Origin of the sequence: Burkholderia sp. BCC1640 (assembly GCF_902833125.1) — a bacterium.
In the GTDB taxonomy this organism is placed as follows: domain Bacteria; phylum Pseudomonadota; class Gammaproteobacteria; order Burkholderiales; family Burkholderiaceae; genus Burkholderia; species Burkholderia diffusa.
Genome location: NZ_CADFEF010000020.1, coordinates 57,264 through 114,934, shown reverse-complemented (window position 1 = coordinate 114,934; position 57,671 = coordinate 57,264). Strand labels below are relative to the sequence as shown.

48 protein-coding genes and 1 pseudogene (2 of these 49 cut by a window edge) are annotated in these 57,671 nt (G+C 67.7%); 21 read left to right on the top strand and 28 right to left on the bottom strand.

Annotation, left to right across the window (positions count from 1 at the left end):
- From HWX25_RS21810 to HWX25_RS21760, 11 genes are all read right to left on the bottom strand, one after another.
- A protein-coding gene (locus HWX25_RS21810; protein ID WP_175910454.1) for an FAD-binding oxidoreductase crosses the window boundary here: on the bottom strand, window positions 1-482 show its start. It extends 844 nt beyond the left edge of the window; 482 of the gene's 1,326 nt are visible here — the first part of the coding sequence; its start codon is at window positions 480-482; the stop codon falls past the left edge of the window.
- A 2-nt stretch (window positions 483-484) separates the two neighbouring features.
- Complete coding sequence (locus HWX25_RS21805) at window positions 485-1,219, bottom strand: cupin domain-containing protein (RefSeq protein WP_175910452.1); 735 nt, start codon at window positions 1,217-1,219, stop codon at window positions 485-487.
- Window positions 1,220-1,309: 90 nt separating this feature from the next.
- A complete protein-coding gene (locus HWX25_RS21800; RefSeq protein WP_175910450.1) occupies window positions 1,310-1,765 on the bottom strand; it encodes an AraC family transcriptional regulator in 456 nt (151 codons plus the stop codon).
- A gap of 11 nt (window positions 1,766-1,776) precedes the next feature.
- The gene (locus HWX25_RS21795) at window positions 1,777-1,923 is read right to left on the bottom strand and encodes a hypothetical protein (protein ID WP_159085730.1); all 147 of its coding nucleotides are present in this window, start codon (window positions 1,921-1,923) and stop codon (window positions 1,777-1,779) included.
- A 25-nt stretch (window positions 1,924-1,948) separates the two neighbouring features.
- Window positions 1,949-3,226 (bottom strand): FAD-binding oxidoreductase, encoded by a 1,278-nt coding sequence (locus HWX25_RS21790; RefSeq protein WP_175910448.1) that lies wholly within the window; start codon window positions 3,224-3,226, stop codon window positions 1,949-1,951.
- A gap of 166 nt (window positions 3,227-3,392) precedes the next feature.
- Window positions 3,393-5,264, bottom strand: a complete 1,872-nt coding sequence (locus HWX25_RS21785; protein WP_175910446.1) for an ABC transporter ATP-binding protein — start codon at window positions 5,262-5,264, stop codon at window positions 3,393-3,395.
- On the bottom strand, window positions 5,264-6,223 hold the full coding sequence (locus HWX25_RS21780) for an ABC transporter permease (RefSeq protein WP_059536200.1): 960 nt from the start codon (window positions 6,221-6,223) through the stop codon (window positions 5,264-5,266). Before HWX25_RS21780 ends, HWX25_RS21785 begins: the two co-directional genes overlap by 1 nt.
- Window positions 6,224-6,253: 30 nt before the next feature.
- Complete coding sequence (locus HWX25_RS21775; RefSeq protein WP_059536198.1) at window positions 6,254-7,207, bottom strand: ABC transporter permease; 954 nt, start codon at window positions 7,205-7,207, stop codon at window positions 6,254-6,256.
- Window positions 7,208-7,286: 79 nt separating this feature from the next.
- The gene (locus tag HWX25_RS21770; RefSeq protein ID WP_175910444.1) at window positions 7,287-8,870 is read right to left on the bottom strand and encodes an ABC transporter substrate-binding protein; all 1,584 of its coding nucleotides are present in this window, start codon (window positions 8,868-8,870) and stop codon (window positions 7,287-7,289) included.
- 692 nt (window positions 8,871-9,562) lie between these two features.
- The gene (locus HWX25_RS21765) at window positions 9,563-11,101 is read right to left on the bottom strand and encodes a methyl-accepting chemotaxis protein (RefSeq protein ID WP_175910442.1); all 1,539 of its coding nucleotides are present in this window, start codon (window positions 11,099-11,101) and stop codon (window positions 9,563-9,565) included.
- A gap of 203 nt (window positions 11,102-11,304) precedes the next feature.
- Entirely contained in the window at window positions 11,305-11,973 is a 669-nt protein-coding gene (locus tag HWX25_RS21760) for a haloacid dehalogenase type II (RefSeq protein ID WP_059536187.1), read from the bottom strand.
- Window positions 11,974-12,405: 432 nt separating this feature from the next.
- Here HWX25_RS21760 and HWX25_RS21755 point away from each other — a divergent pair, with 432 nt between their 5' ends.
- The 8 genes from HWX25_RS21755 to HWX25_RS21720 all read left to right on the top strand — a co-directional run bounded on the left by HWX25_RS21755 (window position 12,406) and on the right by HWX25_RS21720 (window position 24,237).
- Window positions 12,406-13,266 carry a GNAT family N-acetyltransferase gene (locus tag HWX25_RS21755; RefSeq protein ID WP_175910439.1) on the top strand — a complete coding sequence of 287 codons (861 nt, stop codon included), beginning with the start codon at window positions 12,406-12,408 and terminating at the stop codon, window positions 13,264-13,266.
- 12 nt (window positions 13,267-13,278) lie between these two features.
- Window positions 13,279-14,205 (top strand): glyoxylate/hydroxypyruvate reductase A, encoded by a 927-nt coding sequence (locus HWX25_RS21750; RefSeq protein WP_175910437.1) that lies wholly within the window; start codon window positions 13,279-13,281, stop codon window positions 14,203-14,205.
- A gap of 160 nt (window positions 14,206-14,365) precedes the next feature.
- The gene (locus HWX25_RS21745) at window positions 14,366-15,766 is read left to right on the top strand and encodes an aspartate aminotransferase family protein (protein WP_175910435.1); all 1,401 of its coding nucleotides are present in this window, start codon (window positions 14,366-14,368) and stop codon (window positions 15,764-15,766) included.
- Between the two features lie 86 nt (window positions 15,767-15,852).
- Window positions 15,853-16,344: a winged helix-turn-helix transcriptional regulator gene (locus HWX25_RS21740; protein ID WP_006749694.1), complete on the top strand. Its 492-nt coding sequence runs from the start codon at window positions 15,853-15,855 to the stop codon at window positions 16,342-16,344.
- A gap of 108 nt (window positions 16,345-16,452) precedes the next feature.
- Complete coding sequence (locus tag HWX25_RS21735) at window positions 16,453-17,925, top strand: NAD-dependent succinate-semialdehyde dehydrogenase (RefSeq protein WP_175910433.1); 1,473 nt, start codon at window positions 16,453-16,455, stop codon at window positions 17,923-17,925.
- 190 nt (window positions 17,926-18,115) lie between these two features.
- Window positions 18,116-19,636 (top strand): GGDEF domain-containing protein, encoded by a 1,521-nt coding sequence (locus tag HWX25_RS21730; RefSeq protein WP_175910431.1) that lies wholly within the window; start codon window positions 18,116-18,118, stop codon window positions 19,634-19,636.
- 215 nt (window positions 19,637-19,851) lie between these two features.
- Complete coding sequence (locus tag HWX25_RS21725) at window positions 19,852-21,810, top strand: phosphatase PAP2 family protein (RefSeq protein ID WP_175910430.1); 1,959 nt, start codon at window positions 19,852-19,854, stop codon at window positions 21,808-21,810.
- Window positions 21,811-22,131: 321 nt separating this feature from the next.
- A complete protein-coding gene (locus HWX25_RS21720; RefSeq protein WP_175910428.1) occupies window positions 22,132-24,237 on the top strand; it encodes a TonB-dependent receptor in 2,106 nt (701 codons plus the stop codon).
- Between the two features lie 142 nt (window positions 24,238-24,379).
- On the opposite strand, the gene HWX25_RS21715 is transcribed toward HWX25_RS21720, so the two are convergent.
- Window positions 24,380-25,726 carry an MFS transporter gene (locus HWX25_RS21715; protein ID WP_175910426.1) on the bottom strand — a complete coding sequence of 449 codons (1,347 nt, stop codon included), beginning with the start codon at window positions 25,724-25,726 and terminating at the stop codon, window positions 24,380-24,382.
- Between the two features lie 295 nt (window positions 25,727-26,021).
- On the opposite strand from HWX25_RS21715, the gene HWX25_RS21710 reads away from it, so the two are divergent.
- From HWX25_RS21710 to HWX25_RS21690, 5 genes are all read left to right on the top strand, one after another.
- Window positions 26,022-27,059: a LacI family DNA-binding transcriptional regulator gene (locus HWX25_RS21710; protein ID WP_175910424.1), complete on the top strand. Its 1,038-nt coding sequence runs from the start codon at window positions 26,022-26,024 to the stop codon at window positions 27,057-27,059.
- A gap of 242 nt (window positions 27,060-27,301) precedes the next feature.
- Complete coding sequence (locus HWX25_RS21705) at window positions 27,302-29,083, top strand: IlvD/Edd family dehydratase (RefSeq protein ID WP_175910421.1); 1,782 nt, start codon at window positions 27,302-27,304, stop codon at window positions 29,081-29,083.
- A 35-nt stretch (window positions 29,084-29,118) separates the two neighbouring features.
- Complete coding sequence (locus HWX25_RS21700; RefSeq protein ID WP_175910419.1) at window positions 29,119-30,312, top strand: fumarylacetoacetate hydrolase family protein; 1,194 nt, start codon at window positions 29,119-29,121, stop codon at window positions 30,310-30,312.
- Between the two features lie 146 nt (window positions 30,313-30,458).
- Complete coding sequence (locus tag HWX25_RS21695; RefSeq protein ID WP_162999306.1) at window positions 30,459-30,629, top strand: hypothetical protein; 171 nt, start codon at window positions 30,459-30,461, stop codon at window positions 30,627-30,629.
- A gap of 145 nt (window positions 30,630-30,774) precedes the next feature.
- Entirely contained in the window at window positions 30,775-31,173 is a 399-nt protein-coding gene (locus HWX25_RS21690) for a cupin domain-containing protein (RefSeq protein ID WP_175910417.1), read from the top strand.
- A 52-nt stretch (window positions 31,174-31,225) separates the two neighbouring features.
- On the opposite strand, the gene HWX25_RS21685 is transcribed toward HWX25_RS21690, so the two are convergent.
- Entirely contained in the window at window positions 31,226-32,101 is an 876-nt protein-coding gene (locus HWX25_RS21685) for an aldo/keto reductase family oxidoreductase (RefSeq protein WP_059820061.1), read from the bottom strand.
- 100 nt (window positions 32,102-32,201) lie between these two features.
- Here HWX25_RS21685 and HWX25_RS21680 point away from each other — a divergent pair, with 100 nt between their 5' ends.
- Together HWX25_RS21680 and HWX25_RS21675 are read left to right on the top strand one after the other, a co-directional pair.
- Window positions 32,202-33,131 carry a LysR family transcriptional regulator gene (locus tag HWX25_RS21680; protein ID WP_175910415.1) on the top strand — a complete coding sequence of 310 codons (930 nt, stop codon included), beginning with the start codon at window positions 32,202-32,204 and terminating at the stop codon, window positions 33,129-33,131.
- 111 nt (window positions 33,132-33,242) lie between these two features.
- Window positions 33,243-34,199 (top strand): mannuronate-specific alginate lyase, encoded by a 957-nt coding sequence (locus HWX25_RS21675; protein ID WP_175910413.1) that lies wholly within the window; start codon window positions 33,243-33,245, stop codon window positions 34,197-34,199.
- Between the two features lie 27 nt (window positions 34,200-34,226).
- Here the strand turns inward: HWX25_RS21675 and HWX25_RS21670 are convergent, their stop codons facing one another.
- The 5 genes from HWX25_RS21670 to xylA form a co-directional block, all read right to left on the bottom strand.
- Window positions 34,227-35,426: a sugar ABC transporter permease gene (locus tag HWX25_RS21670; protein ID WP_175910411.1), complete on the bottom strand. Its 1,200-nt coding sequence runs from the start codon at window positions 35,424-35,426 to the stop codon at window positions 34,227-34,229.
- Window positions 35,423-36,982: a D-xylose ABC transporter ATP-binding protein gene (gene xylG, locus HWX25_RS21665; RefSeq protein ID WP_175910410.1), complete on the bottom strand. Its 1,560-nt coding sequence runs from the start codon at window positions 36,980-36,982 to the stop codon at window positions 35,423-35,425. Before xylG ends, HWX25_RS21670 begins: the two co-directional genes overlap by 4 nt.
- An 87-nt stretch (window positions 36,983-37,069) precedes the next feature.
- Window positions 37,070-38,098 (bottom strand): D-xylose ABC transporter substrate-binding protein, encoded by a 1,029-nt coding sequence (gene xylF, locus HWX25_RS21660; RefSeq protein WP_059536104.1) that lies wholly within the window; start codon window positions 38,096-38,098, stop codon window positions 37,070-37,072.
- Window positions 38,099-38,206: 108 nt separating this feature from the next.
- Window positions 38,207-39,685 (bottom strand): xylulokinase, encoded by a 1,479-nt coding sequence (gene xylB / locus HWX25_RS21655; protein WP_175910408.1) that lies wholly within the window; start codon window positions 39,683-39,685, stop codon window positions 38,207-38,209.
- Between the two features lie 4 nt (window positions 39,686-39,689).
- On the bottom strand, window positions 39,690-41,012 hold the full coding sequence (xylA, locus tag HWX25_RS21650; protein ID WP_175910406.1) for a xylose isomerase: 1,323 nt from the start codon (window positions 41,010-41,012) through the stop codon (window positions 39,690-39,692).
- A 263-nt stretch (window positions 41,013-41,275) separates the two neighbouring features.
- Here xylA and HWX25_RS21645 point away from each other — a divergent pair, with 263 nt between their 5' ends.
- The 3 genes and pseudogenes from HWX25_RS21645 to HWX25_RS33485 form a co-directional block, all read left to right on the top strand.
- Window positions 41,276-42,469, top strand: coding sequence for a DNA-binding transcriptional regulator (locus tag HWX25_RS21645; protein ID WP_175910404.1), 1,194 nt, complete (start codon window positions 41,276-41,278; stop codon window positions 42,467-42,469).
- Between the two features lie 27 nt (window positions 42,470-42,496).
- Window positions 42,497-43,585: an aldose epimerase family protein gene (locus HWX25_RS21640; RefSeq protein ID WP_175910402.1), complete on the top strand. Its 1,089-nt coding sequence runs from the start codon at window positions 42,497-42,499 to the stop codon at window positions 43,583-43,585.
- A 73-nt stretch (window positions 43,586-43,658) separates the two neighbouring features.
- Window positions 43,659-43,805: pseudogene (locus HWX25_RS33485) on the top strand (LacI family transcriptional regulator); the annotation flags it as partial.
- A 101-nt stretch (window positions 43,806-43,906) separates the two neighbouring features.
- On the opposite strand, the gene HWX25_RS21635 reads toward HWX25_RS33485, so the two are convergent.
- Genes HWX25_RS21635 through HWX25_RS21625 form a run of 3 tightly spaced genes read right to left on the bottom strand, consistent with a single transcriptional unit; the run spans window position 43,907 to window position 47,164 of the window.
- Complete coding sequence (locus tag HWX25_RS21635; protein ID WP_175910401.1) at window positions 43,907-45,091, bottom strand: porin; 1,185 nt, start codon at window positions 45,089-45,091, stop codon at window positions 43,907-43,909.
- A gap of 55 nt (window positions 45,092-45,146) precedes the next feature.
- Window positions 45,147-45,941 carry an ABC transporter substrate-binding protein gene (locus tag HWX25_RS21630; RefSeq protein ID WP_059536085.1) on the bottom strand — a complete coding sequence of 265 codons (795 nt, stop codon included), beginning with the start codon at window positions 45,939-45,941 and terminating at the stop codon, window positions 45,147-45,149.
- A 53-nt stretch (window positions 45,942-45,994) separates the two neighbouring features.
- Entirely contained in the window at window positions 45,995-47,164 is a 1,170-nt protein-coding gene (locus HWX25_RS21625; RefSeq protein ID WP_175910400.1) for a M20 aminoacylase family protein, read from the bottom strand.
- A gap of 136 nt (window positions 47,165-47,300) precedes the next feature.
- On the opposite strand from HWX25_RS21625, the gene HWX25_RS21620 reads away from it, so the two are divergent.
- The 3 genes from HWX25_RS21620 (at window position 47,301) to HWX25_RS21610 (ending at window position 49,813) form a co-directional block, all read left to right on the top strand.
- Window positions 47,301-48,263, top strand: a complete 963-nt coding sequence (locus HWX25_RS21620) for a LysR substrate-binding domain-containing protein (RefSeq protein ID WP_059820053.1) — start codon at window positions 47,301-47,303, stop codon at window positions 48,261-48,263.
- Between the two features lie 106 nt (window positions 48,264-48,369).
- Window positions 48,370-48,645, top strand: coding sequence for a formaldehyde-responsive transcriptional repressor FrmR (gene frmR / locus HWX25_RS21615; protein WP_006753040.1), 276 nt, complete (start codon window positions 48,370-48,372; stop codon window positions 48,643-48,645).
- 58 nt (window positions 48,646-48,703) lie between these two features.
- The gene (locus HWX25_RS21610) at window positions 48,704-49,813 is read left to right on the top strand and encodes an S-(hydroxymethyl)glutathione dehydrogenase/class III alcohol dehydrogenase (RefSeq protein WP_059536073.1); all 1,110 of its coding nucleotides are present in this window, start codon (window positions 48,704-48,706) and stop codon (window positions 49,811-49,813) included.
- A 117-nt stretch (window positions 49,814-49,930) separates the two neighbouring features.
- On the opposite strand, the gene HWX25_RS21605 is transcribed toward HWX25_RS21610, so the two are convergent.
- From HWX25_RS21605 to HWX25_RS21575, 7 genes are all read right to left on the bottom strand, one after another.
- Window positions 49,931-50,914 (bottom strand): hypothetical protein, encoded by a 984-nt coding sequence (locus HWX25_RS21605; RefSeq protein ID WP_175910399.1) that lies wholly within the window; start codon window positions 50,912-50,914, stop codon window positions 49,931-49,933.
- Entirely contained in the window at window positions 50,911-51,429 is a 519-nt protein-coding gene (locus HWX25_RS21600; RefSeq protein WP_059690487.1) for a (2Fe-2S)-binding protein, read from the bottom strand. Before HWX25_RS21600 ends, HWX25_RS21605 begins: the two co-directional genes overlap by 4 nt.
- Window positions 51,426-54,158 (bottom strand): molybdopterin cofactor-binding domain-containing protein, encoded by a 2,733-nt coding sequence (locus tag HWX25_RS21595; RefSeq protein ID WP_175910398.1) that lies wholly within the window; start codon window positions 54,156-54,158, stop codon window positions 51,426-51,428. Before HWX25_RS21595 ends, HWX25_RS21600 begins: the two co-directional genes overlap by 4 nt.
- 341 nt (window positions 54,159-54,499) lie before the next feature.
- A complete protein-coding gene (locus HWX25_RS21590) occupies window positions 54,500-54,832 on the bottom strand; it encodes a hypothetical protein (RefSeq protein ID WP_175910397.1) in 333 nt (110 codons plus the stop codon).
- 234 nt (window positions 54,833-55,066) lie between these two features.
- A complete protein-coding gene (locus tag HWX25_RS21585) occupies window positions 55,067-56,041 on the bottom strand; it encodes a type II secretion system F family protein (RefSeq protein ID WP_059690485.1) in 975 nt (324 codons plus the stop codon).
- A 38-nt stretch (window positions 56,042-56,079) separates the two neighbouring features.
- Entirely contained in the window at window positions 56,080-57,057 is a 978-nt protein-coding gene (locus HWX25_RS21580) for a type II secretion system F family protein (protein WP_175910395.1), read from the bottom strand.
- 33 nt (window positions 57,058-57,090) lie between these two features.
- Window positions 57,091-57,671 carry the 3' end of a CpaF family protein gene (locus tag HWX25_RS21575; protein ID WP_175910393.1) on the bottom strand. 787 nt of this gene lie beyond the right edge of the window, so the window shows 581 of its 1,368 coding nt (coding positions 788-1,368); the start codon falls outside the window, past its right edge; its stop codon occupies window positions 57,091-57,093.

The window sequence follows — 57,671 nt, the reverse complement described above, 5'->3', positions numbered from 1 at the left end:
GGGTCGGCCGTGCCGTCGCTCGGCGAGAACACGCCGCCCTTCCACGGCCGGCCGGTCGCGCGCCCGCGCTCGCCGGCCTGCTTGCTGTCGAGCATGTACGTCGTCACGCCCGCGGTCTTCGCGAAATCGCCCCAGCTGGCCCAGCGCGACAACTCGGCCTCGTCGTTGCTCAGATACAGCAGCCCGCAGCGATGAAAGCCCGTGTCTTCGCCGGATTCGACGGCGAAGCGTTCCCACAGATCGATGCTCTTGCTTGCCATCGGCAATTCGCGCTCGTCGCGGTTCTGCTGCCGGCACCAGCCCCAGTTGCGGCTCGACTGCTCGGCCCCGATTCGGCCCTTCTCGACCAGCGCGACCGACACCCCGCGCCGGGCCAGGTAGTACGCGGTGAAGACGCCGATGATGCCGCCGCCGATCACGACGACATCGGCCGAAGCCGGCGGCGTGGACGGCGTTTCGATTTGGCGCAACGGAGGGGACATGTTCAGTCTCGTTCGGTTGATACGTGGACGTTCTGCACGACGTAGAATTTCGCCACGCGTTCGCGGCTTTCCCATCCGATCGATGCGCCGCGCGGCACGAAGAGCGCGTCGCCGGCGCCGAGCGACAGCATGCTGCCGTCGGGCGCGGCGAACCGTACGCTGCCGGCGAGCAGGAGCATGAACTCGTTCACGCGATGCGGGCGAACGATCCGGTGATAGGGCGTCGAATCCCACGTGCCCGCGCAGTATTCGGCGCCGTCGTCGATGAACACGTTGTCGCTTCGGCACTGCGGTGCGGGGCCGAGCAGCACCTCGGGCGGCAGCGATGCGGACGGCTTGAAGTTGGCGTCGGCACGCAGCGGGAACACGCCGCGCTTCGTCGGTTCCGCGCATGCAGCCGCGCAGAACATGACGAGCACGTGCGATTCCGCGATGACGCGCAGCGCCGTGCCGCCGCCGATGACCGCCCCCTCCCCCGGCCCCAGCACCAACGGTGCGGCGCCCGCCGCTTCGAGCGTCAGCTCGCCTTCGACGACGACGAGGGTCTCGATGTGCGGGTAACGCGAGACATCAAGCTCGCCAACGAAACGGATACGCCCCGCGGCCATCGCGTCGGGCCCTTCCCACGCGATCTCGCGATGTCGCGCGAAAGGATCGCGCTCCCCGAATGCCTGCTTGCGGAAGGCGGTTGTATTGGTCATGCCGTCGGCACGATGCAACACGAAAACTGCGGTCATTTCTGCTCCTGCCCAGTGCGCGGCGATGTTGTCGAGAACCCGTCGCGCGGTATCGGAAATCGTTGTTCGCGGACGTCGCCCGCGGCGCGCCTATGCAACGTGACACGACGCTTCGCTGCGTTCGACGCGTGTGCGGGTCGACGAGGTTCGCGCCGGCGCGTCACCCGGCCGGGCGACCACGTAATCGCGCGGCGTAATCCCGAGCACCCGCCGGAAATGCCGGCACAGATGGCTCTGATCGAAGAAGCCGACCTCGGTCGCGACGACCGACGGCGCCAGACCGGCGCGCAGCAAATCCTGCGCACGCCGCACGCGTACGAGACACAGATACCGGTGCGGCGACAAGCCGACTTCGCCGCGAAAGCGCGCGGTGAAACGGGATACGCTCAATCCGGCGACCGCCGCGAGCGTGTCGAGATTCAGCGCTTGCGCGAACGATGCATCGATCGTGCGCAGCACGTCGCCGATCGCCGGCGAGACGGGCTGCGGAACTCGCGGTGCACGCGGTGGCGCGCCGTCAAGCGAATCGTGGAACAGGGTGACCATGCTTGCCGTCCTCATGCGATCGTCTTGACGGCTGCGCCTTGTGCGGCGAAATGCGCGATCGAGCACGGCTCGATCGACGCGGCCATCGTGTCACCGCCGCCCGTCCCGTCGTGGCGGCCTTCGCCCAAGGCAAGCAGGCAAACAAATCGTGCGGTCATATCGAATCCTCCCGGAGCAGCCGCTTCAATGCAGGAAATCCTGCATCCGGTAATACGCGCCGACGAACGGCAGGAACCACGCTTGCCCGAAATGGCCGGGCATTGCCGGCCAGTCGAGTTCGCGCCACGGATTCGACGCGGCCGCGCCGTACAGCACGTCGGCCATCACGCGGCCCATGTGCACGGACATCTGCACGCCGTGGCCGCTGTAGCCCATCGAGTAATAGAGCCCGTCGTGCTGGCCCGCGCGCGGCAGCCGGTCGGCGGTGATGTCGACCAGCCCGCCCCAGCAGTAATCGAGCCGCACGTTCGCCAGTTCCGGGAAATAGCCGGCCATACCGGCGCGCAGGATCTCGCCGCTTTTCGCGTCGGAGCGCGGGCTCGACATCGCGAAGCGCGCGCGACCGCCGAACAGCAGCCGGTTGTCGGGCGTCACGCGGAAGTAGTTGCCGATCTGGCGCGACGTGACGTACGCACGGCGATGCGGGAACAGCCGGTTCAGTTGCGCGTCGGGCAGCGGCTCGGTCACGACGATGAAACTGCCGACCGGCGCGATGCGCCGCCGGAACCAGGCGAACGGGCCGTGCTGCGACGCGCCGGTCGCGACCAGCACGCGATCGGCGACGAGCGTGCCGCGCGTGCAGGTGATCGCGTGGCGCTCGCCGTCGATCCGTTCGAGCCGCGTGACGGCCGCCTGCTCGTAGATGCGCGCGCCCGCCCGCACGGCCGCCTGCGCGAGGCCGACGCCGAACTTGCCCATGTGCATCTGCACGCCGTTACGCTGCAACAGCCCGCCGTGGAAGCCGTCCGAGGCGACTTCATCGCGAATGCGCGACGGATCGATCAATTCGATGTCGGGATCCACGTCACGCCGCAGCACGTCGAACGTCTTCGCCAGCCCCGCGAAATGCTGCGGCTTCGCGGCGAGCTTCAGCTTGCCGGCACGCCGTAAATCGCAGTCGATCGCATGTTCGGCGACGATCGCCTCGACGCTCTTCACCGCGCTTTCGTAGGCGCGATAGAACTGCTTTGCAGGTTCGGCGCCGATCCGCGCGGCCAGCGATGCGTAGTCCTGCGCGACGCCGGTATTGCACTGGCCGCCGTTGCGGCCGGACGCTTCGCCCGCGATCTGCGCGGCTTCGAGCACGACCACCGATACGCCGCGCTGCGCCAGCGCGAGCGCCGCCGACAGGCCGGTGAAGCCGCCGCCGATCACGGCCACGTCGGCGCGTCCTTCGACGGGCCCTTCGCAGCCTGCACGAAACGCGGGGCGCGTATCCAGCCAGTACGATTCGAATTTCATCGGATCCTTCTCGAGCATTCCGTCGACAGCGATCGCTGATCGCCCGTTGAAAGTCATTTAATCACCGTCAAAAAGCGCGGTTGCCGCGTATTCGCGCACGGCGCGCGCACGATCCACCGTTTTGCACGACCGCCGCAGCAGACTATGCGGATCGCCGCGCGGCGCGCTACAAACGCACCGGCTGCACCGGCGCGGCACCCTCCGCCGGCTCGGCCTGGAAGCGCGCGAGATCTTCCTCGCTGCGATGGCACAACACCTGCGCGCCGTTCTCGAGCGTGCGCAGCGCGGGCGCGGTCCGGTTGCACACGCCGTCCACCCGCATCGCGCAGCGCGACAGGAACGGACACAGCTCGGCGTCGTCGGCGCTCGCGCCGATCGGCACGAGCGGCCGGTGGCAGCGCTCAGCCGCATCGTCGAGCCAGCCCGCGCGCAACTCCGGTGCCGACGACACGAGCAGATGCGAATACGGGTGGTAAGGCGGCGCACAGAGCGCGTCGCGGCTACCCGTTTCGACGCGACGGCCCGCGTACAGCACGACGATGTCGTCGCTGATCGCGCGCACTTTCGCGATGTCGTGCGTGATGAACACGTACGACACGCCAAGCTTCGCCTGCAGGTCGCGCAGCAAATCGATGATCGCGGCGCCGACCACGGTGTCGAGTGCCGACGTGACCTCGTCGCACAGAATCAGGTCGGGCTCGGCCGCCAGCGCGCGCGCGAGATTCACGCGCTGCTTCTGTCCGCCGGACAGCTCGCCGGTGCGCCGCGCGGCCACCGCCTGCGGCAGCCGCACGAGTTCGAGCAGCTCCGCGACGCGCTGGCGTGCACGCGCGCCCTTGATCCCGTGATAGAACGCGAGCGGCCGCGCGAGCGTGCGCTCGACGCTATGCACCGGGTTGAGCGCGGTATCGGCGTTCTGGAACACGATCTGCACGCGACGGTGCTGCTCCTTGGTGCGTTTGCCGATATCGAGCGCGAGCGGCTCGCCGTCGAGCAGAATCTGCCCGGCCGTCGCCGGCACGAGGCCCGCGATCACCTTCGCGAGCGTCGTCTTGCCCGAGCCCGATTCGCCGATCACGCCGACCGTCTGCCCGCGCCCGATGCGCAGGTCCACTTCGTGCAGGATCACCTTCGCGGGCCAGCCTTTCGCGGTACGGCCGCCGTAACCGGCGACCGCGCTGCGCACGTCGAGCAGCGGCGCCGGCGCGGCGCTCGCCGCTTTCGCGTCGCGTTCGGCATCGCTCGGCGTCACCGCCGCAATCAGGCTCTGCGTGTACGGATGCGCCGGCGCATGCAGGATCTGTTCGGTATCGCCCGCTTCGCGGATCACGCCGTCGCTCAGCACGACGATCCGGTCGGCCATTTGCGCGACCACCGCCAGATCGTGCGACACGTATACGGCGCTCATCCCGTAGCGCCGGATCACGCTCTTGAAGGCCTGCAGCACGTCGATCTGCGTGGTCACGTCGAGCGCGGTGGTCGGCTCGTCGAGGATCACCAGCTCCGGATCGGTGATCAGCGCCATCGCGGCCATCAGCCGCTGCAGCTGACCACCCGACACCTGATGCGGATAGCGTTTGCCGATCGTCTCGGGCTCGGGCAGCGCGAGCGCGCGGAACAGCTCGACCGCCTTCGCCTGCGCGTCGCGCTTCGACAGCGTCTTGTGGATCAGCGCGCTCTCGATCACCTGGTCGAGAATCGTGCGCGACGGGTTGAACGCGGCGGCCGCGCTCTGCGCGATGTACGCGACCTTGCGGCCGCGCAGCGCGGCCAGCGCCGGTGCGGGTAGCGTGCAGACATCGGTGCCGCCGAGCTTCACCGAGCCGCCCGCGATCCGGCAGCCGGCACGCGCATGGCCCATCAGCGACAGCGCGATCGTGGTCTTGCCGGAGCCCGATTCGCCGATCAGTGCGAGCACCTCGCCACGCCCGATATCGAAATCGACGCCGTGGACGATCGTCGTTTCCTCGCCGCCCGGCCGGCCGCCGACCACGCGCAGCCCGCGCACCTCGACGAGCGGAGTCGAATCGTGTCGCATCAGTGTTCTCCGGCGGCAGCGGCCGCGCCCTTGCGGCGGCCGCGATGCGGCAGGCCGTCGATCAACAGGTTGACGCCCACCGTCAGGATCGCGATCGCGACCGCGGGCATGATCGCGACGGCCGAGCCGTCGCCGAGGCTCGCGATGTTCTCGCGTACGAGCGAGCCGAGGTCCGCGTATGGCGGCTGCACGCCGAGCCCGAGAAAGCTCAGGCCGCTCAGCAGCAGCACGACGAACGTGAAGCGCAGCCCCGTATCGGCGAGCATCGGGTGGATCATGTTCGGCAGCATCTCGACGCACGCGATGTACAGCGCGCTTTCGCCGCGGGCGCGTGCCACCTGCACGAATTCGAGCGTGCTGATGTTGACCGCCAGCGCCCGCGCGATCCGGTACGAGCCCGGCATGTAGCTGACCGCCGCGGTCAGGACCAGGAGCGGCAGCGACGAGCCGAACGCGGCGACGAACATCAACGCGAACATCTTCGACGGAATCGACGTGAGCGCATCGAGCAGCCGGCTCATCGTCTCGTCGACCGCGCGACCCGACACCGTCGCGAGCAGCCCGAGCGTCGTGCCGGTCAGCGCGGCGAGCAGCACCGCCGCGAGCGCGAGCAGCACGGTCAGGCGCGTGCCGTACAGGATCCGGCTCAGCATGTCGCGACCGAGAAAGTCGGAGCCGAACGGCAGCTTCGCGCTGAACGGCGCGAATACGTCGGGCGTGACGATCGCGCCGACGTCGTGCGGCGCGAGCAGCGGCGCAAATGCCGCGATGAACAGCATCAGGCCGACCATCGACAGGCCGACGCGGCCGCCGGTCGTCAGTTTCACGCGCGCGGCGCGGCGCTTGCGCGGCTGGTCGGGGGCGGGCGCGGCGGGCGGCGTCGCGCCGCTCCACGGCGGAGGCGGATCGCCGGACGGCGGCAGCGCGCTGCTGCGTTGAACGGGTTCGGTCGGGTGCATGGGCGGCATCTCGGAAGAAGGACGGGACGCTCAGGTCCGCAGTCTCGGGTTCGACACGATCGAGCACAGGTCGGCGAACAGCACGAGCGTCAAGTAGGCGACGCAGAAGATCAGCGTGCACGCCTGGACCAACGGGAAATCGCGGTTGCCGACGGCGTCGACCATCAGGCTCGCGAGGCCCGGATAGTTGAAGATCGTCTCGACGACGATCACGCCGCCGAGCAGATACGACAGGCTCAGCGCGACCGCATTGGCGATCGGGCCGATCGCGTTCGGCAGCGCATGGCGCAGCACGACACGCGCGGGGCTCGCGCCCTTGAGCACGGCCATCTCGACATACGACGCGCTCAGCTGCTCGATCACCGCGGCGCGCGTCATCCGTGCCATCTGCGCGATCACGACCGCGCATAGCGTCAGCACCGGCATCGCATACGCGCGCAGGAAATCGTGCAGGCTTTCGATCGGGCCGCTGTACGACAGCGCGGACAACCAGTGCAGCTTCACGGCCAGCACGAGCACGGCGACCGTCGCGATCAGGAATTCCGGCGTCGCGACGAGCGACAGCGTGCCGAGGCTGATCACGCGATCGACCACCGATTCGCGCTTGACCGCCGCGAGGATCCCGAGCAGCAGCGCGATCGGCACCGACACGGCGGTCGTGATCGCCGCGAGCGCGAGCGACTTCGGCAGGCGTCCGCCGATCATCTCCGACACAGGCATGTCGCCCGACAGCGAGCGGCCGAAATCGCCGTGCAGCAGCCCCGCGAGCCAGTGCAGGTAGCGCACGTGGGCCGGCATGTCGAGGCCGAACTGCTGGCGCAGCGCGGCGACCGTCTCCGGCGTCGCGGACTGGCCGAGCGCGGCCTGCGCGGCGTCGCCCGGCAGCAGGTTCGTGATCGTGAAGATGATCGCGGACACGATCAGCAGCGTCAGCGCGGTGACCGCGATGCGCCGGCCGATCAGCCCGAGCAGGATTCGATTCATGAAGCGGCACTCCGGAAAAGGTCGCGCGCGACCGGGGCGGTGGCCCGCGCCGGTCGCGCGGCGGCGGCACGCGTCGTGCTCAGGCGTTCCACCACACGTGCTCGGCGAACATGAAGCCCATCATTCCGCCGGTCGGAATCGAGCCGAGGCCCGCGAGCCGCTTGTCGTAGCCGTCGAGGAAGCTGATGAAGGCCGGAATGCCGACCCGGCACTGCTGCGCGACGAGCACCTGCATGTCGCCATACATCTGCTTGCGCTTCGCGTCGTCGGTTTCCGATCGCGCGGCGAGCAGCAACTGGTCGAACTTCGCGTTCTTCCAGCCCGACTCGTTCCACGGCGCATCCGACTTGAAGAACTGCGTGAACACCACGTCGGCGCTCGAGCGCGGGTTGATGTTGCCGAAGCCGAGCGGATGCTTCATCCAGTGGTTCGACCAGTAGCCGTCGGGCGACACGCGGTTCACCTGCAGGTTCAGCCCGATCTTCTGGCCGGCCTGCTGCAGCAACACGGCCATTTCGATCGACCCGTTCGCGTCGGACGTCGCATAGATCGGCGGCAGCGTGGCGCCCAGCGCCCCCGCCTTCTGGAACAGGAACTTCGCCTTGTCCGGATCGTGCGGCCGCTGCGGCAGCGATGCGTTGAAGTAGCGATGCCCCGGCGGGATCGGCTGGTCGTTGCCGATCACCGCGTAGCCGCGGAACACCGCCGTGCGGATCTGCTCGCGATCGAACAGGTACTTCATCCCTTCGACGAAATCCGGGTTCGCGGTGATCGGGTTGTCGCTGCGCACGATCAGGTCGGTATAGAGCCCCGACTTGGTTTCCTGCAGCGCATAGCCCGGCGTCGACGCGACCCGCTGCGTCGAGCGCGGATCGATCGCGTTGATCAGGTGCACGTCGCCCGACAGCAGCGCGTTCAGGCGCGCGGCGCTGTCGCTGATGCCGATCAGCTCGATCTCGTCGAGGTACGGCATCCCCGGCTTGAAGTAGCTGTCGTTGCGCACGCCGACGGTCGACACGCCCGGCTTGAACGATTTCAGCTTGTACGGGCCGCAACCGATGCCGGTGCTGAAGTCGGTCGTGCCGTCCTTGACGATCACGAGCTGCGGCGTCGCGAGGATCACCGGCAGATCGGCGTTCGCGCTGACGAGCGTGAGCGTGACCTCGTCCGGGCCGCTCGCCTTCGCATCGGCGAACTGATCGGCGAGCGGCTTGACCTTCGAGGCGGTGGCCGCGTTCTTGTGGCGCATCAGCGAGAACACCACGTCGGCCGGCCCGACCGGTTTCCCGTCGTGGAACGTGACGCCCTTGCGCAACTTGATGATCCACGTCTTCGCGTCGGTCGTCTGCAACGACTGCGCGAGATTCATCTGCGGCGTCAGGCTCGCGTCGAGCTGCGTGAGGCCGCTGTAGAACATGAAGAAACGAATGTAGTCGGCGCCCGTCGAGCCCTTGGCCGGGTCGAGCGTGTCGGCCGTCGAACTCGATTCGTTCGCGACCCGGATCTTGCCGCCGCGCTTGGGCGCCGGCGCGGCGAACGCCGATTGCGCGTCCATCAGCAGCCCGCCGCCGCCAACGGCCATCATGCCGCTCGCCGCCATGACCCGCATCATGTCGCGGCGCGTGAAGCCGCCCTTGCCGCCGTTGTCGATATCGTCGCTCATCCGAACTGCTCCTGACTGTGGAAAGTGGGTCTGGGGTCCAGCGTGGTTCGAGAAACCGTCGCGCCGCCTGCTGGTAGCGGGCGCGACGTCATGCGCATTGAGTTCATTTAAGCATCGCCAAAATGCGGGTTGTCGCGATTCGGGGCGGCTGCACGATACGATTCGACCGTTTTGGCCCACCTGCGCAGCATGATTTGCTGCGCGGCCACGCGTACCGCCGTTTGCTCGATGCCGGGTCGCGACGGCTGCGCAGCACGTGCGCGACGAAGGAAATCGTAAAGCGATGCACGCGGCAGATTGCGCCGACAAAATTGGCGATTCGGCATCCGAAGCGCGTTCGGCTCACGCAAACCGCATGTTTGCGTGGAATGCGCACTCGCGGCCCGCGGTGCCCAAAACGGCCGGAACGCCCGCGTGCGCATGCGACGGCGGATGCCGCCTGCGACGACGCCCGGCGCATGAAAGATCGGGAGATTGCCGCGACGTTGAAGCGGCTTTGCGAGACAACAGGAATACGGCCGGATTGCCTGATGCGGGTACGAACCCGTGGCGCGGCGCCAGGCCGCAATTCTCCGCTGTGATGCGGCCGACGCGGTCGATGCCTGCACGTCGGCGCGCACGCCGGACACGTGCCGGCGTGGCGAGAGGGAGACGAGATGATGCCGTTGCCGGCAGATGCCGGCACGCGGCCGTCAGGCAGCCAGCCTGAACACCGAGACAGCGGCCCGCAATCGTGCCGCCTGTTCATCCAGCGAGGACGCGGCGGCGGCAGCCTGCTCCACCAGCGCGGCATTCTGCTGCGTCACTTCGTCCATTTGCGCGACCGCGAGGCCGACCTGCTCGATGCCCGTGCTTTGCTCGGCGGATGCCGCTGAAATCTCGCCCATGATGTCGGCCACCCGGTCGATCGACCGGACGATCTCCGTCATCCGCGCGCCCGCCGTCTCGACGAGCCGGCTGCCGCTGCCAACCCGCTCGACCGACGCCTCGATCAATCCCTTGATGTCCTTCGCGGCCGCCGCGCTGCGTTGCGCGAGCGAGCGCACCTCCGAGGCCACGACCGCGAACCCGCGCCCCTCCTCGCCGGCCCGCGCGGCCTCGACCGCGGCGTTGAGCGCGAGAATGTTCGTCTGGAACGCGATGCTTTCGATCACGACGGTAATGTCGGCGATCCGCACCGATCCGTCCGAAATCTGCCGCATCGTTTCGACGACTTCACGCACGGCCGCGCCACCGAGTTCCGTCGCCTCCTTCGCGTGGGTCACGAGCGTATTGGCCTGACGTGCATTGTCGGCATTCTGTTTGACCGTCGACGTGATCTGCTCCATGCTCGCGGCCGTTTGCTGCAGCGACGCGGCCTGTTCCTCCGTGCGCTGCGACAAGTCCAGATTGCCTTGCGCGATCTCGCCGGTGCCGACGGCAATCGAGTGGGTCGTGGTCTGGATTTCGGCGATGGTCTCGGTCAGCCGGGCCTTCATGTCGGCGAGCGCGACGAGCAGGCTGCCCGGCGCGGCGTGCGCCGTATCGAACTGCACGTCCAGTTCGCCGGCGGCGATGCGGGCCGCGATCTCGGTCGCGTGCGCGGGCTCGCCGCCCAGCGTCCGTCGGACGCTGCGCAACACGCCCCACGCGATCGCCGCGAGCGCCGCGGCGATGACGAGCGTGATGGCGCCGAGCACCTGCGCAAGCCGCGTAAACGCGGCGTTGATGTCGTCGTAGAAGAATCCCGTGCCGATCCACCAGTCCCACTCCGGAACGGCGACCACGCCCTGGAGTTTCGGCTCCACGTCCGCGTCCGGGCTGCGCTTGATCAGCACGTCGACGAGCGCGAAATGCGCCTGGGCCACTCCGGCGCGATACGCCTCGCTGTCGGTCATGCCGCCGGTCGTGCGGTTGCCCTTCGCGCGGGTGCCGATGAACTTCGCGTTCGGATGCACGAGGTTGACGCCGTCGGACGTCGTCACCCAGTAGTAGCTTTTCGAATTCGCGTTGAGCGCGGACAGCGCGGCCTTGGCCTGCTGCTGGGCCTGATCCCGCGTGAGCGTGCCGTTCGCCTGCATCGCGCGATACGCGTCGACCAGATGCTCGGCTTTGGTCAGAAGAATGACGATCTCGTCACGGCGGCTGTCGATCAGCGCGTCGCGCAGCGTGTGCAGCGACATCGCGGCAAGCAATACAACGCCGAGCAGCGCCGCGGCGACGAGCATCAGCAGTTTCGTGGACAACTTCATGCGGAGGGCCTCGCGATATTAACCGTTCGGTACATATATCGGCCCGGGCGGCCCTGCCTTGAATGGCTCCGTATCGGTAATTACCCTCGGTTCGTGCGGTGATCGCACGCGCAAGGCGGCACGGCCGGCGCACCACGCCGGTCGTTCGCGACGCGCACGGCCGCGCGCGCGGGGCACGCGGCCCCACGCCAGCGCGGCGTCGCTTACAGCCCGAGCTGCGTCGCGAGATGGCCGATGTCCGACACCTCGTAGTAGTTGTAGAACGGCGTGCCCGGCTCATGGCCGCGGTTGACGAACGCCTTGTGCTTGATGCCGAGATCCTCGGCCGTCATCAGGTCGTAGCGCAGGCTCGACGACACGTGCAACACGTCCTCCGGCTTGCAACCGAGCTTGTCGAACATGTATTCGAAGCCCTGCATCCGCGGCTTGTACGACTGCGCCTGCTGCGCGGTGAACACCGCATGGAACGGCGCACCGAGCTTGTCGACGTTGCTCATGATCTGGTCGTCCGACGCGTTCGACAGGATCACCAGCTTGTACTTCGTGGCCAGCCGCGAAAGCCCGGCCGGCACGTCCGGATGCGGGCCCCACGTCGGCACCGCCAGATAGAAACGCTCGGCCTCCGCCTCGTCGAACTTCACGCCGATCCGCGCGCAGGTGCGCCGGATCGCATTGACGACGACGTCGCGGTACGGCTTCCATGCGCCGAGCACTTCGTCGAGCCGATACGCGGCGAACGCGCGCACGAATTCCTCGAGCGCGACCGGCGACAGCCGGTCCGCGTAGACCTCGCGCGCCATGTCGGCCATCCGGAAGCGGGTCAGCGTGCCATAGCAGTCGAACGTGATGTACTTCGGTTCAAATTGGATCATGTGACGTCCTGTCGGTGTGAAGCCCCGGCAGGGCCGGGGACGGTCTGGGTTCAACGAAATTGAATCAGGGCAAAAAATCCGTCGCGCATCGTTCGACGCGGCTCGAAACGCAGATTCGCCGCGTGTTGCAGGCCGCCGGCAGCACGATCTGCGGCGTGATCGCACGCGGCGCCGTCGGCGGCGAGCCGGCCGTCTTCACGAAACCGTCATGCGGCCGCCGCGTTTCCATCGTAGCGGCATTCCCACAGCAGAAGCTGTCGCAATGACGGACCGCTCCGGCATGCAGCGCGCGTTCGCCCGCGCCGATCGAGCCGGTTTGCGTCGATCTCGCACGACCGCCCGCCGACGCCGGAAAACAGGCGAATCGTCCTATCCGCGCCGCGGTGGCGCTGGCAGAGTCGATATGTCATTCCTACCCATCCGGAGTCCGGCGTGGCCGACCTCAATTCTTCCAGCACGCTCACCTATCGCCCGTTCGCCGAAACCGATCTGCCTGCCGCGCACCGGCTGTCGGAAGCAGTCAAGTGGCCGCATCGACTCGACGACTGGCGCTTCGCATTCCAGCTCGGCAGCGGCTTCGTCGCCGAAGACGAAGCCGGCATCGTCGGCACCGCGCTCGGCTGGCGCTTTGGCGAATCGCACGCATCGCTCGGCATGGTGATCGTGTCGCCCGAGCGCCAGGGCCGCGGCATCGGCCGCGAACTGCTCGCACGCGTCGTCGACAGCCTCGGCGCACGCACGATCTTCCTGCATGCGACGCCGTCCGGCGAACCGCTCTACGTGAAGTTCGGCTTCGAGGCGATCGGCACGATCGACCAGCACCAGGGCGCCGCGTTCCAGCCGCCGCTGATCTCGCTGCCGCCGGGCGAGCGCCTGCGCCCGCTCGGCACCAACGACGGCCCGCGCCTCGCCGCACTCGCATCGCGCGCGGCCGGCTACCCGCGCGACGCGGTGATCGATGCGCTGCTCGACGTCGCCAACGGGATCGCACTCGACCGCGACGGCGAACTGCTCGGCTTCGCGCTGTTCCGCCGTTTCGGCCGCGGGCACGTGATCGGCCCGGTGGTCGCACCGGACGCGCTGCGCGCGCAGGCGCTGATCAGCCACTGGCTCGCGCTGCACGAAGGCATGTTCGTGCGCCTCGACGTGCCGGGCGATAGCGGCCTGTCGGACTGGCTGCAGGGGCTCGGCCTGCCGCGCGTCGATACCGTCGTCGCGATGGCGCGCGGCGCGGCGCCCGCCCGCGATCCGTCGCTGCGCGCGTTCGCGATCGTCAATCAAGCGCTCGGCTGAGCGGCGCGCGCGATGAGTTTCCTCTACAAGGCCGACCCGGTGCGCGGCGCGCAATGGGCGCGGCGCTTCGCGCAACAGGCGCCCGACCTCGCGTTCCGGATCTGGCCGGACCTCGGCGATCCGGAAGCCGTGCACTATCTCGCCGCGTGGCAGCCGCCCGACGACCCGACCGCACTGCTGCCGAATCTGGAGATCGTGTTTTCGGTCGGCGCCGGCATCGATCAGTTCGACCTGTCGCGCGTGCCCGCGCACATCCCGGTCGTGCGGATGATCGAGCCGGGCATCGTCGAAGGGATGGTCGAATACGTGACGCAGGCCGTGCTGACGATCCATCGCGACCTGTTCGACTATGCGGCGCAGCAGCGCGAGCACGTGTGGCGCGAGAAGCCGGTCCGCGCGGCCGCGTCGCGGCGCATCGGCGTGCTCGGGCTCGGCACGCTCGGGCAGGCCGTGCTCGACACGCTGCGGCGCTTCGGTTTCCCGTGCGCAGGGTGGAGCCGCACGCCGCGCTCGCTCGACGGCGTCGACTGCCATGCGGGCGACGCGGCGCTCGACACGTTCCTCGCCCGCACCGACATCCTGATCTGCCTGCTGCCGCTCACCGACGACACGCGCGGCCTGCTCGGCACACGCGTGTTCGACGCGCTGCCGGCCGGCGCATCGCTCGTGCAGGTCGGGCGCGGCCCGCAACTCGATGCGACCGCGCTGCTCGCCGCGCTCGACAGCGGCCGCCTCGACAGCGCGATCCTCGACGTGACGGACCCGGAGCCGTTGCCGGCCGGCCACCCGTTCTGGACGCATCCGCGCATTCGCATCACGCCGCACATCGCCAGCGCGACGCGGCCGGACACCGCGGTCGACGCCGTGCTCGCGAACCTCGCGCGCCATCGCGCGGGACAGCCGATGATCGGCGTTGTCGACCGCGCACGCGGCTACTGACGCGCGCGCCCGGCCTGGCGGGGCGCGCAGCAGAAAATGCCGAAGCGCCCCATGCAAACACCGCTTTCGTACGTTTCGGGCCGCAAATTGAAGGCGCGTGAGGATTTCTCGCCCGGTAGCATGACCTCACGCTGACACCCGACGAGAGTCCCGCACTGCCATGAACCAAGCCGCGCTGATCGAAGCCGATCGTCAACACCTGATCCACCCTGTCGTCAACTATCGTGCGCACGAGGCGCGCGGCGTCACCGTGCTCGAATCCGCCGACGGCGTGTTCCTGCGCGACGCCGACGGCCACACGCTGCTCGATGCGTTCTCGGGCCTGTGGTGCGTGAACGTCGGCTACGGCCGCGACAGCATCGTGAAGGCCGCCGCCGACCAGATGGCGAAGCTGCCCTACGCGACCGGCTATTTCCATTTCGGCTCGCAACCCGCGATCGAGCTGGCCGAACGGCTCGCGGCACTCGCGCCGCCGTCGCTGAATCGCGTGTACTTCACGCTCGGCGGCTCGGATGCGGTCGATTCCGCGGTGCGTTTCATCACGCACTATTTCAACGCGACCGGTCGCCCGGCGAAGAAGCACATGATCGCGCTCGAACGCGGCTATCACGGCTCGTCGTCGATCGGCGCCGGGCTCACCGCGCTGCCCGCGTTCCATCGTCACTTCGACCTGCCGCGCGCGGATCAGCACCACATCCCGTCGCCCTACCCGTATCGCCATCCGCTCGGCGACGACGCGCAGGCGCTGATCGCCGCGTCGGTCGCCGCGCTCGAGGCGAAAGTCGCCGAACTCGGCGCGGACAACGTCGCGGCATTCTTCTGTGAGCCCGTGCAGGGTTCCGGCGGCGTGATCGTCCCGCCGGCCGGCTGGCTGAAGGCGATGCGCGACGCATGCCGGCGCCTCGGCATCCTGTTCGTCGCCGACGAGGTGATCACCGGCTTCGGCCGCACGGGCCCGCTGTTCGCGTGCGAGACCGAGCAGGTCGACCCGGACCTGATGACCGTCGCGAAGGGGCTGACCGCCGGCTATGCGCCGATGGGGGCCGTGCTGATGTCCGATGAAATCTACGAAGGCATCGCGGGCAGCCGCGCCGATTCGCCCGCGGTCGGCCACGGCCATACGTATTCCGCGCATCCGGTCAGCGCCGCGATCGGCCTCGAAGTGCTGAAGCTCTATCACGAAGGCGGACTGCTCGCGAACGGCCGGGCGATGGCGCCGCGTTTCGCCGCGGGGCTCGATGCGCTGCGCGCGCATCCGCTCGTCGGCGACGCGCGTTCGGCCGGCCTGCTCGGAGCGCTCGAACTGGTGGCCGACAAGACGCGCAAGACGCGCTTCGACCCCGCGCTCAACGTGCCCGACAGGATCGCAGCCGCCGCGTATGCGAACGGCGTGGTGTTTCGCGCATTCGGCGACGGCGTGCTCGGTTTCGCGCCGGCGCTCAGCTTCACCGCGGGCGAGTTCGACCTGATGTTCGAACGCGTGCGCAAGACGCTCGACAACGTGCTGGCCGATGCGGGCGTGCAGCGCGCGCTCGACGCCGCGCACGCGCAGCCGGCCTGACCGGCCAAGGGAAAGCCGGGCTTGTGGCGGCAATCGTTCGACTCTAAAGTAACCGGACATTCCATTTTTTCCCCTCTCACCCGACCATGACGGACAGCAAGCTGGATCGCATCGACCTGCGCATCCTCTCCCAGTTGCAAAAGCGCGGCCGCATGACCAACGTCGAACTGGCCGATGCGGTCGGGCTGTCGCCCAGCCCTTGCCTGATCCGCGTGAAGCGGCTCGAGAAGGCCGGCTATATCGGCGGCTACGGCGCGCACATCCAGCTCGAGAAACTCGGCGACGTGCAGGTCGTGTTTACCGAGGTCACGCTGGCCGACCACCGCCGCGAGGACTTCGACCGTTTCGTCGCGGCGATTCGCAACGTCGACGAGATCGTCGAGTGTCACCTCGCGAGCGGCGGCTACGACTATCTGCTGAAGTTCATCACGCGCAGCGTGAGCCATTACCAGACGATCGTCGAAGGGCTGCTCGAACAGAACATCGGCATCGAGAAGTATTTCAGTTACGTGATCATCAAGTCGCCGTTCGTCAAACGGCACTACCCGCTCGAATCGCTGTTCGGCGAACGTCACTGACGGGCAGCGTGCGGCATCCGCGAACGCGGCGGCACGCCGTCCGCGCGGGGTAGTCGCGCGTCCGCGCTTCAGCCGTCGTCACCGAATCGCTCCATCCAAGGACCTGTCATGCCGCTTACGCTGTCCCGAACCGAACTCGTTCGCACCGCCAACCTGATCGACGGCGCCTGGCGCGACGCGCTCGACGGCCGCCGCTTCGACGTCACCGATCCGGCGACGCTCGAGACCGTTGCCCATGCACCCGACAGCGGCGCGGCCGACGCGCGCGCCGCGACCGATGCGGCCGCGCGCGCGCTGCCCGCATGGCGCGCGACGCCCGCTCGCGAACGGGCCGCGATCCTGCGCGCATGGCATGCGGCGATCGTCGCGCACACCGACGATCTCGCGAAACTGATGTCGCGCGAACAGGGCAAGCCGCTCGCCGAAGCGCGCGGCGAAGTCGCATACGGGGCGTCGTACGTGCTGTGGTTCGCCGAGGAAGCGACGCGCACCTACGGCGACCTGATTCCGCAGCAGCAGCGCGGCAAGCGGCTGAGCGCGGTCAAGGAGCCGATCGGCATCGTCGCCGCGATCACGCCTTGGAACTTCCCGCTCGCGATGATCGCGCGCAAGATCGCCCCGGCACTCGCGGCCGGCTGCACGGTGGTCGCGAAGCCGGCCGAGGACACGCCGCTCACCGCGCTCGCGCTGGCCTTCCTCGCGCAGGAAGCCGGCGTGCCGCCCGGCGTGCTGAACCTGATCGCCGCATCGCGCGAACGCGGCATCGATGCGGTGGCCGACTGGCTCGCCGACGGCCGCGTGCGCAAGATCACGTTCACCGGATCGACGCCCGTCGGCAAGCTGCTCGCGCGCGAATCGGCGGCGACACTGAAGAAGCTGTCGCTGGAACTGGGCGGTAACGCGCCGTTCATCGTGTTCGACGATGCGGAACTCGACGCCGCGATCGACGGGCTGATGGCCGCCAAGTTCCGCAACGGCGGCCAGACCTGCGTGTCGCCGAACCGCGTGTACGTGCAGGCCGGCGTCTACGATGCGTTCGCCGCGAAGCTCGCCGCGCGCGTCGCCGCGCTGAAGGTCGCGCCCGCGACCGACCCGGCCGCGCAGATCGGGCCGATGATCAACGCGCGCGCGGTCGACAAGATCGCGCGCCACGTCGGCGACGCCATCGAGCGCAGCGCGCGCGTGCTCGCCGGCGGCAAGCGTCTGCCCGAGCTCGGTCCGAACTATTACGCGCCGACGGTGCTCGCCGACGCCACCGCCGACATGCAGCTGAGCTGCGAGGAAACCTTCGGCCCCGTCGCCGCGCTGTTCCGGTTCGACACCGAGGACGAAGCCGTCGCGGCCGCGAACGACACGCCGTTCGGGCTCGCCGCGTATTTCTACACGCAGGACGTGCGCCGCATCGCGCGCGTGTCGGCGCGGCTCGAAACGGGCATCGTCGGCATCAACGAAGGCGCGCTCGCGAGCGAAGCCGCGCCGTTCGGCGGCGTGAAGGAATCGGGCTACGGCCGCGAAGGCTCGCGCTACGGCCTCGACGATTATCTGTCGATCAAGTACGTGTGCCAGGGCGGGCTCGACTGAGCCTGCGCGACCGCCGGGGTTCGCCGCTGTCGCGTGCTCGTTGCGCGGCGCACCCCGGACGCACACGTTTGCGGCACCCGTGCAGTCATTGCGTCGCACGCCGGCCTCGATTTCCGGGCATCCCTGCCGTTAACCCGGATTTGACCAGCGCCGCTGCGATCGCAGCCGGCTTCCCGCACGAGCGCGAGCAATGCCTGCATCCATTCCGATCGAGAAAGTTGCCGACTGGGCCGGCCGCCACCACCTGATCGTCGGCGTGCTGGGCACGCTGATGTCGCTCGCCGCGCTCGGCATCAGCGCGGCGACGCTGTGGGCTGCGCGCAGCGAGGTCGTCGGACATGCGCACGAGACGTCGCGCAACGTCGCGGCCGTCCTGGTCAGCGAGATCGCGCGCACCGTCGAGACGTCCAACAACGCGCTCGTCTCGCTCGCCACCGATCTCGGCAATCCCGCCGTCGCGCGCATGGACGCCGGGCTGCGTCACGACGTGCTGTTCGAGCGCACGGCCGCGCAATACGTGACCGGCATGGGCGTGACGGACCGCTTCGGCCGCTTGATCGACGGCTGTTGCAGCTCGACCCACAACTGGGATTTCAGCGATCGCGACTACTTCAAGGTCCATCGCGATGCCGACAACGTCGGCCTCTACGTGTCCGAGGCGTATCGCGCGCGTTCGCACGGCAACACGGAATCGATCGCGCTGTCGCGGCGCATCGAGCGGGCGGATCACACGTTCGACGGAATCGCGGTGGTCGCCATCGACCTCGCGTACTTCGATCGGCTTCTGTCCCGCCTGAACGTCGGGCCGCATGGCGTCAGCGCGATCCTGCGCGCCGACGGCACGATCCTCGCGAGAAACCCGCCGTTGACCGATCACCAGATGGTCCGCCTGCGCCGCTCGAAGTCGTTCGAACGCATGGTGAGTCGCGAATCGGGCTTCTATGCGGCGCGCTCGAGCATCGACGGCGTCGTGCGGCTTTATACGTTCCAGCGGGTGCCCGGCACGCCGTTGATCGCGGTCGTCGCACCGGCCGAGCATGACGTGCTGGCCGGCACCACGCATTTGATGTGGACGGTCGGCGTGTCCGCGTCCGTCATCGGTGCGCTGTTCTGCGCGGTGGTGTGGCTGCTCGCGTTCGCGCTGCGGGACAACCTGCGCAAGCAGACGCTGCTTACCGACCTGACACGCACCGATCCACTCACAGGCCTGCACAACCGTCGCGCGCTCGATGCCGCGCTCGCCGACGAATGGGAACGTCTGCAACGCGGCAGCGATGGCAGCCTGTCGGTGCTGTTCATCGACGCCGATCACTTCAAGCAGTACAACGACCGCTTCGGTCATGTGCAAGGCGACACCGCGCTGCGCTTTCTCGCCGAGTGCATTCGCGCGCATACGCGGCGGCGCGGCGATCTTGCCGCGCGCTACGGCGGCGAAGAATTCGTCGTCGTATTGCCCGACACGGATGAAAGCGGCGCCGCGAAAGTTGCCGAAGCGATTCGCCGCGCCGTGGAGCGCAACCGGCTCGACGGGTTCGACGCGACCATTCCGCCTTTCACGATCAGCATCGGCTACGCGACCGGGCACCGTGCGCACCCGCGGTCCGTGCACGCGTTGTCGCATCAGGCAGACCTCGCCCTCTACGCGGCGAAGCGTCAGGGCAGAAACCGCGTGTGCCGCGCCGACGCGGAATGGGTCGCCCAACCGGCGTGACAGCGCCGCATCCGATCGTCTTTTCGAACGCGCGCGCTGGCCGGACCGGACATCGCCGACGGCCCGATCGCCCCCGCCGCCATGTTCAGCATCACGAATTCACCAAATAGTGAGAATTCGGGTGCATCGACCGCGACCCGAAACAAATCCGTAACGGCTGCGTCACGATCGCCCACGACAATCCGCCATCTTCGACACTCAGGATGGAGCCTTGCATGTTTGCGTCACGAAGCCGTTTTCCGCTGCACGTCGCAGCATTGTCGAGTGCGATCGTTCTCGCCGCGTGCGGCGGCGGCGACGATGTCGCATCGACCACCACGACCAGCGCGGCCATGCCGGCACCGCCGGCCGACCCCGGCTTCGTCGACAGCGCGCCCGTGCCGAGCGTGCCGGCCTTCGTCGACAACATCGCGACCAACCAGCGCGGCGACGCGCGCTATGCCACGCTGTCGACCAACGCGGCCGTGCGCGTGGTGAGCCGCTTCCTCGACCTGTGGCAGCCGGCGACGATGCTCGTCGATGCCGGCGTGAGCGCGCCGGCCAACGGCGGGTTTCCGGCGATCTCGCCGTCGACCTGCTCAGGCCTGCCCGGCAGCGGCACGCCGTGCGGCACGAGCCTGAACGACACGGTGCTGGCCGCCAACGTTCAATATGTGATCAACGCAACGACCGCACGCACGCAGCAACAGGCCGACGCCGCGTACTTCGACGACCGGCGCGCCAAGGGCTACAGCGTGACCGACGGCATGGGCCCGCTCACCGGCGCGTGGCGCACGGCCGCGCAGCAGACGACCAGCATCACCACCGTGCCCGCCGACGCGACGACGGTGCTGTACAACGATTCCGGCAACAACGTCGGCGTCGGCGGCAGCACGAACGCGAGCTTCGGCAAGGTCGTCGACCTGCTCAACGAAATGGGCAACAACGCGTCGACCGAACCGTCGAAGCGTTTCTACAAGTACGCGCGGCCGTACCGCTGGAGCACCAGCGTCGTCGTCGCACCGACGCTCGTGCCGGCGGAAAGCACGACGCCCGCGACCGACGGCGGCTTCATCAGCGGCCATACGGCCGAAGCGGTGCGAGACGCGATGACGATGGCGTGGCTCGTGCCGGAGCGCTTCCAGGAAATGGTCGGCCGCGGCCTCGAACTCGGCGAGAACCGCATCCTCGCCGGCATGCACTCGCCGCTCGACGTGATCGGCGGCCGCATGCTCGCGCTGGCCGTCAGCGCGGCGAACCTGACCGCGTACGCGAGCGATGCGCAGGCCGCGTACGGCCAGGCCCATCAGGCGCTGCAGCAGCTCACGGGCACGACCGACACGACGTTCGCCGCCTTCGCGCACTCGGGCACGACGGCCACCGACCGCTTCGCCGATTACGCGACGAACAAGACGGCCTTCGCGCGCCGCCTGACGTTCGGCTTCGGCGCGATCGAGTCGACCGACGCGCCGCCCGTCGTGCCGAAGGGCGCGGAGATCCTGCTGCAGACGCGCTTCCCGTACCTGAGCGCGGACCAGCGCCGCGTCGTGCTGAAGACGACCGAACTGCCGTCCGGCTATCCGGTCATGGACGATGCGGAAGGCTGGGGCCGCCTCAACCTGTTCACCGCGGCCGACGGTTACGGTGCATTCAACGGCAACGTGATCGTGTCGATGGACGCTTCGCAGGGCGGGTTCAATACCGCCGACCTGTGGCGCAACGACATCGCCGGCGCGGGCAAGCTGACGCTGCAAGGCAGCGGCGCGCTGACGCTGGCGGGCAACAACAGCTATACGGGCGGCACGCAGGTGAGCGGCGGCATGCTCGCCGCGGCATCGGCAAGCGCGTTCGGCAAGGGCGACGTGTACGTGGGCTCGGGCGGCAGCGTGAGGATTGCCGCCAGCGCGCCGGTGGTCATCGCGACGCGCTATACGCAGCTCGACAACACGACGCTCGAACTCGACATCGACGGCAATGGGGGCGGCCGCCTGCGCGTCGGCGGCCCGCTCACCGTCGCGGGCGGCACGCTGCACGTGAAGTTCGTGAACGGTTATGCGCCCAAGGCCGGCGACACCATCGCGCTGATCGACGGTGCAGCGGCTTCCGCGAAGTTCTCGGCGGTGACGGTCGACGGTTTCAAGGTAACGCCGGTTTATACGGCGACGGGCGTGTCGGTCAGGTTGTCGGCGGCGTAACCGGCACCGTCCATCGATTCTTGTAACGGCGCCGCCTGCTGGCGGCGCCCGCCGGCCTCGCCCGTTTCGTCGTCGAGTCGTTCGACGGCCGCCGCGCCACGACTGGACGCCGGCGCCTGCTCACATCCCACCTTCCACGACGCGTCCCGCGTGACGCGCCGCTTGCAGCCCGCATCGCATCATCCCCGAGCGCATGAAATTGCGATTGCAAATACATCTCATTTGCATTAAATTTCGGCGCGAATGTACTGTTTGGGACATAGCCGTCGGCGCAAGGCCCATCCACCGTGCCCGAATGCAATCCACATCAAGGGACGGGGTATGAGCAGGAAGAACTGGGCGGCCGCACCGATGGCCATCGTCGTCGGCGCGGCCGGCCTGAGCACGGCCGACGCGCAGGAAGCAACGCTGCCCACCATCGAGGTCTCGGGGCAGCGCGCGAGCGCGCCGTTTCGCACGCGCGAATCGACGAGCGCGACGCGCAGCGAGGCAGACGTGATGGAGATTCCGTTCGCGGTCAGCAGCGTCGATGCGAAACTCGTGCAAACCGTCGCCGCGACACGCGGCGAGGACCTGTACGACTGGGTCGCGGGGGTCTCGCGGCAGAACAACTTCGGCGGCCTGTGGGACAACTACGCGGTGCGCGGCTTCGCCGGCGACGGCAATACGTCCGGCACCGACTACCTCGTCAACGGCTTCTCGTGGAACCACGGGATCAGCGTCCCGCGCGACACGGTCAACCTCGAGCGCATGGAAGTGCTCAAGGGGCCCGCGTCGGCGCTATACGGCCGCGGCGATCCGGGCGGGCTCATCAGCTATACGACCAAGCAGCCGCAGTTCGCGCGCTCGAACACCGTCGGCGTGTCGGCCGGCAGCTACGGCGCGTTGCGCGAAACCTTCGATTCAACCGGGCCCGTCACGAAGTCGCTCGCGTACCGCTTCGTCGCGATGAACGAGAACAACGGCAGCTTCCGCGATACGGTGTCGAGCAAACGCTACCTGTTCGCGCCGTCGTTCACGTGGGACATCGGCGCGGACACGACGCTCCACTACGAATTCGAGAGCGCACGCCAGCGCGCGCCGCTCGATCGCGGCGTGGTCGCGGTGGGCGGGCAGCTCGGCGCGATTCCGGCTTCGCGCTTTCTCGGCGAGCCCCGCGACGGCGACTTTGACGTGCGCAACACGGGCCACCAGTTCACGCTCGAGCATCGCATCGATGCCAGTTGGTCGATCAACGCCGGTTTCGCGCAGCGCACCACCGACCTGTCCGGACGATCGTCCGAGGCGTTCGCGCTGCAGTCCGACGGCCGCACGCTGTGGCGCCGCTACCGGCAAGTCGCGTTTCATTCGAACGATCTGCAAGGCCGCGTCGAGACGACCGGCGCGTTCCGCACCGGCGGCATCGGCCACACGCTCGTGCTGGGCGTCGATGCGTACCGCTTCAACTACGACCAGTTCGTCGCGCGCTCGACGCCCACTGCCGCCGCGCCGTATGCGATCGACATCTTCGATCCCGTCTACGGTCAGCCGGCCCCCGTACCGCGCACCGCGACCAATCTGCTCGAGCGCGACGACGGCCAGGGCCTCTACGCACAGGACACGCTCGCGTTCGGGCCGCACTGGAAAATCCTCGCGGGGCTGCGCTGGGATCGCTTTCACCAGTCGGTCGAGAATCGCCTGAAGGGCACGACGAGCAGCCAGTTGCAGACTGCATTGAGTCCGCGCATCGGCATCGTGTATGAAATGAGCCCCGCGTTTTCCGTGTATGCGAACACCGCGTATTCGTTCCGGCCGAACAACGGCGCCGACGTCGACGGCCGCGCGTTCGATCCGGAGAAGGGGCATGGCTATGAGGTCGGCGCGAAATGGGCCGGCGCACGCTGGCTCGCGACCGTCGCGGCATTCCACGTCAACAAGCGCAACGTGCTGACCGCCGACCCGGCCAATGCAGGCTTCTCGCGCGCGGCCGGCGAAGTGCGCAGCCGCGGCATCGAATTCGAATGGAACGGCGACCTCGGCCATGGCGTGCGCGGCCTCGTCAATCTTGCGTATGTCGATGCACAGGTCACACGCGATGCCGTACTGACACCCGGCGCGCGCCTCGTCGACATTCCGCGTCTGAGCGGCAGCGCGCTGCTCATGTACGAAACCAGCGTCCCGTTCGCGGACAAGGCCGGCGCCGGCGCCGGCGTGATCTACGTCGGGCGCCGGGCCGGCAACACCGCGAACACGCAGGACGGTTTCGAACTGCCGGCCTATGCGACCGTGCAGCTCAACGGCTACGTTCAGGTCAACAAGCACCTGCGTGCGTCGGTCGTGCTGAACAATTTGTTCAATCGCACTACTTACGTCAGTTCCTACAACAGCCTGTGGGTCACGCCTGGCGCGCCGCGCAGCCTGTTTGCGTCGCTCTCCTACGCGTTCTAGCCCGATTCGGTCGCTCGACGCGGCCGCGGCATTCAACTCGCCACTGGCGAGTCGAGTGGAAGACAGCGCATGCCGCATCGAATCGGGCAGACGGGGCAAAGGGCGAGCCATCTGCCCGTCTGCCCGGCCATCAGCAACGAACCTACTTCGCGGCCGGAGGAAACAGCACGCCGCGCGGAATCAACATGATCAGCACGCAACTGACCAGCAGGCAGGCGCCCAGCGCGTAGGTTCCGTTGTTGATGTTGCCGGTCATTTCCTTTGCGATGCCCGTGATCATCGAACCCGTGAAGCCGGACAGATTGCCCACCGAGTTGATCAGTGCAATGCCGGCGGCTGCGGCCGTGCCGGACAGTATCTGCCCCGGAAAGGTCCAGTAGATCGGCATCAGCGCCAGGATGCCGCACGTGGCGATGGTCAGGAACAGGATCGACAGCACCACGTTCTGTGCACATGCCGCGCTCGTGATCAGGCCGACGCCGCCGATCAGCGCGGGAATCGCGGCGTGCAGCCGGCGTTCGCCGGTCTTGCGCGAGTGCGCCGCGTTCCACACCATCGCAAAGATGGCCGTCAGATACGGAACGGCAGTCAGCAGACCGATATGCATCGGGCTGCGCACGCCCGACGCGCGAATGATCGACGGCAGCCAGAAGGCCAGCCCGTAGAAGCCGGTATTGAAGGTGAGCAGGATGAAGGTCAGCAGCCAGACGCGCGGGCTGCGCAACGCGGCACCCACGCCGTGCGACTTGTGCGCGGCCTCGGATTCGAGGTTGCGCGACAGCACCGCCTTTTCCTCGGCAGACAGCCACTTCGCTGACTGCGGGCCATCGCCGAGGCAGGCCAACACGATGAACGCCACCACGATCGACGGCAGGCCTTCGAGCAGCAGCATCCATTGCCAGCCGCTCATGCCTGACAAGCCGTGCGTCTGCTCCATCAGCCAGCCGGAAATGACACTGCCCAGCGTCAGGCTCAGCGGGATCGCCACCAGGAAGCCCGACATGGCCACGCTTTGGCGGCGCGCGGGAAACCAGTAATTCATGTACAGGATGACGCCCGGGAAGAAGCCGGCTTCGCACAGACCGAGCAGGAAGCGCAGCGTGTAGAACATGGTGGACGTCTGCACGTGAAAGAACTGCGCGAGCGGCACGATAAAGGCCATCGACGACGACACGATGCCCCATGTGATCATGATCCGCGCGATCCAGAAGCGTGCGCCGTAGCGGTGCAGCAGCAAGTTGCTCGGCATCTCGAACAGGAAATAGCCCCAGAAGAAAACGCTGGCGCCGAGCGCGTAGACGCTGTCGCTCAGGCTCAGGTCATCGAGCATCTGCAGCTTGGCGAAACCCACGTTGACGCGGTCCAGGTAGGCCACGACGTAGCAGAGCAGCAGCAACGGCAGGATGCGCCGCATGACCTTGCGGTAGAGGGCGTCTTCGGACGAGCCGACCGCGGCCGGTGCGGCGGCGGTCTGCGTGAGGGATGGCATCGGTTTGTCTCCTGATTGTGTAGGACTTCTTCGTGCCGGCGGATTCGCTAAGGAACTGATGCGTCTATGTTACCGATAACATTCCCGCCCAAAAAAAGGCGCCGATCTGGCGACGGGCGCAACCGGCGGCTTGATACCGGTAACAGTTTTGAAGGTAGCATGCCGCGACAACCGTGCTCAAGTCCCGATCGACAAGTGGTTTCCCTAGTGCCGCGCGAATCACCGGCGCGCGGCGGCGGCGCGCACGGCACCGGTATCATGTAGCCTTTCCCGGTTTCTCCCGATCGCGATTCCCATGCCCAGCCCCACCGCCGTCCGGCCTGCCGGACCGCCCCGCATGTCCGATGTAGCGCGCCTGGCCGGCGTATCGAAGATGACCGTCTCGCGCGTGCTGGCCGGCCACAGCGTGGCCGCCGAGACGCGCGAACGGGTCTGCAGGGCCATCGATCAGCTCGGTTACGTGGCCGACGCCGCCGCAGGTGCGCTGTCGTCCGGGCGGTCGGAATTTGTCGCGGTGCTGGTGCCGTCGCTGTCGAGTTCCAACTTCTCCGACACTGTGCGCGGCCTGACCGACGCACTCGAGCCGCATGGCCTGCAACTGCTGCTCGGCGACACCGACTATGACCTGGCGCGGGAAGAACGGCTGGTACGCTCCATGCTGCGTCACCAGCCGCGCTGCATCGCGCTGACGGGGGCGCAGCACACCGATGCGACGCGCACGGTGCTGGCACGCTCGGGCATCCCCGTGGTCGAGATGTGGGACCTGCCCACGCATCCGATCGATACCGCGGTGGGCTTCTCGAACGTGCGCGCCGCACGCGCGATGGTGCGCCATCTGGCCGAGCGCGGCTACGAGCGCATCGGCTTTCTCGGCGGCGCCAGCGCACTGGACCGCCGCGGGCTGGACCGGCTCAAGGGATACCAGGCGGAGATCAAGGCGCTGGGGCTGGGTGAGCCGCGCGTCGTCCGACTGGGCGAATCGCCGATCACCATGAGCCACGGCGGGCCCGCCATGGCGGCACTGCTGGAGACGTGGCCGGACACCACCGCGGTCATGTGCGTGAGCGACATGTCGGCGTTCGGCGCAATCATGGAATGCCATCGACGCGGACTGTCCGTGCCCGCGGACATGGCCGTGGCCGGCTTCGGGAACTTCGAAGTGGCGACATGCTGCCACCCGACCATCACCACGGTGTCGGTCGACGCCTACGGCATCGGCCTGCGCACGGGCGAGGCTCTGCTCGCGGCGCTGCAGGCACGCGACGGCGGCGAACGGATCGAGCCGCACTGCATCCGCGTCGACTACACGATCGTCGCGCGGGAAAGCGCCTGACGAGCCGACTGCCGGACCTGTCGTCCTTCACGAGAAGCGGCGGCGTCCGATGCGCAACGTGCGCGACGTCATGGAGGCACCTCCTCCCTCCTCCGTCGCCGCACGTTCCCCACCGCCTGCACCCACCCACACGCAAAATTCCCTTCCGCGACGCAAAAACCCCGTGCTAACATGCCCCGAATGTTACCGGTAACTATCCGGCACAAAAAACCGGACACGGCCCTATTCGGAGACAACCCGCCATGCCGCAAACCCCTCGCCGCCTGCGCAGCCAGGAGTGGTTCGACGACCCCGCACACGCAGACATGACCGCGCTCTACGTCGAGCGATTCATGAACTACGGGTTGACGCGTGAGGAATTGCAGTCGGGCCGTCCCATCATCGGCATCGCGCAGACGGGCAGCGACCTGGCGCCGTGCAATCGCCACCACATCGAACTGGCCGAACGCACCAAGGCGGGCATTCGCGACGCGGGCGGCATTCCGATGGAATTCCCCGTGCATCCGCTGGCCGAGCAAAGCCGCCGGCCCACCGCGGCACTCGACCGCAACCTGGCGTATCTCGGGCTGGTGGAAGTCCTGCATGGCTTTCCGCTGGACGGCGTGGTCTTGACGACCGGATGCGACAAGACCACCCCCGCCTGCCTGATGGCCGCGGCCACCGTGGACATGCCCGCCATCGTGCTGTCCGGCGGGCCGATGCTCGACGGCTGGCACGAGGGCAAGCGCGTCGGCTCGGGCACGGTGATCTGGCACGCCCGCAATCTGCTGGCTGCCGGCGATATCGACTACGAAGGTTTCATGCAGCTGACCACGGCGTCGTCGCCGTCGATCGGCCACTGCAACACCATGGGCACGGCGCTGTCGATGAACAGTCTGGCCGAGGCGCTCGGCATGTCGCTGCCGGGGTGCGCGAGCATTCCCGCCGCCTACCGCGAGCGCGGCCAGATGGCTTACGCGACGGGCAAGCGCGCCGTCGAGCTCGTCCGCGAAGACCTGCGCCCGTCGAAGATCATGACGCGCGCGGCCTTCGAGAATGCCATCGTCGTCGCCTCCGCGCTCGGCGCATCGACCAACTGCCCGCCGCACCTGATCGCCATCGCGCGCCACATGGGCGTGGCGCTGAGCCTGGACGAGTGGCAGCGTTTCGGCGAATCCGTGCCGCTGCTCGTCAACTGCATGCCGGCCGGCGAGTACCTCGGGGAGAGCTTCCACCGCGCCGGCGGCGTGCCCGCCGTGCTGCGTCAACTCGATGCGGCCGGCCTGCTGCGGCGCGACTGCCTGACCGTGTCCGGCCGCGCGATCGGCGAGATCGCGGACACGGCGCAGGAGGCCGACCGGGACGTGATCCGCACGCCCGACGAGCCACTCAAGCATGGCGCCGGTTTCATGGTGCTGTCCGGCAACTTCTTCGACAGCGCGATCATGAAGATGTCGGTTGTCGGCGAGGCCTTCCGGCAGACCTACCTTGCGGAGCCGGGCGCGGAGAACACCTTCGAGGCACGCGCCATCGTCTTCGATGGCCCCGAGGACTACCACGCCCGCATCAACGACCCTCGGCTCGACATCGACGAACGCTGCATCCTGGTGATCCGGGGCTGCGGCACGGTCGGCTACCCGGGCAGTTCGGAAGTCGTCAACATGGCGCCGCCCGCCGATCTGGTGAAACGTGGCGTGACGTCGCTGCCATGCCTCGGCGATGGACGCCAAAGCGGCACGTCGGCCAGCCCGTCGATCCTGAACGTATCGCCGGAAGCGGCCGTCGGCGGCGGCCTGGCCCTGCTGCGCACGAACGATCGCATCCGCGTGGACCTGAATCGCCGCAGCGTCGACCTGCTCGTCGACGCAGAAGAACTCGCGCGCCGCCGCGAGACCGCAAGCTTCACCGTGCCGCAGGCGCAAACGCCGTGGCAGGCGCTCTATCGCCAGTTCGTGGGCCAGTTGTCCACCGGCGGCTGCCTCGAACCGGCCACGCTCTATCTGAAGGTCATCGAGCAGCGCGGCAACCCGCGCCATTCGCACTGATCCAACCGCCCACGACTCTTGCCGAGCTGACGACCATGCGTACTCCTTCCGTTTCCGACTGCCTGCCGCACGACCTTGCGCAGGCCCTGCTGATCGGCCGTGTCTGGCAGCACGACGGCGCCCACGCGGGCCCGAGCGTCGTCGCCGTGCGCGGCGGCGACGTGTTCGACATCACGCGCACCGTGCCGACCACCGCGGACCTGTTCGACCGCCCCGACGCAGTCGACATCGCCCGCACCGCCCCCGGCGAATCGCTCGGCCGCGTCGAGCCGCTGTTGCAGGCGGCGCTGGACGGCGCGTCCGGCGCGCTGCGCCTGCTCGCCCCGTGCGACGTGCAGGCCATCAAGGCTTGCGGCGTGACCTTTGCCGTCAGCCTGATCGAACGCGTGATCGAAGAACAGGCCGGCGGGGATCCTACCAAGGCGAGGGAAGTACGCGAAACCATCGCCGCGACCATCGGCACCGATCTGTCGAAGATCGTCCCCGGTTCGGACGCCGCCGTGCGCCTGAAGGCGGAACTCGAGCGCCGCGGCGCGTGGTCGCAATACATGGAAGTCGGCATCGGCCCGGATGCCGAGGTGTTCTCCAAGTCGCAGCCCATGTCCGCGGTGGGCTTCGGCGCGGACGTGGGGCTGCTGCCCGGATCGGTGTGGAACAATCCGGAGCCGGAGATCGTGCTGGCGGTCGGCAGCGACGGCCGGCCGGTTGGCGCCACGCTCGGCAACGACGTGAATTTGCGGGACATCGAAGGCCGCTCCGCGCTGCTGCTCGGCAAATGCAAAGACAACAATGGTTCGTGCGCGATCGGCCCGTTCGTGCGGCTCTTCGACGGCGGCTTCACGCTGGACAGCGTGCGGCAGGCCAGCGTGTCGCTGCGCGTCGACGGCGCGGACGACGACTTCGTTCTCGACGGCATCAGCCACATGCGCGAGATCAGCCGCGACCCGGCCGATCTCGTCGCGCAGACCTGCGGCGCGCATCACCAGTATCCGGACGGCTTCATGCTGTTCCTGGGCACGATGTTCTCGCCGATCCAGGACCGCGACGCGCCCGGCGGCGGATTCACGCATCACCTGGGCGACCGCGTCACCATCTCCACGCCCGCGCTCGGCGCGCTCGTCAACGTCGTGCGGCTTTGCACGGAGATCGCGCCGTGGACCTTCGGCGTGCGCGCGCTGTACGCCAACCTGGCCGCACGCGGCCTGCTCGATGCCGCGGCATGCCGTTGAGCCGATAGACCGCATGCCGCCCGAGCCCGGCACGACGCAGCCGAACCGGGAACGAAATATGCGCGCATCCCGGTTTGCCGGTTGCACGGCAGGTTTTGCAACGCAGGCAACCGGCGTCATGACCCGCAACTACAAGGAGAAAAGCGATGACTCTGCTTATCTACCTGCTCGGATGGATCATTTTCATCGCCGGCGTGGCATGGGGCCTGATGACGCTGCACGTGTCGCAACACATCATCGAGATCGTCGCCGTCATTCTTTTCGGCATCGCGGTGATCACGGGCGCGACGCGCGCCCGCAATCGCGACCGGACGTAGCCCCTGCACGCCGCCGGATGCCGCATGCATTCAGGCGTCGTGCAGCGTGGCGGCCGCGTCAATATAATCGGCTTTCCCGACGAATCGATGATCGGCGACGTGCCGGTTTCGATCGTGTATTCGTACAGCCGAATCTGGAGCCGAGATGACCCTCCCCGCCGTTCCGTTTGCCGAATCGTTCGACCTCGAGGCTGCCTTCGCCGATGTATCGGAGTACTGGTCGCCGAAGGTCGTCGCGCAGGTCAACGACCAGTACGTGAAGGTCGCCAAGGTGCGCGGCCAGTTCGTGTGGCACGACCATGCGCATGAAGACGAGCTGTTCTTCGTCGTGCGCGGCCACCTCAGGATCGAGTATGAAGGCGGCCGCGCCGTCGACTTGCCCGCCGGCTCGATGCACGTCGTGCCGCGCGGCACGCAGCACAATCCGGTCGCCGACGACGAATGCTGGGTCGTGCTGATCGAGCCCGTGCAGACGAAACACACCGGCGACGTCCAGTCGCCGCTGACCCGGACGATCGACGAGCAGCTGGGTCAGGCGCGCTGAGTCCCGTGCCGGCGTCGCTTCGGCCATCCGCCGCGCGACGGCCGCACCGGGTTCAACCGCGGGCGGACGCGACGCCGTCGAGTTCGCGCACGGCATCCTCCGGCAACGCCAGCGCGCCGGCGGCGAGATTCTCGCGCAGATGCGCGACCGACGACGTTCCCGGAATCAGCAGGATGTTCGGCGCGCGGCGCAGCAGCCACGCGAGCGCGGTCTGCATCGGCGTCGCGCCGAGCCGCGCGGCAACGGTGTCGAGCGCGGACGACTGCAACGGATTGAAGCCGCCGAGCGGAAAGTACGGTACGTAGGCGATGCCGTCGCGGGCAAGCGCATCGACGAGATCGTCGTCGTCCCGGTGCGCGAGGTTGTAGTGGTTCTGCACGCAGACGATGTCGCAGATCCGGCGCCCTTCCGCGACCTGCGCGGCCGTGACGTTGCTCAGCCCGATGTGCCGCACGAAGCCTTGCCGCTGCAGTTCGGCCAGTGCGGACAGCGGCGCCTCGATCGAGCCCTCGGCCGGGCCGTGCGTGTCGAACATGATCCGCAGATTGACCACGTCGAGCACGTCGAGACCGAGGTTGCGCAGGTTGTCCTGCACGGCGGCGGCGAGCGCTTCGGCCGAGAATGCCGGCAGCCACGAACCGTCTTCGCCGCGCCTCGCGCCGATCTTGGTCACGATGAGCAGATCGTCGCGATACGGATGCAACGCTTCGCGAATCAGCCGGTTCGTCACGTGCGGGCCGTAGAAGTCGCTCGTGTCGATGTGGTCGACGCCCGATGCAACGGCTTCGCGGAGAACGGCAAGCGCCGCATCGCGGTCCCGGGGCGGGCCGAACACGCCGGGACCGGCGAGCTGCATCGCGCCATACCCGATGCGGTGAACGCGGCGGCCCGCGATGGAAAACGTGCCGGACTGGACGACGGGGGACATGATTGTGCTCCTGTGGCGAATGAATGAGCCGCAGGTTACGCCGCGACGCGCTGCGCGATAACCGGTCATAATCCGCACGACCTGTACGAAAGGGCGAACAATGCAAGTCGATCTGGGCGATCTGAACGCGTTCGTGGCGGTGGCGCGCGCGAAAGGCTTTCGTGAAGGTGCGCGCACAACTGGTGCGAGCGCGTCCGGCCTGAGCGAAGCGGTGCGCCGGCTGGAGGCGCAACTCGGCGTGCGGCTGCTGCACCGCACGACGCGCAGCGTGGCGCCGACCGAAGCCGGCGAGCGCCTGCTCGCGCGGCTCGCGCCGGCGCTGGGCGAGGTGGAGGCGGCGCTCGACGTCGTCAATACGTTTCGGGAGCGGCCGGTCGGCACGCTGAAGCTCAACGTACCGACGAGCGCGGCGCGGCTCGTGCTGCCGTCGATCGTCCCGCGCTTTCTCGACGCGTATCCGGAGATCCGGCTCGAGATCGTGGCGGACGAAAGCTTCGTCGATATCCTCGCGGCCGGCTGCGACGCGGGCATCCGTTACGACGAGCGCCTCGAACAGGACATGATCGCCGTGCCCATCGGCCCGCGTTCGCAACGCTTCGCCACCGCCGCGGCGCCCGCCTACCTCGACCGTCGCGGCCGTCCCGCCCATCCGCGCGAACTGCTCGATCATGCTTGCCTGCGCGGCAGGTTCGCGAGCGGCGCGATGCCGGCGTGGGAATACGAGCGCGCCGGCGAAGTGGTCCGCGTGGAGCCGTCCGGGCCGCTCGTCGTGCAGATCGGCGGCGCCGTCGATCTCGTCGTGGATGCCGCCTGCGCGGGGCTCGGCATCGTGCATCTTTACGAAGACTGGCTTCGTCCGCATCTCGCGAGCGGCGCGCTCGAGCCCGTGCTCGATGGCTGGTGGCGGCCGTTTTCCGGCCCGTATCTGTACTATCCGGGGCGGCGTTTCGTGCCGGCTCCGCTGCGGGCCTTCGTCGATTTCATCAAGGCGGATGTCGAGCAACAGCCGTTCATCGAGAAAGGCGGATGAAAGACCTCGACGCTAGACTGCGTGCGGCACGTCCGTCGCGTAAGCGGGCGGGGCTCGCCGCTCGGCCCGCCACGGCCTGCGTGCCCTTTCACCGTCATCGACGAGGCTCGCATGCGCCATCCGACGAAACGCCCGCTGTTCGCCATGCTGCTGGCTGCCGCCGCACTGTCGTGCGCCGTGTCGCCTGCGCGCGCGTGCGACCCGCCCGCCCCCGTCACGCGCATCGATCCCCCCGGCTACTACGACGATGCAGCCGGCTATGCGCGCGCGGTGAAGCCGATGCGCGATTTCATCGCGCGGCTCAATGTGTCGGCTGACAACGGCGACTGGTCGTGCGCGGTGATGCTGCTCGAAAGCTGGGCGCAAGCCGACGCGCTGATGGGGCCGATCTCCGGTTATCAGGGCTATTACGAGCGTTCGTGGGCCGGCACCGACTTCGCGATGGTGATCCTGCGCATGCCGCGCGACGTGCGCGACGCGAACCGCGCGCGGCTCGATGCAATCGGCCCGTGGCTCGAACGGATCGCGATCGCCACCCGCGATTCGGAGGCGATCAACCATCTGCACAACAATCTCGTGTACTGGGCCGGGCTCGACCTGATCGCGATCGGCACCGTGACGAACAACGCAAACCTCGTCGATTCGGGGCTGCTGAGAGTGCGCGAGGGCATTCGCGACATCGGCCCCGACGGTGCGCTCGCGCGCGAAGTGAAACGCGGCAACCGCGCGCTGCACTACCACACGTTCGCGCTGCTGCCGCTCGTGTTCGCGGCCGAACTCGTGCAACGGCGCCATATCGATCTCTATCGGGAAAACGATGGCGCGATCGGCCGTCTCGCGAATCTCGTGATCGACGCGGTGGACGATCCCGCGAGCTTCACGAAAATCACGCCGATCCGCCAGGACCTGTTCCCGTGGACGCTGCGCGACGAGCTCGCGTGGGTCGAACCGTACTACGCGCGCTTCGGCGATCGCCGCCTGCCGGCGATCATTGCACCGCGCCGCCCGTTCAGCGAATGGCGGCTCGGCGGCAACGTAACGGCGGCGTGGGGCGCGCCGCTGCGCTAAGCGGCAAGCGCCTCCACGAAGACAGCCTCACCGCCGGTTCGAACGCGACACGACGTCGATCCACACCGCCAGCACCAGCACCGCGCCCTTGACGATCATCTGCCAGTACGCGTCGACATCGAGCATCGACATTCCGTTGTCGAGGCTCGCCATCACGAGCGCACCGATCAGCGCGCCATAGACGGTGCCCGACCCGCCGCGCATCGACGTGCCGCCGATGAAGCATGCGGCGATCGCGTCGAGCTCGCCCATCGTGCCGGCCGACGGCGAGCCGGCCGCGAGCCGCGCGGTGTTGACGATGCCCGCGAACGCGCACATCAGCCCCATCAGCGCGAAGATCGCGAGCTTCACACGATCGGTGTCGACGCCCGATAGCCGCGTCGCCTCCAGGTTCGAACCCACCGCATAAATGCGCCGGCCGAACACGGTCTGCGTCGCGATCCACGAGAACGCGCCGAGCAGCGCGAGCAGCAGCAGCACGGGTACCGGGATGCCGCCGTAGCGGTCGAGCGTCGCGACGAACGCGAACAGCACCGCGCCGGCGCCGACGAGTTTCGCGACGTCCTGCCACAGCGGCGCGACCGCGAGCCGATAGCGGTGCCGCGTGCCGCGCTGCCGGATGACCAGCAGCGCGACGAGCGCGAACAGCAGCACCGCGAGGCCGTCGCCGGCCGCGCGCGGCAGATAGCCCTGCCCGAGGAACACGAAGCCGTCGGACACCGGCGCGATCGTCGAGCCGCCCGTCACGCCGAGCAGGATGCCGCGGAACGCGAGCATCCCGCCCAGCCCGACGATGAACGACGGCACGCGCCGGTAGGTCGACCACCAGCCGTTGAACAATCCGACCAGCACGCCGAGCGCGAGCACGGCCGGCACCGTCGCGGCCACGGGCCAGTGGCGATTGACGTCGAGGATCGCCGCAATGCCGCCGAGCAGCCCGAGCAGCGAGCCGACCGACAGGTCGATCTCGCCCGCGATGATCACGAACACCATCCCGCATGCGAGCATCCCGGTGATCGACATCTGCCGCAGCAGGTTCGACACGTTGCGCGGCGTGACGAACGCGCCGTCGGTCAGCACCGAGAAAAACACCCAGATCGCCGCGACCGCGAACAGCAGTGCAAGCACCTTGTAGCGCACGAAGATCTGTCGAAGTGGATGGCGATGCGTGCGGCGCGCGTCGGCGTCCGGCGGCACGGCGGAAGAGGAGGAAAGTTCGCTATTCATGTGGCACTCGCTGCAATGGGTTCGGCCGGCTGCCGCGCGGGCTTCAGCGCGGCGCCGAGTATCTGTTCCTGCGTGAGACCGTCGTTGACGAAATCGCCGCGCAGCTCGCCTTCGCCGATCACGAGCACGCGATCGGCGAGCCCGAGCACTTCCGGCAACTCCGACGACACGACGATCAGCGCGACGCCGCGTTGCGCGAGCGCGAAGATCAGCCGGTAGATCTCGGCCTTGGCGCCCACGTCGACACCGCGGGTCGGCTCGTCGAGGATCAGCACCTGCGGGTCGGCCAGCAGCATCCTGGCGAGCACCGCCTTCTGCTGGTTGCCGCCGGACAGGCTCGCGATCGGCAGGAACGGATGCGCGGCACGCACCGACAGCCGCTGCATCTCGGTGCGGATCGCGTCGAGTTCGGCGGCCGCGTCGATCCGCCCGTGGGCGGCGAACCGGCGCAGCACCGACAACGTGATGTTGTGGCCGACGCCGAGCTGCGGCACGATCCCGTGACGCTTGCGGTCCTCCGGCACCATCGCGATGCCCGCGCGAATCGCATCGGCCGGCGAACGGATCGCGAGCGGCCGACCGTTCATCCGCACCGTCGCCGCGCTCGCGCCCGGATACGCGCCGAAGATCGCCTGCATCAGCTCGGTGCGGCCCGCGCCGACGAGCCCGGCGACGCCGAGAATCTCGCCGCGCCGCACGCTGAACGACACGTCGTCGACGCGCTTGCGGCGCGGGTTCGCCACGTCGTGACAGGTGACGTTGCGCGCTTCCAGCACGACGTCGCCGATCTCGTGCGGCTCGCGCGGATACAGGTTGCGGATCTCACGGCCGACCATCATCGCGATGATCCGGTCGGTCGTCATCCCGCGCATCGGCTCGGTCGCCACGTGGCGGCCGTCGCGGATCACGGTCACGGTGTCGCACACCGCGTCGACTTCATCGAGCTTGTGCGAGATGTACACGCATGCGACGCCGCGGCGCTTCAGGTCGCGCACGATGTCGAGCAGGATGCGCGTCTCGGCCGCACTCAGCGACGACGACGGCTCGTCGAGGATCAGCAGCTTCGCGCGCTTGTTCAGCGCCTTCGCGATCTCGATCAGCTGCTGATGGCCGCCGCCGTAGTTCATCACCGGCTGCGCGACGTTGATCGCGTCGATACGCAGCTCGCGCAGCAGTTCCTCGGAACGCCGCACCATCTCCGCGTAGTGCATGCGCCCGCCGGGCAGCGTGATCTCGTTGCCGAGGAAAATGTTCTCCGCGACCGACAGCTCGGGCACGAGCATCAGTTCCTGGTGGATGATCACGATGCCCGCACGCTCGGTATCGCGCACGCCGGACGCGACGAGCGGCGCGCCTTCCCAGCGGATCTCGCCATCCCACGTGCCGTGCGGGTAGACGCCCGACAGGACCTTCATCAACGTCGACTTGCCGGCGCCGTTCTCGCCGCACAGCCCGACGCACTCGCCGGGGCGCACGGTCAGATCGATTCCGTCGAGCGCCTTCACGCCATCGAATGCCTTGACGATGCCGCGCATCGTCAGCAAGGGTTCGGTCATACGTTCATTGCCTCGCAGTGAGCATGCGGCCGGCCACACCTGGCCGGCCGCACCTAGCCGGCCGCATGCATCCTGCCCGTCGTGCCGTTACTGGCTCGCGAGCTGGGCCTGGGTATAGAAGCCGTCCTTCACGACGACGTCGACGTTGCGCTTGGTCAGCAGCGTGGGCTGCAGCAGCACCGTGTCGACCTTCTTCTTCCCGTTGTCGTACTGCGCGTTGAACGCGGGCTTCGTGCCCTTCGCGAGATCGACCGCGAGCTTCGCGGCTTCGCTCGCGATCAGCTTCAGCGGCTTGTAGACGGTCATCGTCTGCGTGCCGGCGATCACGCGCTTGACCGCCGCGAGGTCCGCGTCCTGCCCGGACACCGGCACCTTGCCGGCCAGGTGCTGCGCGGCGAGCGCCTGGATCGCGCCGCCCGCGGTGCCGTCATTCGACGCGACGATCGCGTCGATCCGGTTGTTGTTTGCGGTGAGCGCATCCTCGACGATGCGCAGCGCGGTCGATGCGCTCCATTCGGGCACCCACTGCTGGCCGACGACCTTGATGTCGCCGCGATCGATCGCCGGCTTCAGCACCTTCAACTGGCCCTCGCGCAGCATCTTCGCGTTGTTGTCGGTCGGCGCGCCGCCGAGCAGGAAATAGTTGCCCTTCGGTTTTGCATCGAACACGCCCTTGGCCTGCAGTTCGCCGACCTTCTCGTTGTCGAACGAGATGTACGCGTCGACGTCCGCATCGAGGATCAGACGGTCGTACGACACAACCTTGATGCCGGCCTTCCTCGCTTCGGCGACGACGTTGCCGAGCGTCTTCGAATTGAACGGCACGATCACGATCACGTCGACGCCGCGCGAGATCAGGTTCTCGATCTGCGAAATCTGCCGCTCCTCGCTCGCATCGGCCGACTGCACCGACACCTTCGCGCCGAGCTTCGTCGCGGCCGCGACGAAATAGTCGCGATCGCGCGACCAGCGCTCGACGCGCAGGTCGTCGATGCAGAAGCCGATCTCGGGCTTGTCCTTGCTCGCATGCGCGAGCGGCGCGCCGAGCGCGAAGAGCGCCAGCGCTGCCGCGCCGGCAAGGGAACTCAATACGGTACGACGCGTCACGGATTTCATGTCTCCACTCCTTGTTATTGGACAACTCACGAACACCGGGCGGCCGCGGAAATGCGCCGCCCTCATCGAGTCACTGCAAAGCACGGGATCGCGTCGGCGAAGCGCCGGTCACGCGCCCGTCGCAAACACCGGCTCGAGCGCGCGGTAAAGCGCGCGAAACGTCGGCCGCCGCGCATCGCGATACCACGCGTGTCGCGCGGGATCGGGCTCGCGCACCGCGACGATCGGCGGCTGCGGACACACGTCGTCGAGCGACGCATCCGGTTCGAGCGCGAGACGCGCGAGCCGTGCGGCACCGAGCGCCGGGCCGACCTCGCCGCCCGCGCGCAGCGTCAGCGCGCGACCGCTCAGGTCGGCGAGCATCTGCGTCCAGTACGCGCTGCGCGAGCCGCCGCCGATCACCGTGATACCCTCGGGCGCCAGTCCGGCCGCATGCAGCGCGTCGATGCCGTCGAGCAACGCGAAGCCGACGCCTTCGAGCGTTGCGTTCGCGAGATCCGCGCGCTGCGTGTCGGGCGTGAGCCCGTAAAACACGCCCTTCGCATTCACGTCGTTGTGCGGCGTGCGCTCGCCGCTCAGGTAAGGCAGGAACCACGGGCGGCTGGCGCGTGCGTTCGCCTCGGCATCGGCGAGGAGTGCGGCAACGCCGTCGTAACCGGCCAGTTGCGCGGTGAAGTCGATGCAGCCGGCCGCGTTCAGCATCACCGACATCAGATGCCAGGTATCGGGCAGTGCGTGGCAGAAGCTGTGCACCGCCGATTCGGGATTCGCGCGAAACCCGTCCGACACCGCGAAATAAACGCCCGACGTGCCGAGCGACAGCAACGCGTCGCCGGGCCGCACGACCCCGACGCCCACCGCGCCGGCCGCGTTGTCGCCGCCGCCGGCCACCACCGGAATCTCGCGCAGCCCGAGCGCGCGCGCGACGGCCGGCAGCAGCGTGCCGGTCACGCGGTTGCCCTCGAACACGGCCGGCATCTGCGCGCGCGACAGCTCGCACGCGGCGAGCAGCGTATCGTCGTAGTCGCGCTTCGCGACGTCGAGCCAGAGCGTGCCGGCGGCATCCGACGGATCGGTCGCGAACGCGCCGGTCAGCCGGTAGCGCAGGTAATCCTTCGGCAGCAGCACGTGTGCGATGCGCGCGAACACGTCGGGCTCGTGGCGACGCACCCACAGCAGTTTCGGCGCGGTGAAGCCCGGCATCGCGACGTTGCCCGTCACCGCGCGCAGCGCGGGTACGAGCCGCTCGAGTTCCGCGCACTCCGCGTCCGCACGGCCGTCGTTCCACAGGATCGCGGGGCGCAGCACGTCGCGGTGCGCATCGAGCAGCGTCGCGCCGTGCATCTGCCCGGTCAGTCCCAGCGCGTCGATGTCGCGCGGATCGATGTCGGCCGCGCGTGCCTCATCGACAACCGCGGCCAGCGCGCCGCACGCGGCGTCCCACCAGTCGCGCGGCACCTGTTCGGACCAGCGCGGCCGCGGGCGGCTCACCGTCAGCGGCCGGCTCGCGCTCGCCCGCACCACACCGTCGCGGTCGAGCAGCACCGCCTTCACGCCCGACGTGCCGAGATCGAGTCCGATATACATGGCGTCAGCGCAGCCCGTAGATCGCCTGGTTCACGATGTTCTCGAGCCGCTCCTGCGCGCCGCTCACATGCCGCGGGTCCACGCCGCGCGCGAGCGCGTCGTCCGCGAGCGACTGCAGCGTATAGCCGCCCGACAGTATCTTGCGGCCGAACGCGTCGTCCCACTGCGCGTAGCGCTGCCGGCGCAACGCATCGAGCCGGTCGTTCTCGACCAGCACGGCCGCACGTTCGAGCGCGAGCGCGAGCACGTCGATCGCGCCGACGTGGCCGTAGAACAGGTCTTCCGGATCGATGCTCTGGCGCCGCACCTTCGCGTCGAAGTTCATCCCGCCGGTCGTGAAGCCGCCGTGGCGCAGGATCTCGTAGAACGCGAGCGTCAGTTCCTCGACGCTGTTCGGGAACTGGTCGGTGTCCCAACCGTTCTGCGGATCGCCGCGGTTCGCGTCGACGCTGCCGAACACGCCGAGTGCGAACGCGTTCGCGATCTCGTGATGGAACGAGTGACCGGCGAGCGTCGCATGGTTTGCCTCGATGTTGACGCGAATCTCGTTCTGCAGTCCGTACTGCACGAGGAAGCCGTGCACGGTCGCGACGTCGTAGTCGTACTGATGCTTGGTCGGCTCCTGCGGTTTCGGCTCGATCAGCAGCGCACCCTTGAAGCCGATCCGGTGCTTGTGCTCGACGACCATCGACAGGAAACGCGCGAACTGATCGCGCTCGCGCTTCAGGTCGGTATTGAGCAGCGTCTCGTACCCTTCGCGGCCGCCCCACAACACGTAGTTCTCGCCGCCGAGCCGGTGTGTCGCGTCGAGCGCGTGACACACCTGCGTCGCGGCCCACGCGAACACGTCGGGGTTCGGATTCGTCGCGGCGCCCGCCGCGAAGCGCGGGTGCGAGAACAGGTTCGCCGTGCCCCACAGCAGCCGCACGCCGCTCGCCTGCTGGCGCTCGCCGAGATAGTCGACCATCCGTGCGAAATTGGCCGCGTACTCGCGCAGGCTGCCGCCTTCCGGCGCGACGTCGGTGTCGTGGAACGTGTAGAAAGGCGTGCCGAGCTTCGTGAAGAACTCGAATGCCGCATCGGCCTTCATTCGCGCACGTTCGAGCGCGTCGCCCGGCTGCTGCCACGGCCGCCGGAACGCGCCCTGCCCGAAGATGTCGTGCCCCGGCCATACGAACGTGTGCCAGTAGCAGACCGCGATCCGCAGATGCTCGGCGAGCGTCTTGCCGAGCACACGTTTCTCGGGGTCGTAATAGTGGTACGCCAGCGGGTTGTCCGACTGCGGACCTTCGTAGCGAATGGCGGGAATGTGTTCGAAATACGACATGGTGTCTCCGTGCTGGGTCTTGTTGCAACGCAACGCGCATCGCGATGACGCACGCGGCCGAATCCGGTTGGCTGGATCGTGCCCGCGCGACTGCCGGCCGGCAATTGCGAAATTGCGCAGCACGCTTAACGTTTCTTGCCAGCCGCTGCGCGCGGGGTGCGTTCCGTCCTACAATCGCCGGACACCAGAGAACCGCGCGGCACCGCCCGCGCGCCCCGGAGACAATGGCGAGACGCCCGAGCGGCGCCCACCCTGAGACCGACATGACCCGTGCCTCTTCCGCCCAGACGCCGCACCGCATCGCGCTGTTGTTCAACGCGAACAAGGTCTACGACCGCGAGATCATCAGCGGCATCGGCCAATACCTGCACACGACGCGCGTCGTGTGGGACCTGTTCCTCGAAGACGACTTCCGCTGCCGGCTCGCCGGCATCGAACGCTTCGACGGCGACGGCATCATCGCGGACTTCGACGATCCGGCCGTCGCCGACGCGCTCGCCGGCTCGCCGCTACCGATCGTCGCGGTCGGCTCGTCGTACGAGGATCCAGCGCAGTACCCGGACGGCGTCCCATATATTGCGACGGACAACCCGAAACTCGTGTCGCTCGCCTATACGCACCTGATCGGCGCGGGGCTCGCGCATTTCGCGATGTACAGCCTGCCGGTCGCGCAGGAGAACCGCTGGGCGCAGCAGCGTGAGCTCGCGTTCGACCGGCTCGCGCGCGCGGACGGGCTCGACGCGCCGATCTACCGCGGCGTGTCGACGAGCGCATCGGGCTGGAATCACGCGATCGAGCAGCTGATCGGCTGGCTGCATGCGCTGCCGAAGCCCGTCGGCGTGATCGCGGTCACGGATGCGCGCGCGCGGCATCTGCTGCAGGCGTGCCTGCTCGCCGGCATCGCGGTGCCGGAACAGGTCGCGATCATCGGCATCGACAACGATCCGCTCACGCGCACGCTGACGCGCATTCCGCTGTCGTCGGTGATCCAGGGCACCGAGGAAATGGGCCGCACCGCCGCGCACCTGCTGCACCGGATGCTGCGCGGCGCAAGGTTTCCCGGGCAGCGCATCCTCGTGCCGCCGGTCGGCATCAACGTGCTCGAATCGACGCGCCACCAGCCGCTCGCGAGCCCGCACGTGATGCGCGCCCGGCATTTCATCCGGCAGTACGCGTGCCAGGGGATCAAGACCGAACAGGTCGCCGACTATGTCGGCGTGTCGCGCTCGCTGCTCGAAGAGCACTTCCGGCGCGAACTGCAGCGCACCGTGCACCAGGAAATCCTGCGTCACAAGATCGAGGCTGCGCAGGCGCTGCTCGCGAGCCGCAATGCGTCGAGCGCGGAAGTCGCGATCCGCTGCGGCTTCACGTCGCTGCAATACATGTACGCGGTGTTCCGCCGCGAACTCGGCTGCACGCCGCGCGAGTATCAGGAACGCGCGGCATCGGCTCACTGAATTCACCGCTCACGAGCGAACCCACACATGCATATCGACACCGACTCCCCCCGCCCGGCATCCGACGTCGGCCGCATTCCGTCCGAACCGTGGGGCACTCTGCCCGGCGGCGACCCGGTGCGGCGCTACACGCTGCGCAACGCGCACGGCATGCGCGTCGTCGTCAGCGATCTCGGCGCGACCGTCGTGTCGTGGCTCGCCCCCGACCGCACCGGGCGCTTCGCCGATATCGTGCTGGCGCACGACACGCCGGCCGAGTACCTCGAATCGGGTGCGTACCTCGGCGCGACGGTCGGCCGCTGGGCCAACCGGATCGCGGACGCGCGCTTCACGCTCGACGGCATCGATTACACGCTCGACCGCAACGAGAACGGCAATCTGCTGCACGGCGGCGCAAGCGGCTTTCATCGCGCGCGCTGGGACGTGATCGACGACCGCGGCGAGCTGACGCTGCGGCTCGATTCACCGGAAGGCGATGCGGGATTCCCCGGCAACGTGAGCGTGCAGGTGCGCTACGTGCTCGACGACGACGGCACGCTGACGATCGACTATTCGGCACGAACCGATGCGCCGACCCCGCTGAACCTCACGAATCACAGCTACTTCAACCTCAGCGGACGCACGGGCAGCGACGTGCGCGGCCACCTGCTGCAGGTCGACGCCGACGCGTTCGTCGAAGTCGACGACGCGCTGATCCCGACCGGCACGGCCGACGTGACCGGCACCGCGTTCGATTTCCGGCAGAGCGCGCCGATCGGCGCCCGCCTCGACTGGCCGCATGCGCAGCTCGCGCGCGGGCGCGGCTTCGACCACTGTTACGTGCTGCGCGACCCTACGCGCGGCGTGCGGCCCGTCGCATCGATCTACGATCCGGAAAGCGGTCGGGAGCTCACCGTGTCGACGGATCAGCGCGGGCTGCAGCTCTATACGGGCAACTATCTGGATGGCGTGCGTGTGGGCGGCGGCATCCCGTGCGTGCGGCATGCGGCGCTGTGCGTCGAAGCCGGGTTCTATCCGAACCAGGTCAACATGGACGCGTTGCGCGACGAAACCATCCTTCATCCGGGCCAGACCTATCGCCAGACGACCCGGTATCGGGTCGGCATTCGCGGATAGCAGGCAGCGCACGCGTTCTTTGCGTCGGCGTCGGCGGCTGCGCGACGCTCGTGCAGCGTTGCCCGCCCGGCCAGTGCGGTTTCCGACGTCACAGATCGCCGCGCGGGCGATCGCGCTGACGCTCGACATGATCGACGGGGTCGAGCCGGCTGCGGCGGTGCATACGATCGGGGCGCCGGAGCGCGTCGTGCGGGAATCGACGGGGGTGGCGCGGGGTTGACTCACGGAGCGCGCCGCGTCGACGTCGCGCACCGGCCGGCCGTTCACGCATTCGCGGCTCTGCATGAATGGCCGGCCGTCCCGCTTTCGATCCCGATCCGGTCAGAACTTGTGCCGAATCCCCGCATGCACCATCAACTGCTTCGACGTCGACGACAGATCGGCCGCCCCCGGGACATATGCCTGGTCGAGCGACGAGCCGGTCGCGTCACCGGCAACCCGCTGGTATGCGCCCATCAGATAGACGTCAGTGCGCTTCGACAGGTTGTAGTCCGCCATCAGCCCGATCGAATGGATCTTCGGTTTCGCGCTGCCCGTGGTCGCGTCGTAGCGCACGGTCGTATACACATACTGCCCGCCCACGAAGAACGCCGGCGTGAACTGGTATTTACCGTTCACTTCGAAGTTCTGATACTTAATCGCCGTGACCGTCCCGCCCGCGAGCGGCCCCGTCACCGGTTCGATCGTCTCGTCGCCGAACAGGTAGCCGACGTTCGCGGTCGGCCGCGTGACGTTGCTGTTCGTATAGGCAAACCCGACCGTCGCGGGCCCTGCCGTGTAGTTGACGCCCGCCCCGAAGATCCGCAGCCGCGCCGACGCGAAGTTCGCATCCGCGCCGACCGACCCCGAGCCCGCGATCGCGCCGCCGGCCGTCGCGCCCGGGTTGTCCGCATTCAGGAACGCCGCGCCGACGAGCAGGCCGCCCTGCTCGTACTGCGCGCCGACGCTCCACTGCCGGTTGTTCGCGAATCCGGTGTCGTTGCTGAAGCTGTACGTGCCGCCGAACGAGAAGCCGGCAAAATCCGGGCTCGCGTACTTGACCGTGTTGTTCACGCGAAACGTATTGCCGGTATTGTCGTTGTCGAGCGGATGCGAGAACGGATAGACACCCCAGTTGCCATTCGCGGTCGTCGGCGCGAGATAGTCGACGACCGAGTCATATTGCCGGCCGAGCGTCAGCGTGCCGAAGCGCGCGCTGCCGAGCCCGACGTAAGCCTGCCGCCCGAACATGCGGCCGCCCTGCGCGAGCGTGCCGTTGTTCACGTTGAAGCCGTTCTCGATCTGGAACAGCGCGCTGTAGCCGCCGCCCAGATCCTCGGACCCTTTGAGACCCCAGCGGCTGCCCTGCGCGAAGCCGCTCGCCATCTGCCATGCGCCGTGGCCACCGACGTTGTTCGTGTAGTCGATGCCCGCGTCGATCAGCCCGTACAGTGTGACGCTGCTCTGCGCGAAGGCCGGCGCAGCACAAAGTGCCGGCATCGCGACGAAAAACAATCTCCAGTTCATTCGTTTTCCTTATTGGTATGATGGTCGCTACCCGCTCGATACGGGTCGGCGCGGCTTACTTCGTGCCGTAGATGTCGAAGTCGAAGTACTTGCGGTTGATCCGCTGATACGTGCCGTTCGCGAGGATCGCCGCCAGCGCGCGGTTGAATGCATCGCGCAGGTCGGTGTCCTGCTTGCGCAGCCCGAGGCCATCGCCCTGCCCGAAATACTTCGCGTCGTCGATCGCCGCGCCGACGAACATGAAATCCTTGCCCTGCGGCTTCTTCAGGAAGCCGTCGCTCGCCGCGATCGACGCCTGGAACGCCGCGTCGAGCCGCCCGGTCACGAGATCGGCATAGACCTGATCCTGGTTCTGGTACGACTCGATCTGCACGCCCGCCGGCTGCCAGTTCGCGATCGCATAGTCGGCCTGCGCGGAACCCTGCTCGACGCCGACCCGCTTGCCCTTCAGCGACGCAGCCGTCGGCAGCAGCGGCGAACCCTTGCGCGCGATCAGCCGCGCCGGCGCATTCGAGATCCGGTTGGTGAACGCGATCTGCTGCATCCGCTTCGGCGTGATCGTCATCGACGACGCGATCACGTCGAACTTGCGCGCGAGCAGCCCCGGAATCATCCCGTCGAAACTCGACTCGACCCACACGCAGCGCGCATGCAGCTCCGCGCACAACGCGTTCGTGATGTCGATCCCGAAGCCGGTCAGCGTGCCGTCGGGCTGCTTGTATTCGAGCGGCGGATACGTGGGATCGACCGCGAGGCGGATCTCCTTGCCCGTCCAGTCGCCGGCATGCGCGACGCCTGCCACCGTCGTTGCCGTCAGCGCCACCGCAAGCGCCGCCATCCACTGTTTCATTGCCAGTCTCCTTGTTTCCATCGTTGAAGGTAAATCGAATCGGCCCGGCCGCCTCACGCGAGGTAGCGCTCGGCGAGCGCGATCCAGTAACTCGCGCCCGTCGCGAGACACGCATCGTTGAAGTCGTAGCCGGGGTTGTGCAGCCCGCAGCCGGCCGCGCCGTCGCCGTTGCCGATCGACAGGTAGCTGCCCGGGCAGACGTCGAGCATGAACGCGAAGTCCTCGCTCGCCGCGATCGGACGCAGGTGCGGAATCAGCGCATCGTCGCCGCCCCATTCGCGCGCGACGTCGCGGGCGAACGCGGTTTCCGCCGCGTGATTGACGAGCACAGGATAGCCGTGGCGATAGTCGATCTCGGCCGTCGCGCCGTAGCTGTCGGCTTGCCCGTGCACGATCGCGCGAATGCGCCGTTCGAGCAGCGCGCGCACGTCCGGCGACAGCGCCCGCACGCTCAGTTCCAGATCCGCATGCGGCGGAATCACGTTCGATGCGGTGCCTGCATGAATCGAGCCGGTCGTGACGATCGCCAGTTCCTGCGGATTCACGTTGCGCGACACGACCGTCTGCAACGCCATCACGATCGATGCGCAGACCACCACCGGATCGATCGTCGTGTGCGGCGCCGCGCCATGGCCACCTTGCCCGGTCACGCGCACACGCACCTCGTCAGCCGACGCCATCGCCGCGCCGTCGCAGAAGCCGAGCACGCCCGCCGGTAGCCCCGGCACGTTGTGCATCGCAAACACGGCATCGCACGGAAACTGCGTGAACAGCCCGTCGTCGATCATCCGCTTCGCGCCGCCGAGCCCTTCCTCCGCCGGCTGGAAAATCAGGTTCAGCGTGCCGCTGAAACGTCCGCGCTCCGCGATGCAGCGGGCGGCCGCGAGCAGCATCGCGGTATGGCCGTCGTGGCCGCACGCATGCATCACGCCGTCGCGCCGGCTCGCATGCGGCAGCCCGGTCGTCTCGCGGATCGGCAGCGCATCCATGTCCGCGCGCAGCCCGAGCCGCTTCCCCATGCCGCGCGTGAGCGTGCCGACCACCCCCGTGCCGCCGAGCCCGCGCGTGACGCGATAACCCCATGTTGTCAGGCAATCGGCGACGAGTTCGCTCGTCGCGTGTTCCTCGAACCCGAGCTCCGGATGCGCATGCAGCCGGTGGCGCAACGCGATCATTTCCGTCTCGATGACCGCCATTTCAGGCGGAATGCGTGCTCGATCCAACCCCGTTACTCCTGGATGCGTGTCGGCTGTCGATCGCCGGGATGGCGGATCGTGGCGAAATCGTAGGCAGCGAAAAAACCGGCGAACAGCCGCAGTTTCGTTATGATGACAACCTTTCGTTGTCGGGTATCGCACCATGAGCACGATCAAGCTGCATCAGCTGCAGGCGCTCGTCGCGAGCGCGGAGGCCGGGAGCATCCGCGGCGCGGCGCGCACGCTCGGGCTGTCGCAGGCGGCCGTCACCCGCGCGCTGCGCGAGCTGGAGGCCAGCGAGCGCCTGCCGCTGCTGGTGCGCGCGCCGGAAGGCATCGGCTTCACGGAATACGGGAAAACCTTGCTCACGCACGCGAAGCTCGTGCTCAAGCAGCTCGAGCACGCGCAAAGCGATCTCGAACGAATGCGCGGGCGCGTCGAGGGGCGGCTGAGCGTCGGCGTCACGCCGTGGCTGACGATGACATTCCTCGCGGAAACCGTGCTGCGGTTTCGCGAGCGGATGCCCGACGTGCGCCTCGAACTCTACGAAGCGCTGATGGCCGTCGCACAACCGCTGCTGCGCGACGGCAGCATGGATTTCGCGCTGGGTCACGTGCAGGCCGGCGGCGGCGCGCAGGAATTCGCGTTCGAGCCGCTGCTGCGCTACGAGACGTCGGTGATGGTGCGCGCCGGGCATCCGCTCGAACGCGCGAAGTCGGTGCACGACCTGCTCGAATGCGACTGGGTGCTGAATTCGTCGGCCGACGGCCAGGCCGCGCTCGTCGACTATCTGTTCACGCGGCACGGCGCACGGATCGACGAACGGCGCATCGTGCGCGCGCAATCGGTCGCGATGCTGCAGACGATGCTCGAGCAGGCCGGCATGTGTACGTGGTGCCCGACGATCCTCGCGGCGGTGCCGCCGTTCGGTGAGCGGATGCGCGTGCTGTCGCTCAGGGAGACCTTCGAGCCGAGCGAACTCGGCATCGTCACGCGCCGCAGCAGCACGCTGAGCGACGCCGCGCGCTGCTTCATCGACTGCCTGCTGCAGGTGATCCGGCGGCATGCGCGGTCGGCGCGCAACGAGGATCTTGCACTGTTCCGCACGCTCACGCTGCTGATCTGACGGTGTGCCGGGCAGGCGCGCGCGGCGCCTGCCCGGCAGCGATCCCGTATACCTCCGCGCCGCATTGCTCTATACTGCCCCCCAGTATCCGGAACCCACCGATCCCATGCCCCATTCCCCCGAAGAAAAGAAACGCGTCCTGACCCGCGTGCGCCGTGTTCGCGGGCAACTGAACGCGCTCGAGCAAGCGCTCGAGGAGGGGGCGGACTGTGGCCCGATACTTCAGCAACTGGCTGCCATCCGCGGCGCGATCAACGGCGTGATGGCCGGCGTGCTCGAAAGCCATTTGCGCGAGGAATTCACCCAGCTCGCGGACGCCCCGCGGCCCTCGTCCGGATCGATCGACGATATCGTGACCCTCGTCCGGTCCTACTTGCGCTGACCGGTGCAGGTTCGTCGACGTCCGAGCCATTCGATGATTCTTTTTTGACAGGATTGCCATGAAATCACGTGCCGCAGTTGCGTTCGAGGCGGGTAAGCCGCTCCAGATCGTCGAAATCGACGTCGAACCGCCCCGCAAGGGCGAAGTGCTCATCAAGATCACCCATACCGGCGTCTGTCACACCGATGCCTTCACGTTGTCGGGGGACGATCCGGAAGGCATCTTTCCCGCCGTGCTGGGCCATGAAGGCGCCGGCATCGTGGTGGAAGTCGGCGAAGGCGTGACGAGCGTGAAACCCGGCGACCACGTCATTCCGCTGTACACCGCCGAATGCGGCGAGTGCCTGTTCTGCAAGAGCGGCAAGACCAATCTGTGCGTGTCGGTGCGCGCCACCCAGGGCAAGGGCGTGATGCCCGACGGCACCACGCGCTTCAGCTACAACGGCCAGCCGATCTATCACTACATGGGCTGCTCGACGTTCAGCGAATACACCGTCGTCGCCGAAGTCTCGCTCGCGAAGATCAACCCGGACGCGAACCCGGAGCAGGTCTGCCTGCTGGGCTGCGGCGTCACGACCGGCCTCGGCGCGGTGAAGAACACCGCGAAGGTGCAGGAAGGCGATACGGTGGCCGTATTCGGTCTCGGCGGCATCGGCCTCGCGGTGATTCAGGGCGCCAAGCTCGCGAAGGCCGGCCGCATCATCGCGATCGACACCAACCCCGGCAAGTTCGACCTCGCACGCGTGTTCGGCGCAACCGACTGCGTCAATCCGAAGGACCACGAAAAGCCGATCCAGCAGGTGATCGTCGACATGACCGGCTGGGGCGTCGACCACAGCTTCGAATGCATCGGCAACGTCAACGTGATGCGCGCCGCGCTCGAATGCGCGCACCGCGGCTGGGGCCAGTCCGTCATCATCGGCGTCGCGGGCGCCGGCCAGGAAATCTCCACGCGCCCGTTCCAGCTCGTCACCGGTCGCCGCTGGCTCGGTACGGCATTCGGCGGCGTGAAGGGCCGCTCCGAACTGCCGGGCATGGTCGAGGAAGCGATGGCCGGCACGATCCAGCTGGCACCGTTCGTCACGCACACGAAGCCGCTCACCGGCATCAACGAAGCGTTCGACCTGATGCACGAAGGCAAGTCCATCCGGACCGTCGTGCATTTCTGAAATACGCGCAACGAGATCGGCTGTGGTAACCGGTCTCGTTGCGCGATACCGCCGGCACGCCAGGCGCTCGGCCCGGACGTGCCGGCGATCGGAACCGGCGCGCAACCCGCGCGCGACCTATTTGGCCGCCTGCGCCGCCGGCGTGAAACTGCACTTCGGATCGTTCTTGCCCCGCGCCGAACAGCATTCGAGCAGGTCGCTCACCGACTTCGCGTTCGCCGCATTCCATTCATACAGGCTCTTGTTGTTGTCGATCGGCATCCAGTGCGTCATCGGATACCGGCTCGCACGCGCGTTGCTTCCCTTCGGCGGCGGCAGCAAACCGGCGGCCAGCGGCACGTAGATTTTGCAGCTATTCTGATCGCCGATCCGGTGACAGCCGATGCAGGTATTGCCCGGCGTGCTGATCGCGTGTGACGTCCATGACGCGAAGTCGGCGCCGAGGTTCACGTACTTGCCCCACGGGTCGGTCGGCACCTTGTTCCAGACCTGGCCGATCCACGGGCTGTACATGACCGGGCTCGCGTCGTGACACGACACGCAGCGCTTCGTCGCGGTCGCGGCCGGCTTCCACCAGAACTCCGCCGCGGACGGGTGGCCGGGCGGCGGCGTCGTCTCGTTCGGCGGCGGCACGCGCGCTGCGTTCATGCCCTCGGTGCCGCCCTTCTCCGCATGAAACCAGCAGGTCTTGCCGTTGCCCGCATGATGCAGCACGATGTCGACTTCGTCGTAATACGGGCTCCGGTTCGCGCGGATCTGCTTGCGGCGGCAAAACGCCGAGATCTGCGTGACGCCGCGCGACAGGTCGAGGATCTTCGAATACGGCGTGCACTGTCCGGATGTCGGCGCGTCGTAGGGCAACAGCGCCGGACGATCGCACGTCATGTGCGCCGCGTAGCGCGCGGGCGCGCGGCCGTTGACGGTGATCGGCACATCGGTGCCGTCATTGCAGTCGAACGCGGGAATCTCGCCGATTTCGTCGGTGCACTGCTGCGCATACTCGTGCAGCGACGTATCGCCGCTTGCCGCCGCGAGCGCGAGCGGCGCGACCTGTGCGGCCAGCATCGTCGCCAGCGCGACGACGCAGGTTCTCATCGTCATGCCGCCCCCTTCGTGTAGCGTATCGCCACCTTGCGAATGGCCTCGATGTACTTCACGTAACCGGTGCAACGACAGATGTTGCCGCCCACCCAGGTTTCGATCATCGCGTCCAGATCGCGCTCGTGCACCGGCTGCGCGCGCAGATGATCGAGCATCGCGGTCGCGGCCATCAGGAAACCCGACACGCAGTAACCGCACTGGAACGCGAACGACTCGAGAAAACTCTGCTGCAGCGGCGACAGCGCGCCGCCCTGCGCGAGCCCCTCGATCGTGTACACGTGCATGTCCGCCATCGCGCTGACCGGCGTCGAGCACGACAGCGTCTTTTCCATCGGCGCATCGGGCGCATTGCGCACGCCGACCGTGCACGCGCGGCACACGCCGATGCCGCAGCACAGCTTGGTGCCCGTCAGGTCCTGCCGCTCGTGCAGGAAGTCGATGAGGTTCATGTCCGCGTCGGCCGCGTCTGCTTCGACGGGCTTGCCGTTGACGATCATTCGGACCGGATTGCTCATTGCAGTGCCTCCCGAATCTTCTCCGGCGTCACGGGCGTCACACGGAACCGCCGCCCCGTCGCCATCGCGAGCGCATTGAGCAGCGCCGGCGCGATCGGACACATCACCGCTTCCGCGATGCCGCGTGCATTCGCGGGATCGCCGCCGGGCGGCGGTAATGCGATCAGCTCCTGCACGGGGATGTCCGGCAGCCGCGTGACCTCGTAGCGATCCAGATTCCATCGGCCGCCGCCCGGCCCGTCCGGCCCCAGCGGACAGGTTTCGGTCAGCACGTTGCCGATACCCATCGCGACCGCGCCCTGCGACTGCCCTTCCACGAGCTCCGGCGACAACTGCCGGCCAACGCTCACCGCCGTCACCACGCGTTCGACCTTCACGCGTCCGGTCGCCGAATCGACGGACACCGCGACGAGCGTCGCCGACGGCGCGTAGGTCGTGCGCCCGTAAAGCGTCGTATTGACCGGCGGCGGCTGCAGCACGCGCTTCAACGGCGTCAGGTGATACGGATCGAGGCCGACCGCCACGTAGTCGTAGTCGATCTGCGCATTGCCGGACGCGAACGGATAGGTTCCCTTCCAGAAATACCCGGCATAACTCGCATGCACGGCCGCGATCGTCTGGAGTCCGATCTTCCTGATCGTGCCGAGCAGCGCCGCCCACGGAATCGGTGCGAGGCCGTTTGCGGCGAGTGCGCGATCGGTCCAGCGCACGTCCTCCGCACGCACGGGTATGCCCCACCACGCGCGCGCAGCCGGCAGCACGCTCTGCAGAAACAGCGCCTGCGCGGCGCCCTTGACCGCGTGGTACTGATGGAATGCGCCGAGACAGGCGCTCGACGAACCGTAGGTGTAGCAGACGTACTTGCTGTCGTCGGGCGGACTGCTCGAACGCTTCAACCCGAGCGCGTTGAACGGCCCGATCTCGCTCATCGCAATCGTTTGCGCGTTTTGCCCGAGAAACTCGGCCGGCGCGAGACCGAGCGTCGTGGCCGCGCCGTTGCCCATGTCGGTGTACGGCGTGACCACGCGCAGGTTGCCGTCGGGCAGGATCTGCACCATCCCGAACATCCCGTCGCCGGAGGTGCCGAATGCTTCGTTCGCCATCGCGAGGCCGACGCCGTAGCGGAGGCCGCGCGCGCTGCGCTCGGCACGAATCTGCTCACGCTCGAGCCATAACGGATGACGTTCGAGCCGGTCGAGCAGCGCGTCCAGCTGCAGGTCGAACAGGATCGGCGCGCCCGTGATCGCGCGGCCCTTGCCGAGCTCGGGCGCCTTGCCGAGCAGATTGGCGCGCCGGATCTCGAACGGCGACATCCCCAGCCGGCGTGCGGCCTCGTCCATCAACGTCTCGATCGCCATGAACGCCTGCGGCCCGCCGAAGCCTCGCTGCGAACCGCCGAAGACTTCCCGCGTGTAGGTCGACGCGGCCTGCGCGCGTGCCCGCGGAATCTCGTAGCAGCTCATCGCGCTCAACGCGGCAAGCTGCGCGACGTACGGCGACAGGTTCTTCTTCCCGCCGCCGTTCATCAGGAAATCGCAGGTGATCGCTTCGAGCTTGCCGCGGCGGCCGAACCACAGCGATTCGGAAAACTGTGTTTCGCAGCGTTTCAGGCCAACCTGGAATTGCTCGTAGCGCGACTGCTGCCAACGCAGCGCGCCCTTCGCAAACGGTGCCGCCAGGGCCAGATACAGCGGGAAGTAGGATTTGTCGCGTCCGCCGAAGCCACCGCCCGGGTAGCACGCGATGACCTGGGCCTCCTTGACCGCGACGGCGCTGCCGTCGAACAGCGCACACGCACCATTCGCATCGTCGTTCGCCGACTGCGTGCCGAGCACGAGGCTGATCTTCGACGCGGACGCGTCGTACCATGCGAGTCCCGCTTCGGGCTCCATGAACATCGGGTCCATCGCCGGCGTCTCGAACCCGTCGTCGCCCGTCGCCCGAATGCCGATCCACGTGCCGGCGGCCGCGTGGCTGGCGATCGTTGCATCGATGTTGGCGACCGCCGCCTCACGTTCCTCCAGGTACTTCGCCGTCGGCTTGCCGTTGCCGTCGGTCTGGTAGTTGTCGACGTAGCTGAACCGCCGCGCGTCGTCGCGCACGTAGACGGTCACGGGCGAATACGGCACGACCGGTGCGGCCTGACCGGTGCCGACCGGCGCGCCGTACCGGATCACGCTGCGATTGAAATCGAGCAACTTCCTTGCGCGACGATAGATGTCGAAGTTCTCGAAGATCAACAGCGCGGCCGGTTGCCCGTAGCAGTCCGCCGGGTAACCCACTCGCGCGAGCCAGTAGATGTCCTGGTTCGCGATCGGATCGGGTCCCGGTGCAAGCTTGATCCTGCGCGCGCTCAGCAATGCGTTATCGACGATGGCGATCGGCCGCAGTTCGTGCGGCAGCACGCCGAGATCGTAGCCCTGGTACACGGCGTCGACCCGGTCGCAGCGCAGTGCATAAAGCCAGTTTTCCTGCTGCGGCCAGCCGACGAAGTCGCGGGACTTGAAGTCGCGCGCGTAGATCTTCTGGCCCATTACCTTCGGCATGCCGTCGATGCGCCAGCGCGCCTTTCCGGGCACCGGCGCCCAGTTCGGGCCGTCCGCATCGGCCTGCGTCTCGCCTGCGGCGAGTACGAGTGCCGGCAAATGCGTAACCGAAACGGCAACGACGGCGCCGCTGCCGGCGAGCTTCAGAAACGTCCGGCGTGTCACAGGCACATGGATGGCCATGCTGCGTCCCTCGTTCGAATTGTTATGTCGGTCCGTCGAGTGCGCGACGTGCGTCGCCACGCCGGGCGCGAGCGGCCCGATACGCGTGTGCGTCGATGCACAGGATGTCGGTGAGAAAGCGGTGTTCCCGGCGCGGTTGCGCGCGCCGTCTGTCAGGAATCGGGAGGGAGACGACGCGCGCCGAAGCCCGGCGGCATCGCGGGTTCCGTCCGCGCGGGTGGGCGCCTGTTCGATGAAGTGTCAGGCGGCGTGCATCGCGCTGCGTATTCGTTCATGATTCCCCCGGCCCTGATCGTGCTTGACTGGCCTGTTGCCCGTATCGTCGGGCAGTCGCTCGACGTTCAGGCGTTGTGTTCGTTCTTTCCGCGACGCGGGGCGATCGTCCCGTTCGCAGCGTCATTCAAGCCTGATTTTGAACAATCGTAGGAATTCGAATCGACGATTTCAAGGAGATTTTCGGGCACGATGACGCGCGCATCGGCGGCGGCATCTGTCGATACGTGCCGCGTCGTCGCCTGGCGCATCCCTGCCTTGGCGGACCGAGGGTGCCGCGGCCGCGCGGCGATTTCCTGCGTCGACCGGCAATCCGGTAAACAATCGATCGCGTTATCGACACGAATGGATTCAGCCGTGACGACCGGTCCGTTCCGGGCGGTTTTCCGTCCGGTCGGCACGCCGCCGCGGCTGCGTCCGGGGTTAGCCGTAGGGGGCCACCCGCGCGGGCAGTGGACTACGGCTGTCTCCAGGGTCGACCATGGGTCCGGGTTGCGTTGACGCCGCTATGATCGACCTGTCTCGCGGCGCCGCCCGGGGGGAGGAGGAGCCTCCCATGAAGACGGTGGCCGTGCCGGCCGACGATGCTCATTCGGCACGTACATCCGGTTCGCGCGGCAGTCCCGCGCCGCTGCTTACTGCCCGATGCTCGTGAAGGTCGGCAGCAGCACGCGATACACGTGAATCATCGCCGGCCCGAGCAACACGCACATCAGCGCCGGGAAGATGCAGAAGATCAGCGGGAACAGCAGCTTCAGCGCGATCTTCGCGGCGCGCTCCTCGGCGCGCATCCGCCGCCGTGTGCGCAGCATGTCGGACAGCACGCGCAGCGATTCGGCGATGCTCGTGCCGAAGCGATCGGCCTGGATCAGCATCGCGCAGAACGATTCGATATCCTCGACGCCGGTCCGCAGTGCCAGATTGCGCAGCGCGGTTTCCTTGGTGAACCCGGAACGCATCTCGAGCAGCAGCAAGTCGAGCTCGCTCGCGACCACTTCGCTGCGAAAGCGCAGTTCCTCGCTCACTCTCATCAGCGCCGCATCGAGCCCGAGCCCTGCTTCGACGCACACGGTCAGCAGGTCGAGCGCATCCGGAAAGTCCTCGAAGATTACCCGCTGACGCGTCGCGATCCGCCGCTTGAGGATCACGTTCGGCACGTAGTAGCCGATCCCTGCGAGCGCGACGAGGATGAACGACAGCAGCATGCGTTGACCCGCGAGCCGGGTCGTGGCGAGTGCCAGCAGCGCCGCGCCCGGCAGCGCCAGCGCGAGTACCGTCTTCGCCGCGAAGTAAAGCGCGCCTGCGTTCGGATCGCGCCAGCCGGCGTTCATCAGCCGGATCCGCAGCGGTGAATTCTCCCAGCCCTCCTGCGGCACCGACAGCCGGGAAATCGGTTGCGACAGCTCGACGAGCTTCGCGACCCAGCGCGATGCCTGCCCGCCGCCGTCGCCCGCGCCGGCGCCGATGCCGACACTTGCTCCGCTCGCCTGCTGGATCCGGCGCTCCATGTTGCGCGGCGCAAACAGCAGCATCGCGACCAGCACGCCGCCGGCGACGAAGATGAATAATCCGGCCAGCATCACGGTATGTACTACGCTCAGGTTTTGCATGACTGCCTCGAATCGGTTCGTGAAGCCTGAGACACGCGTCAGACGCGAATCCGGATGATGCGGCGAATCCACAGCATGCCGAATGCCATCGACCCCAGCATCACGCCAACCATCTTGATGCCGGCCGGATCCTGCCAGAGCACCGACAGAAACTCCCGGTTCAACACCGCCATCATGCCCGCCGTGCCGAACGGCAGCAGCCCGAGGATCCAGGCCGACAGCCGCCCTTCCGCCGACAGCACGCGGACCTTGTCGAACAGCTTGAAGCGCTCGCGAACCAGCGATGCGATGCTGTCGAGCAGCTCGGCCAGGTTGCCGCCGGTCTCGCGCTGGATCAGCACCGCGATCACGAAGTAGCGCAGGTCATGGGCCGGCACGCGCGTCGCGAGGTTCACCAGCGCATCGTGCAGCGATACGCCGTAATTGATCTCGTCGAACGTTATCCGGAATTCACCGCCCATCGGATCCGGAAACTCCTCGCCGACCATCCCGAGCGCGCTCGTAAAGGAGTGGCCGGAGCGCAGCGCGCGCGCGATCATGTCGCAGACATCCGGCAGCTGACGCTCGAGCTTGAGCATCCGCCGGTTGCGATGCCGCATCACGTACAAGGCCGGAAAGCACGCGGTCAGCAGCGCAATCGGCACCACGGCGATCAACGGCAACGGGGTGAACAACAGGACGAGCATCGCCGTCACCGGCAATACCGCGCTGTACACGACGAGCTTCGCCACCGTCCAGTCGAGCCCCGATTGCTGCAGCAGCAGATCCAGCGACTGCACACGCGGCATGCGCAGCAGCAGCCGGTCGAACGGCTTCGACTCGTCGAGCATCCGCTTCTTGAGAATCGACAGTCGCTCCTGCTGCACGCTGCCGCCGGCCGACATCGCGCGCAGGCGCGACTCGATCCGGCGTGCCGCGGCACCGTGGCGTGAGTTCCACCATTGATAGACACCTTCGATCGCGAGCACGACCGCGACGAAGGTGAGAATCACAAAACCGTAGAATATCGAGTCCATGAGACCTCCCCGGAATCAGACGAACGCGCGTCGTCACTTCGTCTCGTAACGCTGCGCCGGGTCGTAGAGTGAATCCGGCAGGTTGATGCCGAACGCCTGCAGCCGCTCGGCGAACTTCGGCCGCACGCCGGTCGCGCAGAAGTGTCCGCGCACCGTTCCGTCGCGATCCATGCCGGTGCGCTTGAACGTGAAGATCTCCTGCATGTTGATGATGTCGCCTTCCATCCCGGTCAGCTCCTGGATGCTGACGATCTTGCGCTTGCCGTCGGTGAGCCGCGTCGCCTGGACCACCACCGAGATCGCCGACGCGATCTGCTGACGCATCGTCTTCGGCGGCAGCGTCAGGCCGCCGACGCTGATCATGTTCTCGAGCCGCGTGAGCGCGTCGCGCGGCGTGTTGGCGTGAATCGTCGCGAGCGAGCCTTCGTGGCCGGTGTTCATCGCGTTGAGCATGTCGAGCGCTTCCGCGCCGCGCACTTCGCCGAGAATGATCCGGTCCGGCCGCATCCGCAGCGCGTTGCGCACGAGCGTGCGCTGCGTGATCTCGCCCTTGCCCTCGATGTTCGGCGGCCGCGTTTCGAGTCGCAGCACGTGGGGCTGCTGCAGTTGCAGCT

Excerpts from the sequence above, each read along its gene's own strand:
- HWX25_RS21675 (WP_175910413.1), top strand. The coding sequence starts at position 33,243 with ATGCGCCATCCGACGAAACGCCCGCTGTTCGCCATGCTGCTGGCTGCC.
- HWX25_RS21800 (WP_175910450.1), bottom strand. The coding sequence starts at position 1,765 with ATGGTCACCCTGTTCCACGATTCGCTTGACGGCGCGCCACCGCGTGCA.
- HWX25_RS21695 (WP_162999306.1), top strand. The coding sequence starts at position 30,459 with ATGACTCTGCTTATCTACCTGCTCGGATGGATCATTTTCATCGCCGGC.
- HWX25_RS21700 (WP_175910419.1), top strand. The coding sequence starts at position 29,119 with ATGCGTACTCCTTCCGTTTCCGACTGCCTGCCGCACGACCTTGCGCAG.
- HWX25_RS21610 (WP_059536073.1), top strand. The coding sequence starts at position 48,704 with ATGAAATCACGTGCCGCAGTTGCGTTCGAGGCGGGTAAGCCGCTCCAG.
- HWX25_RS21600 (WP_059690487.1), bottom strand. The coding sequence starts at position 51,429 with ATGAGCAATCCGGTCCGAATGATCGTCAACGGCAAGCCCGTCGAAGCA.
- HWX25_RS21760 (WP_059536187.1), bottom strand. The coding sequence starts at position 11,973 with ATGATCCAATTTGAACCGAAGTACATCACGTTCGACTGCTATGGCACG.
- HWX25_RS21620 (WP_059820053.1), top strand. The coding sequence starts at position 47,301 with ATGAGCACGATCAAGCTGCATCAGCTGCAGGCGCTCGTCGCGAGCGCG.
- xylF (WP_059536104.1), bottom strand. The coding sequence starts at position 38,098 with ATGAAATCCGTGACGCGTCGTACCGTATTGAGTTCCCTTGCCGGCGCG.
- HWX25_RS21795 (WP_159085730.1), bottom strand. The coding sequence starts at position 1,923 with ATGACCGCACGATTTGTTTGCCTGCTTGCCTTGGGCGAAGGCCGCCAC.
- HWX25_RS21770 (WP_175910444.1), bottom strand. The coding sequence starts at position 8,870 with ATGAGCGACGATATCGACAACGGCGGCAAGGGCGGCTTCACGCGCCGC.
- HWX25_RS21780 (WP_059536200.1), bottom strand. The coding sequence starts at position 6,223 with ATGCACCCGACCGAACCCGTTCAACGCAGCAGCGCGCTGCCGCCGTCC.
- HWX25_RS21740 (WP_006749694.1), top strand. The coding sequence starts at position 15,853 with ATGACGGACAGCAAGCTGGATCGCATCGACCTGCGCATCCTCTCCCAG.
- HWX25_RS21765 (WP_175910442.1), bottom strand. The coding sequence starts at position 11,101 with ATGAAGTTGTCCACGAAACTGCTGATGCTCGTCGCCGCGGCGCTGCTC.
- HWX25_RS21595 (WP_175910398.1), bottom strand. The coding sequence starts at position 54,158 with ATGGCCATCCATGTGCCTGTGACACGCCGGACGTTTCTGAAGCTCGCC.
- HWX25_RS21645 (WP_175910404.1), top strand. The coding sequence starts at position 41,276 with ATGACCCGTGCCTCTTCCGCCCAGACGCCGCACCGCATCGCGCTGTTG.
- xylB (WP_175910408.1), bottom strand. The coding sequence starts at position 39,685 with ATGTATATCGGACTCGATCTCGGCACGTCGGGCGTGAAGGCGGTGCTG.
- HWX25_RS21585 (WP_059690485.1), bottom strand. The coding sequence starts at position 56,041 with ATGCAAAACCTGAGCGTAGTACATACCGTGATGCTGGCCGGATTATTC.
- HWX25_RS21635 (WP_175910401.1), bottom strand. The coding sequence starts at position 45,091 with ATGAACTGGAGATTGTTTTTCGTCGCGATGCCGGCACTTTGTGCTGCG.
- HWX25_RS21735 (WP_175910433.1), top strand. The coding sequence starts at position 16,453 with ATGCCGCTTACGCTGTCCCGAACCGAACTCGTTCGCACCGCCAACCTG.
- HWX25_RS21680 (WP_175910415.1), top strand. The coding sequence starts at position 32,202 with ATGCAAGTCGATCTGGGCGATCTGAACGCGTTCGTGGCGGTGGCGCGC.
- HWX25_RS21685 (WP_059820061.1), bottom strand. The coding sequence starts at position 32,101 with ATGTCCCCCGTCGTCCAGTCCGGCACGTTTTCCATCGCGGGCCGCCGC.
- HWX25_RS21805 (WP_175910452.1), bottom strand. The coding sequence starts at position 1,219 with ATGACCGCAGTTTTCGTGTTGCATCGTGCCGACGGCATGACCAATACA.
- HWX25_RS21745 (WP_175910435.1), top strand. The coding sequence starts at position 14,366 with ATGAACCAAGCCGCGCTGATCGAAGCCGATCGTCAACACCTGATCCAC.
- HWX25_RS21775 (WP_059536198.1), bottom strand. The coding sequence starts at position 7,207 with ATGAATCGAATCCTGCTCGGGCTGATCGGCCGGCGCATCGCGGTCACC.
- xylG (WP_175910410.1), bottom strand. The coding sequence starts at position 36,982 with ATGACCGAACCCTTGCTGACGATGCGCGGCATCGTCAAGGCATTCGAT.
- HWX25_RS21690 (WP_175910417.1), top strand. The coding sequence starts at position 30,775 with ATGACCCTCCCCGCCGTTCCGTTTGCCGAATCGTTCGACCTCGAGGCT.
- xylA (WP_175910406.1), bottom strand. The coding sequence starts at position 41,012 with ATGTCGTATTTCGAACACATTCCCGCCATTCGCTACGAAGGTCCGCAG.
- HWX25_RS21720 (WP_175910428.1), top strand. The coding sequence starts at position 22,132 with ATGAGCAGGAAGAACTGGGCGGCCGCACCGATGGCCATCGTCGTCGGC.
- HWX25_RS21580 (WP_175910395.1), bottom strand. The coding sequence starts at position 57,057 with ATGGACTCGATATTCTACGGTTTTGTGATTCTCACCTTCGTCGCGGTC.
- HWX25_RS21730 (WP_175910431.1), top strand. The coding sequence starts at position 18,116 with ATGCCTGCATCCATTCCGATCGAGAAAGTTGCCGACTGGGCCGGCCGC.
- HWX25_RS21670 (WP_175910411.1), bottom strand. The coding sequence starts at position 35,426 with ATGAATAGCGAACTTTCCTCCTCTTCCGCCGTGCCGCCGGACGCCGAC.
- HWX25_RS21710 (WP_175910424.1), top strand. The coding sequence starts at position 26,022 with ATGCCCAGCCCCACCGCCGTCCGGCCTGCCGGACCGCCCCGCATGTCC.
- HWX25_RS21750 (WP_175910437.1), top strand. The coding sequence starts at position 13,279 with ATGAGTTTCCTCTACAAGGCCGACCCGGTGCGCGGCGCGCAATGGGCG.
- HWX25_RS21725 (WP_175910430.1), top strand. The coding sequence starts at position 19,852 with ATGTTTGCGTCACGAAGCCGTTTTCCGCTGCACGTCGCAGCATTGTCG.
- frmR (WP_006753040.1), top strand. The coding sequence starts at position 48,370 with ATGCCCCATTCCCCCGAAGAAAAGAAACGCGTCCTGACCCGCGTGCGC.
- HWX25_RS21640 (WP_175910402.1), top strand. The coding sequence starts at position 42,497 with ATGCATATCGACACCGACTCCCCCCGCCCGGCATCCGACGTCGGCCGC.
- HWX25_RS21705 (WP_175910421.1), top strand. The coding sequence starts at position 27,302 with ATGCCGCAAACCCCTCGCCGCCTGCGCAGCCAGGAGTGGTTCGACGAC.
- HWX25_RS21790 (WP_175910448.1), bottom strand. The coding sequence starts at position 3,226 with ATGAAATTCGAATCGTACTGGCTGGATACGCGCCCCGCGTTTCGTGCA.
- HWX25_RS21715 (WP_175910426.1), bottom strand. The coding sequence starts at position 25,726 with ATGCCATCCCTCACGCAGACCGCCGCCGCACCGGCCGCGGTCGGCTCG.
- HWX25_RS21785 (WP_175910446.1), bottom strand. The coding sequence starts at position 5,264 with ATGCGACACGATTCGACTCCGCTCGTCGAGGTGCGCGGGCTGCGCGTG.
- HWX25_RS21630 (WP_059536085.1), bottom strand. The coding sequence starts at position 45,941 with ATGAAACAGTGGATGGCGGCGCTTGCGGTGGCGCTGACGGCAACGACG.
- HWX25_RS21605 (WP_175910399.1), bottom strand. The coding sequence starts at position 50,914 with ATGACGATGAGAACCTGCGTCGTCGCGCTGGCGACGATGCTGGCCGCA.